The sequence below is a fragment of the Helicobacter sp. 11-8110 genome, from assembly GCF_003288905.1.
Taxonomy (GTDB): domain Bacteria; phylum Campylobacterota; class Campylobacteria; order Campylobacterales; family Helicobacteraceae; genus Helicobacter_D; species Helicobacter_D colisuis.
Window position 1 is genome coordinate 519,045 of the sequence record NZ_NHYL01000001.1, and the last position, 57,671, is coordinate 576,715.

The 57,671-nt window shown below is 35.0% G+C and carries 50 protein-coding genes and 5 tRNA genes (2 of these 55 cut by a window edge); 46 read left to right on the forward strand and 9 right to left on the reverse strand.

Going from position 1 to position 57,671, the window contains the following annotated elements; genetic code table 11:
• Both CCY98_RS02510 and CCY98_RS02515 read right to left on the reverse strand, forming a co-directional pair.
• Positions 1-1,624: the 5' portion of an acetolactate synthase large subunit gene (locus CCY98_RS02510; protein WP_112057007.1), read on the reverse strand. It extends 68 nt beyond the left edge of the window; only the first 1,624 of its 1,692 coding nucleotides appear in the window; the start codon lies at positions 1,622-1,624; its stop codon lies beyond the left edge, outside the window.
• 64 nt (positions 1,625-1,688) lie between these two features.
• Complete coding sequence (locus tag CCY98_RS02515; protein WP_181566536.1) at positions 1,689-2,987, reverse strand: aminotransferase class V-fold PLP-dependent enzyme; 1,299 nt, start codon at positions 2,985-2,987, stop codon at positions 1,689-1,691.
• A 167-nt stretch (positions 2,988-3,154) separates the two neighbouring features.
• Between CCY98_RS02515 and CCY98_RS02520 the strand changes: the two genes are divergently transcribed.
• Positions 3,155-4,327 carry a cation:proton antiporter gene (locus CCY98_RS02520; protein WP_112057087.1) on the forward strand — a complete coding sequence of 391 codons (1,173 nt, stop codon included), beginning with the start codon at positions 3,155-3,157 and terminating at the stop codon, positions 4,325-4,327.
• A 3-nt stretch (positions 4,328-4,330) separates the two neighbouring features.
• On the opposite strand, the gene CCY98_RS02525 is transcribed toward CCY98_RS02520, so the two are convergent.
• Positions 4,331-5,158: a prephenate dehydrogenase gene (locus CCY98_RS02525; protein ID WP_112057009.1), complete on the reverse strand. Its 828-nt coding sequence runs from the start codon at positions 5,156-5,158 to the stop codon at positions 4,331-4,333.
• A 130-nt stretch (positions 5,159-5,288) separates the two neighbouring features.
• Between CCY98_RS02525 and bamA the strand changes: the two genes are divergently transcribed.
• The 4 genes from bamA to recG are packed head-to-tail and all read left to right on the forward strand — an operon-like array spanning position 5,289 to position 11,740.
• Positions 5,289-7,529, forward strand: coding sequence for an outer membrane protein assembly factor BamA (gene bamA / locus CCY98_RS02530; protein ID WP_112057010.1), 2,241 nt, complete (start codon positions 5,289-5,291; stop codon positions 7,527-7,529).
• A gap of 7 nt (positions 7,530-7,536) precedes the next feature.
• On the forward strand, positions 7,537-8,622 hold the full coding sequence (locus tag CCY98_RS02535; protein ID WP_112057088.1) for a dehypoxanthine futalosine cyclase: 1,086 nt from the start codon (positions 7,537-7,539) through the stop codon (positions 8,620-8,622).
• Positions 8,623-8,678: 56 nt separating this feature from the next.
• Positions 8,679-9,920 (forward strand): pitrilysin family protein, encoded by a 1,242-nt coding sequence (locus tag CCY98_RS02540; RefSeq protein WP_258437959.1) that lies wholly within the window; start codon positions 8,679-8,681, stop codon positions 9,918-9,920.
• On the forward strand, positions 9,917-11,740 hold the full coding sequence (gene recG / locus CCY98_RS02545; RefSeq protein ID WP_112057012.1) for an ATP-dependent DNA helicase RecG: 1,824 nt from the start codon (positions 9,917-9,919) through the stop codon (positions 11,738-11,740). The genes CCY98_RS02540 and recG overlap by 4 nt, the downstream gene beginning before the upstream one ends.
• 16 nt (positions 11,741-11,756) lie before the next feature.
• Here the strand turns inward: recG and rpsO are convergent, their stop codons facing one another.
• A complete protein-coding gene (rpsO, locus tag CCY98_RS02550) occupies positions 11,757-12,032 on the reverse strand; it encodes a 30S ribosomal protein S15 (protein ID WP_006655977.1) in 276 nt (91 codons plus the stop codon).
• 149 nt (positions 12,033-12,181) lie between these two features.
• On the opposite strand from rpsO, the gene flhA reads away from it, so the two are divergent.
• Genes flhA through CCY98_RS02590 form a run of 8 tightly spaced genes read left to right on the forward strand, consistent with a single transcriptional unit; the run spans position 12,182 to position 21,859 of the window.
• Complete coding sequence (gene flhA, locus CCY98_RS02555; protein ID WP_112057089.1) at positions 12,182-14,440, forward strand: flagellar biosynthesis protein FlhA; 2,259 nt, start codon at positions 12,182-12,184, stop codon at positions 14,438-14,440.
• A 9-nt stretch (positions 14,441-14,449) separates the two neighbouring features.
• On the forward strand, positions 14,450-15,499 hold the full coding sequence (locus tag CCY98_RS02560; protein WP_112057013.1) for a DHHA1 domain-containing protein: 1,050 nt from the start codon (positions 14,450-14,452) through the stop codon (positions 15,497-15,499).
• Between the two features lie 18 nt (positions 15,500-15,517).
• Positions 15,518-17,050 carry an MBOAT family O-acyltransferase gene (locus tag CCY98_RS02565; RefSeq protein WP_112057014.1) on the forward strand — a complete coding sequence of 511 codons (1,533 nt, stop codon included), beginning with the start codon at positions 15,518-15,520 and terminating at the stop codon, positions 17,048-17,050.
• Between the two features lie 7 nt (positions 17,051-17,057).
• A complete protein-coding gene (locus CCY98_RS02570; RefSeq protein WP_112057015.1) occupies positions 17,058-18,158 on the forward strand; it encodes a hypothetical protein in 1,101 nt (366 codons plus the stop codon).
• Positions 18,159-18,204: 46 nt separating this feature from the next.
• Entirely contained in the window at positions 18,205-18,444 is a 240-nt protein-coding gene (locus CCY98_RS02575; protein WP_112057016.1) for a hypothetical protein, read from the forward strand.
• Positions 18,444-19,163 (forward strand): phosphoribosylglycinamide formyltransferase, encoded by a 720-nt coding sequence (locus CCY98_RS02580; RefSeq protein WP_112057017.1) that lies wholly within the window; start codon positions 18,444-18,446, stop codon positions 19,161-19,163. Before CCY98_RS02575 ends, CCY98_RS02580 begins: the two co-directional genes overlap by 1 nt.
• A complete protein-coding gene (locus CCY98_RS02585) occupies positions 19,147-20,739 on the forward strand; it encodes a glycosyltransferase (protein WP_112057018.1) in 1,593 nt (530 codons plus the stop codon). The genes CCY98_RS02580 and CCY98_RS02585 overlap by 17 nt, the downstream gene beginning before the upstream one ends.
• 34 nt (positions 20,740-20,773) lie before the next feature.
• Positions 20,774-21,859: a glycosyltransferase family 4 protein gene (locus tag CCY98_RS02590; protein ID WP_112057019.1), complete on the forward strand. Its 1,086-nt coding sequence runs from the start codon at positions 20,774-20,776 to the stop codon at positions 21,857-21,859.
• Positions 21,860-21,901: 42 nt separating this feature from the next.
• On the opposite strand, the gene CCY98_RS02595 is transcribed toward CCY98_RS02590, so the two are convergent.
• A complete protein-coding gene (locus tag CCY98_RS02595) occupies positions 21,902-23,197 on the reverse strand; it encodes a glycosyltransferase family 8 protein (protein WP_112057020.1) in 1,296 nt (431 codons plus the stop codon).
• A gap of 122 nt (positions 23,198-23,319) precedes the next feature.
• Here CCY98_RS02595 and rfbA point away from each other — a divergent pair, with 122 nt between their 5' ends.
• The 13 genes from rfbA to CCY98_RS02660 all read left to right on the forward strand — a co-directional run bounded on the left by rfbA (position 23,320) and on the right by CCY98_RS02660 (position 34,075).
• Positions 23,320-24,198 carry a glucose-1-phosphate thymidylyltransferase RfbA gene (rfbA, locus tag CCY98_RS02600; protein ID WP_112057021.1) on the forward strand — a complete coding sequence of 293 codons (879 nt, stop codon included), beginning with the start codon at positions 23,320-23,322 and terminating at the stop codon, positions 24,196-24,198.
• Complete coding sequence (rfbB, locus tag CCY98_RS02605; RefSeq protein WP_112057022.1) at positions 24,195-25,223, forward strand: dTDP-glucose 4,6-dehydratase; 1,029 nt, start codon at positions 24,195-24,197, stop codon at positions 25,221-25,223. Before rfbA ends, rfbB begins: the two co-directional genes overlap by 4 nt.
• Positions 25,213-25,614, forward strand: a complete 402-nt coding sequence (locus tag CCY98_RS02610) for an FdtA/QdtA family cupin domain-containing protein (protein WP_112057023.1) — start codon at positions 25,213-25,215, stop codon at positions 25,612-25,614. The genes rfbB and CCY98_RS02610 overlap by 11 nt, the downstream gene beginning before the upstream one ends.
• A complete protein-coding gene (locus CCY98_RS02615) occupies positions 25,604-26,359 on the forward strand; it encodes a class I SAM-dependent methyltransferase (RefSeq protein WP_258438002.1) in 756 nt (251 codons plus the stop codon). The genes CCY98_RS02610 and CCY98_RS02615 overlap by 11 nt, the downstream gene beginning before the upstream one ends.
• Positions 26,353-27,294 carry a GNAT family N-acetyltransferase gene (locus CCY98_RS02620; protein WP_112057024.1) on the forward strand — a complete coding sequence of 314 codons (942 nt, stop codon included), beginning with the start codon at positions 26,353-26,355 and terminating at the stop codon, positions 27,292-27,294. The genes CCY98_RS02615 and CCY98_RS02620 overlap by 7 nt, the downstream gene beginning before the upstream one ends.
• Positions 27,295-27,316: 22 nt before the next feature.
• Entirely contained in the window at positions 27,317-27,739 is a 423-nt protein-coding gene (locus CCY98_RS02625; protein WP_258438014.1) for an acyltransferase, read from the forward strand.
• Positions 27,740-28,144: 405 nt separating this feature from the next.
• The gene (locus CCY98_RS02630; RefSeq protein WP_181566526.1) at positions 28,145-29,344 is read left to right on the forward strand and encodes a CDP-glycerol glycerophosphotransferase family protein; all 1,200 of its coding nucleotides are present in this window, start codon (positions 28,145-28,147) and stop codon (positions 29,342-29,344) included.
• A complete protein-coding gene (locus tag CCY98_RS08515; RefSeq protein WP_112057027.1) occupies positions 29,341-29,940 on the forward strand; it encodes an HAD-IB family phosphatase in 600 nt (199 codons plus the stop codon). Before CCY98_RS02630 ends, CCY98_RS08515 begins: the two co-directional genes overlap by 4 nt.
• Positions 29,913-30,548: an NTP transferase domain-containing protein gene (locus tag CCY98_RS08520; protein ID WP_112057028.1), complete on the forward strand. Its 636-nt coding sequence runs from the start codon at positions 29,913-29,915 to the stop codon at positions 30,546-30,548. The genes CCY98_RS08515 and CCY98_RS08520 overlap by 28 nt, the downstream gene beginning before the upstream one ends.
• Positions 30,549-30,550: 2 nt before the next feature.
• Positions 30,551-31,273 (forward strand): amino acid racemase, encoded by a 723-nt coding sequence (locus CCY98_RS02645; RefSeq protein ID WP_112057029.1) that lies wholly within the window; start codon positions 30,551-30,553, stop codon positions 31,271-31,273.
• Positions 31,257-31,904, forward strand: coding sequence for a class I SAM-dependent methyltransferase (locus tag CCY98_RS02650; RefSeq protein ID WP_112057030.1), 648 nt, complete (start codon positions 31,257-31,259; stop codon positions 31,902-31,904). Before CCY98_RS02645 ends, CCY98_RS02650 begins: the two co-directional genes overlap by 17 nt.
• A gap of 11 nt (positions 31,905-31,915) precedes the next feature.
• Entirely contained in the window at positions 31,916-32,986 is a 1,071-nt protein-coding gene (locus CCY98_RS02655) for a glycosyltransferase (RefSeq protein ID WP_112057031.1), read from the forward strand.
• Between the two features lie 3 nt (positions 32,987-32,989).
• Positions 32,990-34,075 carry a DegT/DnrJ/EryC1/StrS family aminotransferase gene (locus tag CCY98_RS02660; protein ID WP_112057032.1) on the forward strand — a complete coding sequence of 362 codons (1,086 nt, stop codon included), beginning with the start codon at positions 32,990-32,992 and terminating at the stop codon, positions 34,073-34,075.
• Positions 34,076-34,081: 6 nt separating this feature from the next.
• On the opposite strand, the gene rny is transcribed toward CCY98_RS02660, so the two are convergent.
• From rny to CCY98_RS02680, 4 genes are all read right to left on the reverse strand, one after another.
• The gene (rny, locus tag CCY98_RS02665; RefSeq protein WP_112057033.1) at positions 34,082-35,653 is read right to left on the reverse strand and encodes a ribonuclease Y; all 1,572 of its coding nucleotides are present in this window, start codon (positions 35,651-35,653) and stop codon (positions 34,082-34,084) included.
• Positions 35,568-36,248, reverse strand: a complete 681-nt coding sequence (locus CCY98_RS02670; RefSeq protein WP_250604530.1) for a 5-formyltetrahydrofolate cyclo-ligase — start codon at positions 36,246-36,248, stop codon at positions 35,568-35,570. Before CCY98_RS02670 ends, rny begins: the two co-directional genes overlap by 86 nt.
• A complete protein-coding gene (locus CCY98_RS02675; protein ID WP_258438033.1) occupies positions 36,236-36,742 on the reverse strand; it encodes a hypothetical protein in 507 nt (168 codons plus the stop codon). Before CCY98_RS02675 ends, CCY98_RS02670 begins: the two co-directional genes overlap by 13 nt.
• A gap of 68 nt (positions 36,743-36,810) precedes the next feature.
• Positions 36,811-38,799, reverse strand: coding sequence for a TonB-dependent receptor (locus CCY98_RS02680; protein WP_112057036.1), 1,989 nt, complete (start codon positions 38,797-38,799; stop codon positions 36,811-36,813).
• A gap of 214 nt (positions 38,800-39,013) precedes the next feature.
• Between CCY98_RS02680 and CCY98_RS02685 the strand changes: the two genes are divergently transcribed.
• The 20 genes from CCY98_RS02685 to CCY98_RS02780 all read left to right on the forward strand — a co-directional run.
• Positions 39,014-39,089: transfer RNA gene (locus CCY98_RS02685), tRNA-Thr, on the forward strand.
• Between the two features lie 38 nt (positions 39,090-39,127).
• Positions 39,128-39,212: transfer RNA gene (locus CCY98_RS02690), tRNA-Tyr, on the forward strand.
• Positions 39,213-39,225: 13 nt separating this feature from the next.
• Positions 39,226-39,302 (forward strand) — tRNA-Gly (locus tag CCY98_RS02695).
• Positions 39,303-39,371: 69 nt separating this feature from the next.
• Positions 39,372-39,446: transfer RNA gene (locus tag CCY98_RS02700), tRNA-Thr, on the forward strand.
• Positions 39,447-39,560: 114 nt separating this feature from the next.
• Positions 39,561-40,760 (forward strand): elongation factor Tu, encoded by a 1,200-nt coding sequence (tuf, locus tag CCY98_RS02705; RefSeq protein ID WP_112057037.1) that lies wholly within the window; start codon positions 39,561-39,563, stop codon positions 40,758-40,760.
• A 10-nt stretch (positions 40,761-40,770) separates the two neighbouring features.
• Positions 40,771-40,941: a 50S ribosomal protein L33 gene (gene rpmG, locus CCY98_RS02710; protein WP_005021381.1), complete on the forward strand. Its 171-nt coding sequence runs from the start codon at positions 40,771-40,773 to the stop codon at positions 40,939-40,941.
• Between the two features lie 29 nt (positions 40,942-40,970).
• A tRNA-Trp gene (locus tag CCY98_RS02715) sits at positions 40,971-41,046 on the forward strand.
• A gap of 29 nt (positions 41,047-41,075) precedes the next feature.
• Entirely contained in the window at positions 41,076-41,255 is a 180-nt protein-coding gene (secE, locus tag CCY98_RS02720) for a preprotein translocase subunit SecE (protein WP_112057038.1), read from the forward strand.
• A 22-nt stretch (positions 41,256-41,277) separates the two neighbouring features.
• The gene (gene nusG, locus CCY98_RS02725; protein ID WP_181566537.1) at positions 41,278-41,802 is read left to right on the forward strand and encodes a transcription termination/antitermination protein NusG; all 525 of its coding nucleotides are present in this window, start codon (positions 41,278-41,280) and stop codon (positions 41,800-41,802) included.
• A 22-nt stretch (positions 41,803-41,824) separates the two neighbouring features.
• The gene (gene rplK / locus CCY98_RS02730; protein WP_006655951.1) at positions 41,825-42,250 is read left to right on the forward strand and encodes a 50S ribosomal protein L11; all 426 of its coding nucleotides are present in this window, start codon (positions 41,825-41,827) and stop codon (positions 42,248-42,250) included.
• A gap of 23 nt (positions 42,251-42,273) precedes the next feature.
• On the forward strand, positions 42,274-42,978 hold the full coding sequence (gene rplA / locus CCY98_RS02735) for a 50S ribosomal protein L1 (protein WP_112057040.1): 705 nt from the start codon (positions 42,274-42,276) through the stop codon (positions 42,976-42,978).
• 90 nt (positions 42,979-43,068) lie between these two features.
• A complete protein-coding gene (gene rplJ / locus CCY98_RS02740; protein ID WP_112057041.1) occupies positions 43,069-43,551 on the forward strand; it encodes a 50S ribosomal protein L10 in 483 nt (160 codons plus the stop codon).
• Positions 43,552-43,575: 24 nt separating this feature from the next.
• Positions 43,576-43,950, forward strand: coding sequence for a 50S ribosomal protein L7/L12 (gene rplL / locus CCY98_RS02745; RefSeq protein WP_112057042.1), 375 nt, complete (start codon positions 43,576-43,578; stop codon positions 43,948-43,950).
• Positions 43,951-44,028: 78 nt separating this feature from the next.
• Positions 44,029-52,674, forward strand: a complete 8,646-nt coding sequence (locus CCY98_RS02750; protein WP_112057043.1) for a DNA-directed RNA polymerase subunit beta/beta' — start codon at positions 44,029-44,031, stop codon at positions 52,672-52,674.
• Between the two features lie 99 nt (positions 52,675-52,773).
• Complete coding sequence (rpsL, locus tag CCY98_RS02755) at positions 52,774-53,163, forward strand: 30S ribosomal protein S12 (protein WP_112057044.1); 390 nt, start codon at positions 52,774-52,776, stop codon at positions 53,161-53,163.
• A 12-nt stretch (positions 53,164-53,175) separates the two neighbouring features.
• A complete protein-coding gene (gene rpsG, locus CCY98_RS02760) occupies positions 53,176-53,643 on the forward strand; it encodes a 30S ribosomal protein S7 (RefSeq protein WP_006655945.1) in 468 nt (155 codons plus the stop codon).
• A gap of 80 nt (positions 53,644-53,723) precedes the next feature.
• Entirely contained in the window at positions 53,724-55,805 is a 2,082-nt protein-coding gene (gene fusA, locus CCY98_RS02765) for an elongation factor G (RefSeq protein ID WP_112057045.1), read from the forward strand.
• A 395-nt stretch (positions 55,806-56,200) separates the two neighbouring features.
• The gene (gene yedE / locus CCY98_RS02770) at positions 56,201-57,259 is read left to right on the forward strand and encodes a YedE family putative selenium transporter (RefSeq protein ID WP_112057046.1); all 1,059 of its coding nucleotides are present in this window, start codon (positions 56,201-56,203) and stop codon (positions 57,257-57,259) included.
• 1 nt (position 57,260) lies between these two features.
• Positions 57,261-57,479, forward strand: a complete 219-nt coding sequence (locus tag CCY98_RS02775; RefSeq protein ID WP_112057047.1) for a sulfurtransferase TusA family protein — start codon at positions 57,261-57,263, stop codon at positions 57,477-57,479.
• A protein-coding gene (locus CCY98_RS02780) for an aminotransferase class V-fold PLP-dependent enzyme (protein WP_112057048.1) crosses the window boundary here: on the forward strand, positions 57,454-57,671 show its start. 982 nt of this gene lie beyond the right edge of the window; 218 of the gene's 1,200 nt are visible here — the first part of the coding sequence; the start codon lies at positions 57,454-57,456; its stop codon lies off the right edge, out of view. Before CCY98_RS02775 ends, CCY98_RS02780 begins: the two co-directional genes overlap by 26 nt.

Here is a 57,671-nt window from a genome sequence, read left to right on the forward strand (position 1 = left end):
CAAAGCGATCAATTCGCACATCAAGCAAAGCAGGTTTGTTGGAGTTAATAGCTTTATTAAGACATTGGATAAATTCTTCTTTGGTATGAATGACAAATCCGACTCCGCCAAAAGATTCGACAAGTTTGACAAAATCTGGCTGGAGTTGCAAATCAGTTTCTGAATAGCGATTTTCATAAAAGAAAGTTTGCCACTGCCTTACCATACCTAAATAATTATTGTTTAAAACAACATTGATTACAGGAATCTGACTTGCTAAACAGGTCATTAGCTCTTGAATATTCATCAAAATACTTCCATCTCCACTAATATTAATGGAAGTTTTGTCTGGAAATGCCTTTTTAGCTCCCATTGCAGCAGGCAGACCAAAGCCCATAGTCCCTAAACCGCCACTTGTGATAAATTGGCGAGGAAAGCTAAAGGGATAAAATTGCGCTGCCCACATTTGATGCTGCCCAACATCAGTAGAGATAAATGCTTCTTTGCCTAGAATCTCACCTATTTTTTTAATAACCCACTGGGGTTTTAAAATCTCTTCAGAATCTTCATAGCTCAAAGGATGAAGTTTGTCATAGCGCCCTAGTGTCTCTCTCCAAGCAAGAATATTTTTAACTTCATAATCTTCTTTGACTAATCCTAAAAGCTCTTCTAAAACACTGCTAATATCCCCAACAATAGGATAGGTAACATCAACGATTTTGCTAATGCTACTTGGATCAATATCGACATGCACGATTTGTGCATATTTGGCAAATTCGCTTAGCTTTCCTGTTACCCTATCATCAAACCTCGCTCCAAGCGCGATAATAAGATCAGTCTCGCTCATTGCCATATTAGCAACATAGCTTCCATGCATTCCCACCATTCCTAACAAATCAGGGTGATTATAGGGCATTATCCCTCTTGCCATAAGCGTTTCAACAACTGGAATATGAGTGATTTCACAGAATTCTTTGATGAGATTTGCACTTTTTGAAGCCACACAGCCTCCACCAAGGTATAAAAGTGGCTTTTTGGATTCTTTGATGGCTTGAGCTACTTTCTTGATTTGGCGTGGATTGCCCTTGTAGGTTGGTTTATAGGTTTGGAGCTTGATTTCACTTGGATAGTTGAATTCTCCAATTGTTGCACTAATGTCTTTGGGCAAGTCAATATGCACCGGACCAGGACGCCCACTTCTAGCGATATAAAAAGCTTCTTTTAGGATTCGCGGTAGCTCTTGAATGTCTTTAACAAGAAAATTGTGTTTGGTGCAGGGGCGAGAGATTCCCACAGCATCTATTTCTTGAAAAGCATCTGTCCCAATAAGGCTTGTTGGGACTTGACCGCTAATAATGACAAGAGGGATTGAATCCATATAAGCTGTTGCGATTCCTGTAACAGCGTTTGTAAAGCCAGGTCCGCTTGTTACGATAGCTACACCCACTTCTCCACTTGCCCTAGCATAACCATCAGCAGCATGAACTGCAGCTTGTTCGTGGCGTGTGAGAATATGTTCAAAGAAATTTTGCTTATAAATCTCATCATAAATATTTAAAGCCGCACCACCAGGATAACCAAAGACTACCTTTACGCCCTCATTTTTAAGGGCGTGGATAACCATTTCAGAGCCATTTAATTGCATAGCAAATCCTAAATCTTTTTGTTTTATTGTAATGAAAAAAGCTTGATTAAAGCTTACAAAAGACTTATTTGCACAATTTTTTTAGGCATTCACAAAGGTAATAGAGTTCTTTTTTGCGATGCGTGTAATGCAAACTTACGCGAATCCAACCAGGTTTTTGATTAAAAGTTGTATTGTCTTTTAAATTAAGTAAATCGTGTCCATAAGGTCCTGCACAAGAACAACCTGCGCGCACCAAGATTCCATAGTTATTTGAAAGTATAGTGGCAATTTCATAAGGAGATTTTTCTTGGAGATTAAATGCAAAAGTTCCAACAATGTTGTAGTTTGGATTGCCATAAAGAGTGATTTTAGGGTGGCTTTCTAAAAACTCTTTAAAGATTTGAATGAGCTTTTCTTTGGTTTGCATAATCCATTCTTGTCCAATTTCTTGGCGCAATTGATAAGCCAAACTCGCTCTAATAAATTCTAAAATCCCAGGCGTTCCTGATTCTTCACGAATCTCTTCATTAGCAAAATAAATTTGGCTTATGCGCGAAACATAGCCCACCACTCCGCCACCACAAAAAGTAGGAGGCAGGGTTTTGTTGATTAAATTGCGCTTGATAATGAGGATTCCACTGCTTGAAATTCCTCCTAAGAGCTTGTGTGGAGAGAGAAATGCAACATCATAAAAAGAAGCAGGAATGTCAAAATAAGCAGAGGAGCTTGCCATATCAAAGCAGACAATTCCGCCATATTCTCGGACTAGATTTGAGATTTGCATAAAAGGGCTTAAAATCCCACTAACATTTGAAGCAAGTGAAAAAGAAGCAATGATTTTGCGATGGACATTAGCAATCAAAATTTGCTCCAAAGCCTTTAAATCCACTAAGCCTTCAGTGTTAAGTGGGATTCGTATCACTTCGCATAAACCTTCTCTAAAGCTTAATTCATTGCTGTGGTGTTCATAGGGTCCAACGATTACAAGAGGTAATTTAGAGGAATCAATTTCGTGGAGTTTGAGAGTTTTTTTAGTTTGAGGTGGGAGATAGATTCCTAGGATTTCTTGAAACTTTTTGATAGCAGCGCTTGACCCAAAACCACAAGAAATGAGTGCAAAGCTAGAATCAAGCCCAAAGATTTGCTTAAGATTCTTGCGTGCTTGTTCATAAGTTTTACCGATAATTTTAGAGTGAAGGGAGCTTTCAGAATGTGGGTTGGCATAAAAGGGAAGAATCTTTTTAATGCGTTTTTCTATACATTTTGCAGCTAAACCACTTGCTGTCCAATCAAAATAATGTTTGTTTTTTGCAAGTAAAATTTCTTTTTTAAGCAAAGCCTTTTTTTCTTTGGTGCTTAGATTCTTAAAATTATAAGGCAATAAGGGGGCGAAAAAATCTTTTTCCACTTTTAAAGTCTCCCATTTTTAATTTAGCATATTAGCATAATTATAATAGGTTTTTGGGAAATTTTATTTGTTAAATTTAGAGTCTGTTTTTAAGGAGCTTTTGTTATACTTTGTAAATTTTTTTGGAGCGATTGTATTTTATGGATAGTCTTATTGCTTTTGGTGTGATTTCATTATTGATTGTTGTGGCGCCCTTTTTTAGCGCATTAACAAGGCTTCCTTTAGTGGTGGTAGAGATTTTGCTTGGAGCTTTGGCATTTTATTTTGGTTTTTTTAAACATTTTGATTCTTTGGAATTTGTAGCACATATTGGGTTTTTGTTCTTAATGTTTTTGTGTGGCTTGGAAGTGGATTTAAAAACCTTTAGTAGGCTTGGAGTGAAGTTTATAAAATCAGCTAGTGTGTATTTTTTTATGCTTTATGGTGTGGCGGTTTTATATGTGCTTTATAGTGGATTGTCTGTATTTTATATCGCGACTTTGCCGGTTATGAGTTTGGGAATGATTATGGCGCTTTTGAGAGAATATCCCAAAAACACACAATGGCTTCAAATGGCATTGAATGTTGGGATTTTGGGAGAGCTTATTAGTATTGTGGTTTTGGTGCTTTTAAATGGTGTGTATTCTTATGGAATTACTTGGAAGCTTTATGAAACACTTTTTGTGCTTTTTGCCTTTTTGAGCGTGATTGTTGGGATTTTTAAGGTGGCAAATATTTTATTTTGGTGGTTTCCAACATTAAAGTTTTATGTGATTCCACAACATTCAAGCAAGAATCAAGATATTCGCTTTGGCGTGATGTTGTTTTTAACTATGATTGGAATTGCGCAAATATTAGACTTAGAGCGTGTGCTTGGAGCATTTTTAGCAGGAATGATTCTAGCAACTTATTTCCATCATCAAAAGGGCTTAGCAGAAAAACTTAATGAAATTGGCTTTGGCTTTTTTGTTCCATTGTTTTTTGTGTATGTGGGTTCAACTTTGGATTTGGATTTAATTTTTCAAAACCCCCATTTGTTTTCAGAAGTATTTGTGATTATTGTAGTAATGGTACTTTTGCGAATCATTGGTGCTTTTGTAGCATATAGAAAATACTTTGAAAATCGTAAAGAAGTCTTGCTTTTTGCTTTTAGCCATTCGATGCCACTTACTTTCTTAGTGGCAACAGCACAGCTTGGGAAGCAATTTGGTGTCATTAGCGCAGAGGAATATTATGCGTTTATTATTGCAGCTCTTTTAGAGGGGATTTTATTGACTATTTGCATTAAACTAATTAGCAATTATAAAGCCAAGGATTCTACAAGCTTTGCTTGAAGCTTAAAAGATTTCATAGAGTGAATTGGCTTTTTCCATCCATTTGGCAAGTTCTTCCCATTTTTCTTCTTTGATAAGGGAGGTTGCAAAATCAAGTTCTTTTTGAAAAAAGTCAAGAGATTTGAGTAATTCGTTTTTATTTTGCTTAGCAATATCACTCCACATTATTGGGGAGCTTTTGGCGATTCTTACCATACTTTTAAAACCACCACCTGCAAGTGCTAAAATATCTTTTGGATTTTGTTGGGATAGCACAGTGTTGGCAATGGCATAGCTAATAATGTGGGGCAAATGGCTAATAAATGCAGCGTGATTGTCGTGAGATTTTGAATCCATTTTGATAATATTCATTTTAAGGGAGACAAAAATCTCTTTTGCCATAGCTGCTTGAAATTCTCCGCTTTGCTCTAAGTCGGTTAAAACGATAATGTGATGAGCTAACAATTCCTTAAAGGCTGCTTTGGGACCAAAGTTTTCTGTTCCACTCATGGGGTGCGCGCAAACAAAGTTTTTGCGAATCTCTTGGGGGATATTTTGGGAGATGAGGTGCTTGGTGCTACCTAGATCAATGATGGTTGTGTGTGGAGCGATTCCTGTTAGTTTGGGTAGAGTTTTTAAAATTGCCTCAACGGGAATGGCAAGAAAAATAACATCACAAAGCTTGATTTCATCAAGTTCCACCCCTTCATCAACTAGTCCCAAAGAAAGCGCTTGTTGTAAGTGAATCTCGTTATTATCTAATCCTAAAATTCTCTTAAACATTCCTGTTTCTCTTAAAGCTAACCCTAAAGAACCGCCAATTAATCCTAAACCAATGATTCCAGCTTGCATATTATTACTCACATATTTGAAATTTTATTTTTGTATGAAATTATATATTTATTTACTTTAGTTTTGTTAGCTTTAAACTCAAAAAAGATATAATCCAAAAAAATTCTAATTCTTTAAGGTGCAAAATAAGATGAGCTTTTTCCCAAAAACATTATCCTTTGTAGTGGCAGCTTTTGCTTTGTCAAGTGGCTTAAAAGCAGCAGAATTACCTGTTATCAAAGAGATTCGCTATGAGGGGTTAAACTACATTTCCCCCTTGATTGCAAATGAGATTGCCAAGATTAAGATTAATGAAACAATGAATATTGAAAGTGTCAATAAAAGTATTATTAATTTTTATGAGCAAGGATATTTTAAAGATATTTGGATTACAGAAGAAAATGGAATTTTAACTTATCATTTTGTTGAAAAGCCTGTAATTGCAAGTTTGGTAGTGAGTGGATATGGCGCAGGAAAAGAGCAATCAGTCCTTGATAAAGAAATAGGGCTTAAAAAGGGCGATGTTTATGATGAACTAAAAATTGCTAATACGCGAAAAAAGATTATTGCACTTTTAGAATCTCAAGGGTTTTATAACACTGTTGTGGAAGTAAAAACAGAGGAAATTTCGCAAAATGCACTTAAAGTAACGCTAGAGATTAATAAGGGTGAAGAAATTATTATTAGAAAAGCAAATTATTATGGTAGAGATGAATTAAAAGTTTCGCGCATTGAAGCATCTACGGCTAATAAAGAGCGGGATTTTCTTGGCTGGATGTGGGGGTTTAATAGCGGTAAATTGCAAATCAATGAAATTGAAAATGATGCGCTTAGAATCCGCGATCTCTATATGCAAAAAGGGTTTTTGGATGCAGAAGTAGATACGCCTTTTTTAAGGACAGATTTTACCACTTATAATGCTGAATTAGATTTTTATATCAAAGAAGGGCAACTTTATAAGGTTTCTGGAATTGATATTGTTTTAGAAGAGGATGTGATTCCACTAGAAGATCTTTATGATATTGTGAGTTTAAAAAAGGGTAAGAAATTTAATATTAGCACAATGCGTAAGGACACAGAAGCAATTAAACATAAAATCGGTGATTTGGGTTATGCCTTCACGCGAGTAACCCCGGATTTGGATAAGAATCAAGAGAATGCGGAAGTGCGGGTAATTTATTATGTTCAACCTGGCAAAAAAGTAAAGGTGCGCGATGTTTTGATTTCGGGTAACTCTAAGACGCTTGATAGGGTGGTTCGTAGAAATGTGTTGTTAGCTCCAGGTGATCAATATCAAATGAGCAAGATTGAGCGCTCTAAAAATGCGATTATGAGAACAGGTGGTTTTGATAGCGTGGATATTGAAGAAAAGCGCGTTGATGAAGAAAATATTGATTTGATTGTGAATGTCAAGGAGGGTAAGACAGGAGAATTTACCTTTGGTGTAGGGTATGGAAGTTATGATGGAATAATGGGGAGTGCATCTATTAAAGATAGAAATATCTTTGGGACAGGGCTAACAGCTGGACTTTACTTTGATAAGAGTGAGGTTTCTACTTCTTATCGCTTAAATCTCTATAATCCTGCAGTTTTGGATAGCAATTATAGTCTTTCTACAGATATTTATCAAACAGATTATACAGATTATGATTATCGTGAGATTACACAAGGGGCTAGTCTTGTTGGTGGGCGAAGAATCACAGATACCCTAGAAGCAAGTGTGGGTTACACTTATCAAAAATCTAAACTTTCTGATTTTAATAACCCTTTTTATAGTCGCTACTATAAGGGAGAATATATTAAATCTTCCGTGATTCCTGGGGTGTATTTTGATAATACCGATTCTTATTTCTTTCCAAAAAATGGTTGGAAAGCAGGTGGTTCTTTGGAATATGCAGGAGTTGGGGGAGATGCTAAGTTTTGGAAATATTTTGGGAATTTATATTATTTTAAATCCTTAGAAGATTGGACTGATTTGGATTTGATATTTAGATTCCGCACGAAGTTTGGGTATATTGATGATAATGGTTATGTCCCTATTAATGAGAGATTTTATTTAGGGGGTGTTAGCTCACTTAGAGGTTTCCAAAGTAACTCTATCACGCCACGCGATAAATATGGAGTGAGGATTGGTGGAAATCAAACGCTTTATGGTTCAGTGGAGTTAAGCTATGGATTGTTTGAAACGGTGCAAATGCGATTGAGTGCCTTTTATGATTATGGTATGTTAGGGGAGGATAAATTAACGCAGATTCAGCGCGATTCTGTGGGAGTAGCTTTGGAATGGATTTCACCTATTGGAGCTATTACTTTTATTGTTCCTAAAGCACTTAATCCCAAAAAGGGTGATGATACCTCTTCTTTTGAATTTACAATGGGACAGAGATTTTAAGATGACAATGCAAGAAAAAATAGATAGAGCAATCATTAGAACTAAGATTCCGCGTGTGAGTAGGGAAGAAATTTTGGATTTAATGCAAAACGCCTCTTTGAAAGAATTGGGCGAAAGAGCTTTTGGGATTAAGCAGGTTTTGCATCCAGATAATATTACAACTTTTGTGGTTGATAGGAATATTAATTACACTAATATTTGTTGGGTGGATTGTAAATTTTGCGCCTTTAAGCGCAGAATTAATGAAAGTGAGACTTATATTCTTAGTTTTGAAGAAATTGATCAAAAGATTGAAGAGTTACTTGCTATTGGTGGGACACAAATACTTTTTCAAGGTGGGGTGCATCCAAGTCTTAAGATAGAATGGTATGAAGAGTTAGTTTCACATATTTCACAAAAATATCCTCAAATTACGGTGCATGGCTTTTCTGCTATTGAGATTAATTACATTGCAAAAATCTCTAAAATTTCTATTGCTGAAGTATTAAAAAGACTTCAAAAATGCGGATTAGCTTCAATTCCTGGCGCAGGAGCGGAGATTTTAAGCGATAGGGTGCGTGATGTCATAGCGCCAAAAAAGCTAGATAGCGATGAATGGATAGAAGTGCATAGAGAAGCCCACAAAATTGGCATGAGAAGCACCGCTACAATGATGTTTGGAAGTGTGGAGAATGATACAGATATTATTGAGCATTGGGAGAGAATCCGCAATCTTCAAGATAAAACCAATGGCTTTAGAGCATTTATTTTATGGAGTTTTCAACCTGCTTTTACACCCTTACAAAAGGAATTTCCAACACTTCATAAAGCTTCATCTAATCGCTATTTGAGACTTTTGGCTTGCAGTCGAATCTTTTTGGACAATTTTCAAAATATTCAAAGTAGCTGGGTAACACAAGGTTCTTATATTGGGCAACTTGCATTGCTTTTTGGAGCTAATGATTTGGGTAGCACGATGATGGAAGAAAATGTTGTTGCTGCAGCAGGTGCTAGAAACTCAATGAATCAAGCAGAGATGATTTCTTTAATTAAAGATGTAGGCGAGATTCCAGCTAAGCGCAATACAGCTTATGATATTTTGGAGATTTTTTAGTAATGAAAAAAGTTTTAGTAATTTTTTTAAATTTATTATTTCTCAAAGGATTTTTAATGGCAGTGGAATTAAAAAAAGTGGAAGTTAAAGGGGTGGAGATTCCTGTTTTGTATGAGAAAAATTCGCAACTTCCTTTGTTTTTTGTCCAAATTGTTTTTAAGGGTGCAGGTGGAGTGAGTAATCAAAAAAATTATGGGCTATCTGATGTTGTAAGCTCACTTTTAAATGAAGGGACACAAAAGCTTGGTGTAACTAAGTTTTCACAAAAGCTAGAGGAGAAGGCATTAAGTTTAAGTGTGGGAAGTGGGCTAGAGACGATGAATTTCACATTAAGTGGAATGAGCAAAGAGCAAGAGAGTGGATTAAAATATTTAAAAGATTTAATGCAAGATCCAAATTTCACTCCTAAGGCTTTGCAAAAAGTAAAAGAAAATTCACTCATTGGAATCTTAGAAAGAGAAAATGACTTTGATTATCAGGCTAATCGCGCTTTGAGTGCTATGTTATTTAAAGGCAGTGTGCTAGAAAATCCATTAAGTGGGACTAAAGAGACTTTAGCGCAAATGTCTTTAGAAGAAATAGAGCAGTTTTATCATAAGTATGTAAATTTGAAATCTGCTATTGTGATTGTGGGTGGTGATGTGGATTATGACAAAATAACTCGAAGTTTAGCAGATCTTTTAGCGGTTTTACCGGTGGGGGATTCTGTAGAGATTAAACCATTTAGTGCTAATGATAAGCCTCAAACAAAGCGTCAGATTAAGGAAACCAAGCAAGCATATATTTATTTTGGATCACCGCTTAATGTGGAGAATCTCCAAAAAGAAAGTGCGTTAATTAAGGTGGCTTCTTTTGTGCTTGGAGGGAGTGGCTTTGGAAGTCGTATGATGGAAGAGGTGCGCGTAAAAAGAGGTCTGGCTTATTCTGCGGTAATGCGACTAGAAGCAGGAAAAACATTTTCTTATGCAAGGGGATATTTGCAAACGAGCTTAAAAAATGAAAAAGAAGCCCAAAAACTTGTGCAAGAAGTGGTTGATGAGTTTGTGGCAAAGGGTATTAGTGAGCAAGAATTGCAAGAAGCAAAGCAGTATTTGCTAGGTAGTGAGCCTTTGCACAATGAAACGCTTTCCCAGAGATTAGGAAGTGCGTTTAATAATTACTACAAGGGTTTGCCTTTGGACTTTAATGCACAAGTCTTGCAAGAAATTCAGAATCTTACTTTAAAAGAAGTGAATGATTATATTAAATCCCATAAAGAAATTACAAAACTTACTTTTAGTGTGGTGAGTGCAGATTGAATCTGCCAACCCTGCTTCCGCTAAATATTCAAAAACTAGGCATAAAAAGCTTTTTTGATTTTTGTTTGAAATTTACTCCCAAAGATTATTCTAATACAATTTTATCGTCTCAATTAATCGTCAATACTCAAGCGGTTTTGGAAGTTGAAGTTTTAAGATATTCTAACTTTAAAAATGCAAGAGTGCTGTGCTATGCACCACTATTAGATAGAGAAATTGAGCTAATGATTTTTAATGCCAAAACTTATCATAAGTCTATTTTTAAGGTTGGTGAGAGACTTGTTGTGAGTGGAAAGGTGCAAATTCAAGGTGGCTTTATTAGTGTGATTCAGCCAAAAGTGCTTAAGCAAACAGGAAAGATTTTGCCAAATTTTCAGGCTAAGGGTGCTAGAGTTTTGGTGTTGCAAGAATTTGTGGAGAGTTTGGATTTAGATTTGCTTTATCAAACTTATCCTAATGTCCCCTTAGAGATTTTAGAAGCATTGTTATTGATTTTTCGGCCTAGCTTAGAATTTTTTGTAGAATATAATAAGAATCGTGGATTTTTTGGAAAAAATTTAGAAGCATTGAAGTTTGTAGAAATTTATGAGTATATGCGCCAATTAAAGACCAAAAAAGTTGAATTTCCAAGTGTTTGTGCTTTAAGGGGTGATTTTAGGCAATGGCAAGAGTATTTGCCTTTTAAGCTAACTAAAGGACAGGAAAAGGCGATTTTAGAGATTGCTCATTCATTGGATTCTGCAAAATCTACAAGGCGCGTTATTGTGGGTGATGTGGGTTGTGGCAAAACAATGGTGATTTTTGCTGGTGTGCTTATAGCTTACCCTAAAAGAAGTGTGTTGATGGTCCCAACTTCGATTTTGGCTAAACAAATCTACGATGAAAGCCAAAAATATCTGCCTAAAAATCTTAGGGTAGCATTATGGACACAAGGGAGTAAAAAGGGTGATTTAGAGCAAAGTGATTTTGTGATAGGCACACACGCGTTGCTTTATCAAAAGATGCAAAATTTTGCTTTAGTGATGATTGATGAGCAGCATCGATTTGGGACAGCACAGCGAAATACTTTAGAGAGAATGTTTGAAGAAAATCAAAAAAGACCTCATATTTTACAATTTTCTGCAACTCCAATTCCTAGAACTTTAGCAATGATTGAATCAGAATTTTTGGATTTTAGTTTTATTTTGGATTTACCTTTTAAAAAAGACATTACTTCAAGAGTGATAGCTAAAGCGGATTTTAAAGAACTCATAGTGCATATTCAAAGAGAAATTTCCCTTCAACACCAAGTTTTGATTATTTATCCCTTGGTAGAAGAAAGCAAAGCAATGGATTATGTTTCGCTAAAAGAAGGCGAAGAATTTTGGAAGCGGCATTTTAGTGGAGTTTATATCACTCATGGCAAGGATAAGTTTAAAGAAGAAGTATTAGAGGAATTTAGAGATAAGGGAAGTATTTTATTGGCAACCACGGTGGTAGAAGTTGGAATCTCTTTGCCAAAACTCTCTACAATTGTGATTGTTGGAGCAGAGCGCTTGGGATTGGCAACATTGCATCAATTGCGTGGAAGGGTTAGTAGGAATGGATTAAAGGGGTATTGTTTTTTGTATTCTAATCAAGCTAATAATGAGCGCTTAAGGCGATTTTGTCAGATACAAAGTGGATTTGAAGTGGCGCAAATGGATTTAGAGTATCGCAATAGTGGCGATTTGCTAAGCGGAGAGCAACAAAGCGGAAAACAATTTGAATGGATTAATTTGGGAAGTGATGAAAAAGTGATTAAACTTGCTAAAGTAGCGTTAAAAGAGCTAGATAAATGAGAATAAAAGAGAGGAATTAACCTCTATCTTTTAATCCTAGCTTTTCAATAAGAGTCGCATAGCGCTTGAAATCTTTTCCTTTAAGGTAGCTAAGCAATCTTTTTCTGTGAGAAACAATTTTTCTTAAACCTAAACGACTAGAGTGATCTTTTTTATTCACTTTTAAATGTTCTGTTAGGGTTTTAATTCTATCGCTTAAAAGTGCCACTTGCACTTCAACTGAGCCTGTGTCTTTAGGATTTCTAGCAAAAGCAGAAGTAATTTCTCTTTTTTTCGCCGAATCTTGAGCCATAATAAGACCTCCTGATTGGTAATTTTAAAAGCTGTGATTGTAGCATAATTTTTTTGAAAAAAGATAAAAAATTTTAAATTTATATTGATTTTAATGGGCAAAAACGATTAAAATTACAGACTTATTATTTTTATAGGTTTGGAGTGGGTTTGGCACAAACAGGACAAAAAGCATCTTTTTTTAGCAGAATCTCGCCTTTTTTATCGCAATTAACGGGTTCTAAAGACTTAACGGTTGTTTTCTTTATTGTAGCGATTTTGGCGATTATCATCGTGCCACTCCCTGGTGCATTGCTTGACCTTTTCTTGGTAATCTCTATTGCACTTTCAGTCTTGATTATTCTTATAGCCCTTTATGTTAAAAAACCAACGGATTTTTCGGCTTTTCCAACTTTGCTTTTGATTGTTACGCTTTTTAGACTTTCGCTAAATATTGCTACTACAAGAATGATTTTGAGTAATGGACATTTAGGACCAGAGGCAGTGAGCGATATTATCACGGCTTTTGGGCAGTTTGTCGTGGGCGGAAATTATGTTATTGGAATTATCTTGTTTATCATTTTGATAATTATTAACTTTATGGTTGTTACCAATGGTTCTACAAGAGTTTCAGAAGTGAAGGCTCGTTTTACGCTTGATGCAATGCCCGGGAAGCAAATGGCAATTGATGCAGACTTAAATACAGGATTAATTGGACAAGAGGAAGCTAAAGCAAGGCGTGATGAATTAGCAGCAGAAGCGGATTTTTATGGTTCTATGGATGGTGCTAATAAATTTGTAAAGGGTGATGCTATTGCAGGAATCATCATCACGCTTATTAATATTATTGGCGGTTTTTTAATTGGAGTATTTCAACGCGATATGGGTGTGGCAGATGCGGCTTCTACTTTTACTATTTTAACGATTGGAGATGGATTAGTTTCTCAACTTCCTGCTTTAATTGTCTCTACAGCAACAGGTATTATCGTAACGCGTTTTAGTAAAGAGGGAGAAAATTTTGCTTCTGGAATCATTGATCAGCTCATTAATGAATCAAAAACTCTAATGATTGTGGGTTGTATTTTGCTAATGTTTGCCCTTGTCCCTGGATTGCCTACGCTTTCTTTGGGGTTTGTTGGATTGATATTTTTGTCTTTAGCACTACTTTTAAATAAACAAAAAGATGGAGAAGTATGGAAATATGTTGAATCGCTTTTCCAAAAAGTGCGCAGAAAAGATAGTCTAAATGAGCAAACTACACTTCCGCAAAGACAAGCAAAAAAAGGAGGGCAAACTACTCAAAATGCACAGCAAACAGCACCAAAACCACAACCTCAAGAAAGTGAAGAAGAACGCAAAAAAAGAGAAGAAGCTGAAATTGACAAGGCATTAAAGGTAAAAATTCTGCGTGTAGGGCTTGGTTATCAACTTATTAAATTTGCCGATCCTGCACAAGGTGGAGAATTAGTTAATAAGATTCGGGCGATTCGTAAGACTATGGCAACAGACTATGGAATCTTAGTGCCTATGGTTCATTTAAGAGATGATTTGAATCTTGCTCCTGATGAATATCAAATTTTGCTCAAAGAGATTGAAATTGGTAGGGGCAAGATTATGGTTGATAAATATTTGGCAATTGCTTCAAGCGGATTTGTGGGGGAATTGCCTGATGGTATTCCCACCAAAGAGCCAGTTTTTGGATTAGATGCTTATTGGATTAATGAAGACAAAAAAGAAGATGCAATTATTGAAGGATATACAATCATTGATGGTGCTACGGTGATTTCAACACATATTCAAGAGTTAATCAAACAATACGCCGAAGAATTGCTCACGCGTCAAGAAGTTGCTAACCTTATTGGCAAACTTGGGCAAGATTATCCAATTTTGGCAGAAGAAATTAAAGGCGTGGGCATTGGAAGTATCCAGCATATTTTAAAAGAATTATTACACGAGCAAATTCCTATTAAAGATATGCTAAGTATTGCTGAAGCCATTGCTGATGGTTATCCAGCATACAAGTCGGATTTGCCGACTTTGAGTGAATATGTAAGGGCGTGTCTAAAACGCTTAATTACACATAATTTTCAAAGTGATGACGGAATCTTACGCTATTTTGTGCTTTCACCTACTATGGAGCAGTTTTTGTTGGAAAAATTGCCCGATCAACAAAAAATCGGTCAAAGATTGCGCTTAAGTCCTACTGAATCGCAAAGCCTTTTAGATGCTATTAATGTGGCTTATCAAAAAGGGGTTTCTATGGGGGCGGTGCCAACTATCATTGGTGGTGTGCCTATGGTGCTTAGAAAGCCTTTGGCAATCTTTTTGGAGCAATATGGTTTTGGGCGTAATATCGTGGTTTTAAGCACGGCAGAGATTGATTATCAAAGTAAATTTGAAATTTTGGGAAGTATTGATTTCTCAGTTTAAAGGAAAAAAATGCATTTTTTTCACCTCTCACACATTGATTTAGATGGCTATGGTTGCCAGCTTGTGAGCAATGAATTTTATAAAAGCAAGGCTAGTCAAATCTTTTTTTATAATGCTAATTATGGTAAGGAAGTTTTGGCTAGATTGGAGCAGATTTTTAGGGATATTAGAAAAAATAAAGTCGAATCACATATTTTAATTAGCGATTTAAATTTGACTTTAAAAGAATGCGAAGAACTAAAAAAAGAGATTTTGGAGCTTAATTTAAACGGTTATCAAGTGAGTTATGAATTGCTCGATCATCACAAAAGCGGACAAGAATGTGCAAATAAATTTGAGTGGTATGTGCTAGATACGAAGCGATGTGCCACAAAGATAGTCTATGACACGCTATTAGAGAGATTTGGGCTTGATGAGAGTGTGAGGGTATGGCTAGAACCTATGGTGGAGATGATTAATAGCATTGATTTGTGGAATGAAGAGGGTTTTGCCTTTGAGTTTGGCAAGGTTGCGATGCGATTAATCGTAGAATGCAAGGAAGTTAATCGCTTTATGTTTGATGATGAGGATAGGGCATATAAACTTGCTCTTTTACGAGAATCAAGTTGTTTTTTGGGAGATGAGAAGGGACATATTTTGCTTGATAATGCAATTTTGGAAATGAAAAAACGCTACTTAAAGGGGAGTTTGCTTAGTGATACGCTAGATAATCTTGTCTCGCGTTTTCAAAATGAGCTTTTAGGGCAAAAGGCAGATAGATGTAGTTTGTATTGTGAAAAATACCGAGGTTTTTTGAGCTATGGGATTGGCAATATTTCAGTTTTGGCAAATTTATTTTTAAAAACACACGGAGATTTTGATTTTTTTCTTGATGTGAGTGCAAGAGGAAATGTGAGTTTGAGAGCAAATGGTAATTGCGATGTGAGTGCAATAGCAAAGAAATATTTCAATGGAGGCGGACACCCCAATGCAAGTGGTGGAAAAATTGAGGATTTTAAAGAGAGTTTTATTTATGAGGATATTAAAGATTTTGTTGAACAAATCTTTAAAGATTGTTAAAAATGCTAGGAATATTTGATGGTATTTAGTTCTTATATCTTTATTTTTGCTTTTTTGCCTGTAATGTTTGTAGGATTTTATGGTTTAAAATATTTTAAACAGAATTTTTTGGCAAAACTTTTTTTGGTGCTTGGCAGCTTGTTTTTTTATGCTTTTTGGGAGATAAAATATCTTGGAATCCTTTTGTTTTCGATTTTTGCAAACTATGGAATTGCTTTATTAATCCTAAAGAGCCTTTCTAAAAAGAATAATCAAGCTAAATTTTATCTTTATCTTGGAATCTTTTTCAATCTTGTATTGCTCGGATTTTTTAAATACACAGACTTTTTCTTAGAAAACTTTAATTTATTCTCTAAATTTTTTCAATTGGATTTTAGCATTCCTTTGCCTCATATTCTTTTGCCACTTGCCATTTCATTTTTTACTTTTCAACAGATTGCTTTTTTGGTGGATTGTTACAAAAAAATTGATGTTAAAGATTTAGAAGAAAATACTTTTTTGGGTGATTCTAAGATTGATTTTTTAGATTATTGTTTATTTGTTAGTTTTTTTCCGCAGCTTATAGCAGGTCCTATCGTGCATCACAAAGAAATGATGCCACAATTCCAAATGCTTTTTTACAACACTTGGATACAATGGGATAAGATTGCAAAAGGTGTATTTATCTTTTCTATAGGTTTGTTTAAAAAAGTTTTTATTGCAGATAGCTTTGCAAAATGGGCGAATAATGGATTTAGTATAGTGGAAAATGGCGGATTTTTAAATATAGCAGAATCTTGGGTAACTTCACTTGCTTATACCTTTCAGCTTTATTTTGACTTTAGCGGATATTGCGATATGGCAATAGGTTTAGGATTGTTCTTTGGAATTCTTTTGCCAATCAATTTTAATTCCCCTTATAAGGCACTCAATATTACGGAGTTTTGGAGAAAATGGCATATTACTTTAGGTAAATTTTTAAAGGATTATCTTTATATTCCGCTAGGAGGGAATAAGGGTTCAAAGATTCTTACACTTAGAAATCTTTTTATTGTTGCTTTTTTAAGTGGAATTTGGCATGGGGCTGGTTTTGGGTTTGTGATTTGGGGTGCATTGCATGGGATTGCAATGTGTTTGCATAGAGCTTATGGGTATTTGCTGGAGTCTTTTAATTGGCAAAAAAGTGCATTTTTACAAAGTCGTTTTTATAAGATTCTCTGTTGGTTTCTTACTTTTAATTTTCTTAATCTCACTTGGATATTCTTTAGATCAGAGAATTTACAAGGTGCTTTGAATTTATTGCAAGGAATGTTTGGAATTGTATGGGTAGAATTACCAGAAAAAGCAAGACATATCCCCAAACTTCTAGCACATCTTGAGGGAAGAAATGAAACATTATTTTATTTAATCATTGGGTTTATTGTGATTTTATGTGCAAAAAATAGCATTGAGCTTTTAGGGGATTTTAAGCCCTCATGGAAGAATGTTCTTTTTGCGGGAATTTTATTTTATATTTCTATTGTTACGCTTAGTATAACTCCTTATGTAGAGTTTATCTATTTTAATTTTTAGGGATTTTATGAGTTATTTTAGATTTATTGTTTATTCGTTTGCATTTTTTATTTTATTGTCTTTTTTATCTTTGGGGTTAATTTATTTTTATGATCCTATGCAAATCTTTCATAAGAGTTTTTTAAAGGAGGAAAGATTTTTTGGTGAGATGCGATTAGGAGCTAGGGCTATTATTAGGCATTATAATTTTGATTCTTATATTTTGGGAACTTCAATGCTCCAAAACACCTCTGCAAAAGAAGCTAATAGGAAATTAGGAGATAATTGGGTTAATATTTCTCCTGCTGCTAGCACTACCAAAGAGAGAGGAATTATTTTGAATTATTTATTTAGGTATCAAAACCCTAAGACTCTTATTTATTCTTTAGATGCTTTTAGTGATGAAGTTTCAACTAAGCCAAATTTTCAACTTCTTTATGATGAATCCTTATTAAATGACTTTGAGGCTTATTTGAATGATAGATTTATCATCTGCACTTTAACTTTTAGCAAAAAAGAAAAATGTATTGGAAAAGAAAACCTAGAAACGCTTTTACAATGGATTAGGGAAGAGAAGCACCAAAAAAGATTGGGTGGTTTTGAGAATTGGATCAAATATAATCCAGATATTTTTAAGCAAGAGTCATTAAAAAGCCTTCCGCAAAGTAAGCCTGTAGAATTTGATCTTGATCGTATTGATGTAAGTAAGGAGCAAGAGCTATTAGAAACTTTTCTCCTTTCTTTTATAAAAAAATATCCTAATACCCAATTTCATCTGATTTTACCCCCTTATTCAAGACTTCATTTTAAAATTAACCCTAAAGCGTTTATAGGGCGAAAAAAAATTATTTATTGGTTGCTTGAGCAAACAAAAGATTTAAAAAATGTTACAATTTATGGATTTGATACTTTGAATTATGCAGATGATATAAGAAATTACGCAGGAGACACTATTCATTACAATATTGATATGAATTCTTCGCAACTTGATTCGATACAAAACAAAAAGCATATTTTAACGCCTGATAATATAGAATCTTATTTTGATATTTTTGAACAAAAAATCCAAGATTATGATTTAACGCCACTAATTAATATCATAAAAGATTCAAAAATATTAGAGAAATAAAAAGCGCTAAAGCTATCAAAAATAGTCAAGTTAAAGGGGGAAGACAATGAGTAAAGAGAGAATTAAAGAATTAGAAGAAGAGATTGAGGAGCTTTCTATTCAGCTTAGCGATATGCTTTGTGTGGCACTTAAGCTTTCAGGTGTGGTTGAAGCTAAAATGCAAGAAGCACTAGATGCTTATATTGATGGGCTTGATGAGGAGAGCTTGGAATATGGAGTGAAGGAAATTTTAGAAAACATTGAAAAGCTTAAAAAAAATAACCCAGAATTTTTTGGAAAAAAGTAATGCTAGATTCAAAAATTACAAAAAATGGTGCGGTCTTAGAATCAAGAATCAAAAGAATTGCGATTCTCTTTAGTGGAAATGGAAGCAATTTGGAAGCTTTAATCCGTAATTTACATGGAAAATATTTCAAAAAGCAAGGAAAATTTACCCCTAAAGATTCGCAAGGGTTTTTGATTGGGGGATTAGAGTATGAGTTTATAGAAGCAACAAAAGAAGATCAAGATGCATTTAGGGTTGAAATTGTATTAGCTCTAAGCAATAAGGCAGAGGCTTATGGTTTGGAGCGTGCCAAGAGATTGGGTGTCAAAACACAAGTGCTAGAGAGCAAGAATTTTGCCAAGCGTGAAGATTTTGATAAAGAGCTTGTTGGAATTTTAAGAGAATATGAGTTGGATTTGTGTGTTTTAGCGGGATTTATGCGCATTTTAACTCCAGTTTTTACTTCTGCTATAAGGGCGATTAATATTCATCCATCGCTTTTGCCACTTTTTAAAGGGGCTAATGGAATCAAAGAAAGTTTTGATTCAGAGATGAAGTTAGGTGGGGTTAGTGTGCATTGGGTGAGTGAAGAGCTAGATAGCGGAGAGATAATCGCACAAGGGGTGATAGCTAAGCTTGAGAGCTTAGAAGCGTATGAAGCGGCGATTCATCAATTGGAGCATTGTCTATATCCTTTAGCAGTGTTAGAGGCAATAAGCAGAGATGATCAAAAGAAATGAAAAAATAAAAATTAGTGCGGTTTTGATTGTCAAAAATGCAGAAGCGACACTGCAAGAATGCCTAGATTCTTTGCAAAATTTTGATGAAATTATTTTGCTTGATAATGGTAGTAGTGATAACACACAAAAAATCGCACAAGATTTTAATACATTGCATAAGAATCTTAAGATTTATACAAGTGAGTTTATTGGGTTTGGTGCGTTGAAAAATCTTGCTGTGAGTTATGCGAGTAATGATTGGATTTTTAGCATTGATTCAGATGAGGTTTTAGAATCTGACACCTTTGAGCTACTTGCAAAACTTTTTGGCACTTCAGAGGATTTTCCGCTTTCTTGCACTCTTATTGCAATGCCACGCAAAAATCTTTATAATGGTGAGTGGATTAAGGCTTGTGGGTGGTATCCTGATTTTGTAACGCGTGTATTTTGCAAGAATTACACGCGTTTTAATGATAATATTGTGCATGAGAGTATTATTGTGCCAAAAGACGCGCGACTTATCAAGCTAGATTCTGGGCTTAAGCATTATGCTTTTAATGGTATTTCTCATTTGCTTGAGAAAATGCAGCGTTATTCGACTCTCTGGGCACAGCAAAATGCTAACAAAGCTTCAAGCCCATTAAAAGCAATCATTCATGGAAGTTGGACATTCTTTAGAAATTATGTTTTAAAAAAAGGTTTTTTGTATGGCTATAAGGGTTTTGTGATTTCGGTATGCAATGGACTTGGCGCTTTTTTTAAATACATGAAACTTTATGAAAACACTATTCAAAAACCCAAAAGTGTTTCACTTATTATCACAACTTATAATCAAAAAGAAAGGTTAGCATTAGTTTTAGATTCTGTAAGGGATTTGGCTGTGTTGCCTACAGAAGTGTTGATTGCTGATGATGGTAGCAAGGAAGACACAAGAGAGCTAATAGAAACTTATGCACACGCCTTTCCTTGTCCGCTTAGGCATATTTGGCAAGAAGATAAGGGTTTTATGCTAAGCACAATTCGTAACAAGGCTATAAAAGTAGCAAAAGGAGAATATATCATTATCATTGATGGTGATATGATTCTCCATCCATTATTTGTTGCAGATCATTTAGCTTTTGCCGCACCAAAGTTATTTTTGCAAGGCTCACGCGTGATTTTGGATTCTCCTGCTTCTCAAGCAATGTTAGAAGCAAAACAAAATAATCAGATAAAGGCTTATAAAAACACTTTTAATCTAGGGGGATTCAAAGCAAAGCGATGCAAGATTCTAGCGCGAATTATTTTTAGATTTTCGCGCCTAAATTCGAAATTTTTTGACAAAAAAGATTTTATCAAAGGTATTCGCGGATGCAATATGAGCTTTTATAAGTCCGATTGCGAAGCCATTAAGGGGTTTAATGAAAATTTTGTGGGTTGGGGGCGCGAGGATAGTGAGTTTGTCGCACGATTTTTATTTAATGGTGGAGTGTTTGGGCGATTGAAGTTTGCAGGAATAGCCTATCATATTTATCACCCAGAAAATACGCGTGATATGCTAGAATCTAACCATAAAATTTATTTGCAAACTATCAAAGAAAAAAAGATTCTGTGGTAATGGGTTGGGATAAATTGAAAGTGAGATAGCAAAAATGAAGATTGTTTTGACAATTGGGGATCTTAGTATTCGAGGTGGTGCAGAACGCGTGGTGGTGAATTTCGCTGAGGCACTTTATGAAAATGGGCATAGGGTTGAAATTTTGAGTTTTTATCGTTCTAATGAAGTATTGCCCTATGTGATTTCACCACAGATTAAAGTTAGCTTTATGCATAAAAAATCACAAGATTCTATGCGAAAAAAGTCGCTATATAAGCTTTATTATAAGATTTATGAAAGCTATCTTTTAAACAAAATGTATCCTGATGCTGATGTGATTATTTTTAACAATTCTCCCCATTTTCCTTTTTTTAAAAATCCTAAAACTTGCTATATTAAATTTGTGCATTCTGCATTTAAGCGTTTTTTGAAGCGATTTAATTATTTTGATTCTTTGGTGGTTTTGAGTGGCAGACAAATTGAGATTTGGAAAAAATACCACCAAAATGTCGTGGTGATTCCAAATTTTATTAAAGTCTTTTTAGACCAAACTTCAGATTTAAATCAAAAAAGAGTGTTGTGTGTTGGTAGGATTACCCCAAATGATGAAAAAGGATTTTTGCGACTTATAGATATTTGGGAGATTGTGCAACAAAACTCTAAAAACAAAGAATGGGAGTTGTGTATCATAGCAGGAGTTGAATCGCCAAAAGAAGAGCCTTTTAAAGAAAAGCTAGAGCATAAAATTATTCAAAAAAACTTGCAAAATTCTGTGATTCTTAAGCCCTTTAGTAATGAGATTTACAAAGAATATGTGCAAGCAAGTTTTTATGCTATGACAAGCTATGCAGAGGGGTTTGGTATGGTGCTTGTGGAGGCAAGTAGTTGTGGGCTGCCTTGCATTGCTTTTGATATTAATACAGGACCAAGTGATATTATTGAAAATGGGGTGAATGGATTTTTGGTGCAAGATGGAGATTTACAAGGCTATGCAGGGGCTATGCAGAAGCTTATGGAGAATGAAGAGCTAAGGCGTAAAATGGGAGCTAAGGCTAAAGAAATCGTGGAGGAAAAATTCTCTAAACGCAAAGTTTTAGAGCAATGGGAAGAATTATTTAAAGCTTTAAAAAATAAAAAATAGAATCGCTTAAAAAATAAAAGCCAAAAAACAAAAATCCTTAAGTTAGGATTTTATTGATTGTTTGTGGGTGGCGTATTTTTTGTAGTGTTTTTTGATTTTGTAGATTTTTGGGATAATGTTTAGGAGATTTTTATTGTGTTTTCTAGCATATAAAATCACTTCCCCAAGCACACAGCAAAGCCCAAATTGCGAATCAGGTATCTTGGAGACTTCTTGTAAAAGCTTAGAATCATTATCGCTTTTTAGGAGTTTGGAGAGATTAAAGTAGCCTAAAAAGTTGGTGGTGTATAGTAGCGCATAATAGCCTAAAATAGCAAAGAGTTTATAATCATTTATTTGTGATTTTTGTTTGAGTAGATTTTCTCCAAAAATGGGGGTTTGTTTAGCATATTTCCACCAAATATCATTAATATTGTTTCCTTTATAATCTTGATAGCTTTGGAGGTATCGCCAAGGCTTCTCTCCATAATGCAATATTTTTGGGTTTTTAAAACTTTTATTAAAGGCTTCTCTTGTGTAGTTTAGGCGATTTTTGCATTCATCTTTACAAAGGACATAAAGCAAGGTAATGCATTGAAAATTATAGGCAAAAGGGAGTTTCAAACATTTGTTTATAGGGATTGTGAAGTTAAGTAAATCTTGATCGGCGGCTTTAATATAGGTGCATTTTGGGGCTAGATTCTCACATTTCTCCCAAATTTGTTCTTTAATATATTGCTTGGAGTTTATCAGTAAAAATCCAGAATTAAAGTAATTTTCATCAAAATAAAAAGTTTTTTTATGGTTATTTTCTTGGTATTTGATTTTTCGATTCTTAGAGCCACAATCGCCGATGATTCCAGCGATATTATCTTTCAAATCTAGGGCAAATAATTCCCTTAAATCGCACAAAACAAGCATATCTGAATCTAAATAAAGGCATTTTTGCGGAGCGGGTTTGATATAATCTTGCCATTTTAGGCGGTAATAGGGTAGGTGGCTACTATGGGCGGCACCTGAAATAGGGAAATGGGCAAAATCTGCATCATCAATAGTGTGAATTTGAAGAGTGCAGGGGTAAAAGGTGCTAAGCTCTTGAATGAAGTTTTGAAGTTTAATTTGCAAATCTTTGGGGATTGAATCGCTTAAAATATGAAAGACATAACCTTCGCTTTTATCTAGTTCATCTAAGTTGTCGTATTGTAATCTTGGATAATCTAAGCTTGGTAAAGAATCGCTTAGGGTGGTGCAAAAATCTTTGAAGCTTTTTTGTGGATTGGTGTTTTTAATAATGCTTGTAATTAAAACAGCAGTGTAGGGAATGTAGTTTTTATCAGCACTAAAAAAAATATGAAACATATTCAACCTTTAAATAAGGAATTATAGCGTATAATTAGGTGTAAAATATGTTATAGTAGAATTACAAATTAAAGTTAAATGAAATTTGCATCTATTGAATGTTTTGAATAATGGTGGGTGTTATGAAAGGTATTGTTTTAGCAGGGGGGAGTGGGACTAGGCTGTATCCAGCAACTTTAGGAGTTTCAAAGCAACTTCTTCCTATTTATGATAAGCCAATGATTTATTATCCGTTGTCTGTTTTGATGTTGGCACAGATTCGGGAAGTTTTGATTATTTCTACTCCCAAAGACACTCCGCGTTTTGAAGAAATATTTGGGGATGGAAGTTGGCTTGGGATGAAGATTAGCTATTGTGTGCAAAAATCTCCAGATGGTTTAGCACAGGGGTTAATTTTGGCAGAAGATTTTATTCAAAAAGATGAAATAGCTTTGATTTTGGGTGATAATGTGTTTTATGGGCAAGGGTTTTCACCTATGCTTTTGGAAGCAAAACAAAGAACAAAGGAAGGAATGGCAACTATTTTCCCTTATCGCGTTAAAAATCCTAAGAGTTTTGGAGTTGTAGAGTTTGATTCTAAAGGCAAAGTGTTAGGTATAGAAGAAAAGCCACAGAATCCTAAAAGTAATTTTGCAGTTACAGGACTTTATTTTTATGATAATGAAGCTATTAGTATTGCAAAAAGTCTAAAGCCTTCATCGCGTGGGGAATTAGAAATTACAGATGTTAATAATGTCTATTTGAAGCAGGGTAAATTGTATGCACAAAGTTTGGGTAGAGGATTTGCTTGGCTTGATACTGGAACGCATGATAATCTTATCGAAGCTTCTAGTTTTGTGCAGACTATTGAGCTTAGGCAGGGTTATAAGGTGGCTTGTTTGGAGGAGATTGCTTATCATAATGGCTGGATTGGAGAGGAGCTACTTGTAGAGAGGGCAAGTCTTTTGAAAAAAAGTGGCTATGGGGATTATTTGAATAAGATTTTGGAGCACGATATTTGAGACGAAATATTTTAATAACGGGTGGTGCTGGATTTATAGGAAGCAATTTTGTTATTTATTTTCTTGGTAAATATTCTCATTATAAAATCATTAATTTAGATTTATTGACTTACGCTGGAAAACTAGAGAATCTAAAAGAAATTGGGTGTAATGAGAATTATACCTTTATCCAAGGCGATATTTGCGATAGTGAGCTTGTGGCAAGAATTTTTAGTAAATATGAAATTACAGATGTGATTCATTTTGCAGCTGAATCGCATGTGGATAATTCTATTCTTAATCCTCAAGCATTTATTCAAACAAATGTTAATGGGACTTTTAACCTTTTGCATCATTCATATTTAAATTGGTTTGATTCTCCTAATAAACCAAAAACGGGCAAAGAAGATTGCGTGTTTCATCATATTAGCACCGATGAGGTTTTTGGAAGTTTGGGAGAGAGCGGATATTTTAGCGAAACCACTCCTTATGCACCCAATTCTCCTTATAGTGCTTCTAAGGCTTCTAGTGATATGTTGGTGCGTAGCTATCATCACACCTATGGGCTTAATACTTTTATTACTAATTGTTCCAATAATTATGGTCCTAAACAACACGATGAGAAGCTTATTCCGACAATTATTAGAAATGCTTTGAGGGGGAGTGAGATTCCAATTTATGGAGATGGTAAGAATATTAGAGATTGGCTTTATGTGGAAGATCATTGTAGGGCTATTGATCTTGTTTTTCATTCTAGATTTTTTGGAGAGAGCTTTAATATAGGGGGAAATAATGAAAAGAATAATTTAGAAATTGCGACTTTGATCTGTGATATTCTCGACAAAAAGAAACCACAAAATAAGAGTTATAAAGAACAGATAGGTTTTGTGCAAGATAGAGTGGGGCATGATAGGCGATATGCTATTGATTCAAGTAAGATTTGCAAAGCGCTCAATTGGCAACCTCAAGAAAGTTTTGAGAGTGGGATTTTGAAGACTATCGATTGGTATCTTAGGGAGTATGAAGGTTTAGTTTATGGATTATAAAATATTAAATTTTGATGCAAAAAATGATAATAGAGGAAGTTTGATAGCATTAGAAAATTTAAAAGAAATTCCCTTTGAGATACAAAGGATTTATTATATTTATGATACTAATCCTGATTTTCCAAGAGGAGCACATGCTCATAAAGAGCTAGAACAAGTTTTAATTATGATGGATGGAAGTTGCGAGATTGTCTTAAATGATGGGAAAAATAACAAAAGCATAATTTTGAATCGCCCAGATATAGGGCTTTTTATAGGTAAGAATATGTGGCGTGAGATGAGAAATTTTTCTTATGGGGCTAAACTTTTGGTTTTGGCAAGTGATTTTTACAATGAGAATGAATATATTAGAGATTATAATGAGTTTTTGAGGATGGTAAATGAATGCTAGGGATATAGAAAAATATACTAAAGATTATTTATCTGATGAGTGTGATTTTGAAAGATATATGGTAGTTTTTAGGCGAAATAAGATATTAGAAATTTTGCAGAAATATCAACCGGATAATGTTTTGGAGATTGGTTGCGGCATGAATTCTATTTTTAGTTATTATAATAATTTTAAAAAAGCTTTTATTGTTGAACCATCTACGACTTTTATTCATAAAGCAAAAGAGGAATTGCAAGGTAAAAATATTGTTTTTTTAAACGATTTTATAGAAAATAGGGTAGAGATTTTTGAGAACAATCAAATTGATTTTATTATATTGAGCTCTTTATTGCACGAAGTTAAAGAACCGAAAGTTTTTTTAAGAAATATTTTGAATGCAGTCAGACAAGATACTATTATTCACATTAATGTTCCAAATTCAGAATCATTTCATTTATTATGGGCATATGAAAGCGGATTGATTGAAAAGATTGGAAAGCTTAGCGATAGAGCAAAAAAGTTGCAACAACATAACACATTTTCTCTTAGAAGTTTAGAAGAATTGGTTTCGTGTTTGGATGATACTCTTAATATACAATTGCTAGAAAGAGGTAGTTATTTTGTTAAGCCTTTTAATCATTTTAAAATGTCTCTATGTTTGCAAGAAAATATTCTCAATGACCAATTATTAGAAGGACTTGAAAAAATGATTAAATATATACCTGAGTTTGGTGCAGAAATTTTTGTAAATATAAAAAAATGTTAAGAATAGAAAAATTTCAACAAGAAAAAGTTCAATTGTGGAATAACTTTAATAAAAATGCTAAAAATGGACTTTTTATGTTTGATAGAAGTTATATGGATTATCATAGTGATAGATTTAAAGACAATTCTTTGATATTCTATGAAAATGAAAAGCCCATAGCATTGCTTCCTTGCAATGTGTCGCAAAATGCTTTATACTCTCACCAAGGGCTAACTTTTGGTGGGTTTATAGTGGATGAGAATATGAAGCAAGGTAAAATGCTTGAGTGTTTTGAAGTTTTGAAAGAGTATATGCAAGAAAATTGTTTTGAAAAATTAATTTACAAAAGCACTCCTTATATTTATCATAAAATTCCAGCACAAGAAGATCTCTATGCTCTTTTTAGAAATAATGCAGAACTTTTTAGGGTTGATTGTTCTACCACGATTGATTTGCGCAATATTTGCAAAATGCCAAAGGGTAGAAAAGCACAAATTTCAAGAGCCAAAAGAGAAGGGGTTAAGATTTTTTCAAGTGAAGATTTTGAAGCTTTTGTGATGCTTTTGAATTCTGTATTGCAAAAACAGCATGGAGTAAATGCAGTGCATAGTGCAGAAGAGTTAAAGCTTTTATGCTCACGGTTTCCGCAAAATATTAAACTTTTTGTTGCAAAAATTGATAAAGAAATTATCGCAGCTGCTTTATTGTTTATCTATGATGATTTGGTGCATACCCAATATTTAGCTGCTAATGAAAAGGCTAGAGAGATAGGAGCTTTAGATTTGCTAATTAAAACTTTAATGGATGAATTTACAAAGAGTAAGAAATATTTTGATTTTGGAATTTCTACCGAAAATGGTGGTCAAGTTTTAAATCAAGGTTTGATTTCACAAAAAGAAGGATTTGGGGGCAGAAGTGTGGCGCATCAATTTTTTGTTTTAGCTGCGGAGGGATAATTTATTAATAATCGTCTTTGGCTTGTGTATAGTAGAAAGTGGCACAAGAATTTGGCAATTTTGCGTAGTTTTGCCTAGTGCGATTATAGGTGAAAATTACAATATTTGTTCGCATTGTTTTATAGAGAATGATGTAAAGATTGGAAATAATGTTGCAATTAAATGTGGAGTTCAAATTTGGGATGGGATAGAAATAGAGGATGATGTTTTTATGAGTCCTAATGTAACCTTTTGTAATGATAAATATCCAAGATCTAAGCAGTATCCCAAAGAATTCTCTAAAACGATCATTAAAAAAGGTACGAGTATAGGAGCAAATGCAACTATATTGCCGGGTGTCACCATAGGAGAAAATGCTATGATAGGGGCTGGGGCGGTTGTGGCAAGAAATATATTAGCAAACTCAAAATATTATTGCAAAATTAATCAAGTGGTAAGTGAGTGATTAAAATACATGTGAATAGTAATATATATATAGTTAATTAAAGATATTGTTTTGTGTTTTGATAAGTTGTCAAAGAAGAAGTGTCTATTAAAATAAGAAATTGTTTTGAAAATTGTTGAATGTGTTATTTTTCGAAAGTTTTGTTTTTTTTTATATTATTGGTTAAGCTTAGTAATGATATACTACTAAGATGTTTATTTTGTTTTTTTTGAGTAATATAGGGATGTGTTATATGGAAGCTTTTTTATGAGATGAAGAGCTTGATATGTTACCCTTAATGAATTTAATATTTTTCGGAAAAAAATTATGACATATAAAAGAAACAAAGTGTTAGCAAGAATATTGTCTTTTTGGATTCCTATTAAAAATTATAGAAAAAAAGTGCGAGAAAGAATTTTGCATTATTTGAATTTGTTAGAAGCCCAAAAAAGCCAAAAAAGAAATTCACTTCTTTTGAATAAAGTTAGAAACAAAATTAAAAATAACCAAAAAATAAATGCAACTTTTTTGGTCATGTATGATTCTGTTTTTCCCGCGCAGAAAATTTTTGAAGATTTATTGAATGATGCAATGTTCAGTGTCTCTTTGCTTGTTGTGCCAGATGTTTCTAGGGGACATGATAATATGTTATTGCAGATGAAAAAAACATTTAAATTCTATTCTGAAAAATTTCCTAATGTGTATTTGTCTTATGATATGAATAACAGTTGTTTTATTGAAAATATTTTAGCAGAAAATGATATTGTTTTTGCTTGTAGTCCTTATGATGATATGACACATCTTTTTTATCAAATCAATACTTTAAAAAATACAAATTTAGTGATTTATTTTGATTATGGTCCAATAGTATCAAATTGGTATATTATGCAGACTAGTAATCATTTGATTTTACATCATATATATAAATATTACACTTATTATGCATCTAGCTTTAGTAGGCAATTTAAAAACTCAATAGTGTGTGGTTGCTTAAAAATGGATTCTCTGGCAAATATAAAAAAATATCATTATGAGAAAAAACGCATCATTATAGCGCCGCATCATACTATTGATATATGTTCGGACATTACATTTTCAAATTTTTTGGCTTACCATGATTTTTTTCTAAGTCTCCCTGAAAAATATCCCCAGATTGAATGGATTTTTAGACCACATCCCCTGCTCTTTATTAATTTGAAAAAATATAATATATGGAGTGAGGAAAAAATCCAGCAGTATTTAGATAAATTTAAAAGTTACAAAAATGTTATTTATCAAAATGGTGGAGATTTTTTTGAAGTTTTTGTTAATTCTGATGGATTAATACATGATTGTGGTTCTTTTATGGTGGAATATTTATACACAAATCATCCGGTATGTTACTTGCTAAAAGACAAAGAAAGAAATCGAGATAATTTTAATGAGTTTGCTTCTCAATGCATTGATGTGCATTATAAAGCTTATAATAAAAATGATATTATAAATTTCATTGAAAAAGTTATATTGGAAGAGGAGGATACGCTTGAAGAAAAAAGAAAAAAATTTTTTAATCAAAATATAAAACATGATTATCCGAATACCTCCCAAAAGATTATATTTGAATTAAAAAGGGAAATGACAGAATGATAAAAATCATATTTGATTTGGATGGTACCATAACAAAAAAGGAAACTCTTCCTATTATTTCAAAATATTTCAATATAGAGGAAGAAATAGAACATCTAACTGCTCAAACCATCCAAGGCAATGTTCCTTTTATGGAATCTTTTATAAAGAGAGTGCATATACTAGGCAAGTTTCCTGTTGATGAAATCGCAAGGCATTTGGAAAAAGTCCCTTTGTATAAAAAAATAATTGATTTTATTGAGAAAAATAATCAACATTGTGTTGTGGCTACTGGGAACTTAGATTGCTGGATTGAAAAATTAATGAGACAAATACCTTGTGAATATTATTGTTCTAATGCAATAATTAAAAATAATCAAGTTGCCAAGCTAACACATATATTGCAAAAAGAAACATTGGTAAAACAATTTCAACAACAAGGCTATAAAGTTATATTTATTGGTGATGGGAATAATGATGTTGAAGCGATGAGACTCGCAGAAGTTTCCATTGCATCAGGGCTTACGCATGATCCTGCTAGTGGTGTCTTATCGGTGGCGGATTATTTAGTTTTTTCAGAGGAGAGCTTATGTCGGCAACTAGATCAGTTATTATAACATGCGCTGGGATAGGTTCCAGGCTTGGATTGGGAAGCACAAAAGCTTTAATAAATATCAATGGGAAGTCATTAATTGCTTGGCAGCTTGAATTATTGAAAGATGTGGATGACGTCAGGGTTGTAATTGGGTTTCAAGCGAGCGATATTGTTAGGGAAGTTAGAAAATATCGAAATGATGTTGTTTTTGTCTATAATCATAATTATTTTACTACAAAAACGGGATATAGTTTTTTTCTTGGGGCTAGAGATGGAAATGAATATGCTATTGAGCTTGATGGTGATTTATTGATTCATCCAGATGATATGAGTTTTTTGCTTAAACAGGATGGGGAGTGGGCGGCTTATGCCGACAAGAGATCTAATGATGCAATTTATTGTGATGTAGATACGAGAAATGGAGATATAATTTCTTTTTCTGGGCGAAATGGTAAATTTGAATGGACAGGTCCTTGTTGTGTTCGTAAGGACAGACTTTGCCCAAATAAAGAAAATGTATTCAATCAGCTTGAGCCCTATCTTCCTATGAAGGGTTATAAGATAAGAGCCTGTGATATTGATACTTATGAAGATTATCAAAAAGCTTTAATGTTTATAAATGGGTGGTAAAAATGATTGGAATTATTGGTGGGGCTGGTGTTGCAGCAACAAATAAGCTAAATGAGCTTATTGAGATTGATTTAACAAGCAAAGGAGCATTTAGGGATTGTCATCATCCAGAAATTATTACTTGGCAAGCCACAAAAGCTCCTAGTAGGTCTATGTATCTTGAAGGGAGAGGAGAAAGTTTTATTGATGAATATATTAAAATAGCCATATCTTTGAAATCTTTTGGTTGCACAAAGATTTGTATGTGCTGTAATACTGCCCATTATGCAATCGATGAAATTTCTCGCAAATCGCAAGCTAATTTGATTAATTTAATCAAAGAGGTTGTTTTGGAAGCAAAAAATACTGGAGCAAAAAAAATTGGACTAATAGCTTCTGATGGGTGTTTGCAGGGCGGGGTGTATGAACAATATTTTCAAAAATATTATCCGGAAGCAGAAATTATATATCCGGACAATGCAGAACAGAGAATGGTAACGCTAGGAATTTGTAATATTAAAAACAAGTATAGATTTGTAGATGATGATACTCGAGTAAATAATATCTATCAAAGACCAAAAAAAATTTTCTCCAATATTGTGGAAAACTTAAAAAAATGTGGCGCCGAAAAAGTTATTATAGGTTGCACTGATATTAGGGTTGATTATCATGAAGTTGAAAATATTGATTCTTTGGAAATATTAAAAAAAGCTATAATAAAGGAGATTAATGAAAAAAAGTATTAGTAATAGGGATGCATTATTGTTTTATGCCAATATAGCTAAAACAACAGATAATATTCAAAGCGTAAAATTGGCAAATAATACAGATTATACTGAAATTGATGCTGAGTTCATATTAAGATACTCTTCTAAAAATTCAAAAATTTTAGATCTTGGAAGTGGAACAGGATTGATTGTAAATAAAATATATAATCAAGTTTCTCATGTAGATTGTGTAGAATTTTATAAAGAATTTAGCAAATTTATTATTCAGTCCCCTAATGTTAGCATTCATAATCAATTATTGCAAGATTTTCACACGGGTGAAAAATACGATTTGATAACAATTTTTGGAGTTATGCACCATTTTAATGATTTAGAAGCACTTGAATTGTATAAAAAATATTTCTCTTATTTGAAAAAAGATGGGAAAATGATTGTTAAAAATCAATTTGGGATTAATGAAGATGTTGTGGTGAATGGTTATTCTGAGGAACAAAAAACAAATTATTATTCTCATTATAGATATATTCATAAAGAACTCAACATTTTTAGAAGCATCGGTTTTAAAAATGTTGAGTTTTATGATATATATCCACCAGAATGTAATCGATGGGATAATACTCATTTTTATGCTATTGTGGCTTCTGTCTAGGGTGGTTTGTTTTGTCTAAAATTTCTATTCTAACACCTTCTTTTAATCACGAGAAGTATATTAGATTCTTCTTGCAGAGTGTTTTGGAGCAAACTTTTCAAAACTTTGAACTTATTATTGTGGATGATTGCTCTTGGGATAGGAATTTAGAAGAAATTAAAAAGTTTAAAGATGAAAGAATAAAGCTTATTAGGCATGATTATAATAAAGGAATTAATGCTGCCTTAAATACTGCTTTTGAAAATTCTAGTGGCGAAATTTTAGTTTTCTGTGCTAGTGATGATATGCTAGAGAGAGATGCTTTAGGAAAGATTTATCGGGCTTTTGAAGAGACACATATTGATGTAGTTTATCCTGGCGTTAAAGTGATAGATGAAAATAATATGATTTCACAATCAAAAAAGATAGAAATGCAATATAAAGAGCCTCTTGAAATTCTTAATTATATGTTTTTTGAGGGTAATTGCTTAATGTCTGTTGGAATGTCTATAAAAAGGCAAGCATTTAGAGATATTTATCCCTTGCCATTTGGGCTTTGTAACCATCAAGATACTTTTATGCACATTAATTTATTGCTTAATGGGGCAAAGATTTTATTTTTACAAGATGAGGTGATTTTGTATAGAATGGCAAGTGATCAAACAAGCATTAGTGCGAGAAAAGATGTTACTCTCACTAGAGAAAACCTTGAAATAGAATCTTTGATGGATAGTTTTTTGCGCCTTAAAGATATTGAACTTTTGAAAAAAGTTTTTAAAAATGAGATTCAAAATACAGGGATTATGCCTTATGAAGACACAATTGAATTTTTCTTAGGGAGAATGGCTATGTATTCTTCTCAAAGAGTGAGAAAATATTGGGGTTATCATAAAATTTTAGAGTTTTATAATAAGAGCAATAACTCCAATATTTTAAAGACAAGATACAATTTTAATTTCAAAGACTTGTTAGGATTAGCGGAGCTATGCGATAGTGATAGGCTGATTAAAAAATACAGGAAATATAGGAAGCTATTTAAAGGTAGTCTTGTATTTTGCAGTATTTTAATAATGGTAATTGTTGGAATTATTTTGTGGAGGTAGATCTTGATTAAATTTTTGGATTTACATAAAATTAATCAGCGTTTTAAGAGTGAAATTGACTTAGCCATTAGGGAAGTTTTGGAGAGCGGTTGGTATCTTTTGGGAGAGAAAAATAAAGCCTTTGAAGAAAACTTTGCCAAATATTGTGAGACAAAATTTAGCATAGGATGCGCAAATGGTCTTGATGCATTGCACTTAGCTATCCGAGCTTATGACTTCCCCAAAGATTCGGAGATAATAGTGCCAGCTAATACCTATATTGCCTCAATTTTAGCAATTAGCAATTGTGGGTTGAAGCCTATTTTGGTAGAGCCAAATTTAGAGACTTATAATATTGACGCGGATTTGATTGAAGCCAAAATTACAGAGAAAACAAAAGCCATTGTGGTTGTTCATTTGTATGGTCAAGCAGTTGAAATGGAGAAAATTTGGGAGCTTGCTAAAAAATATAATCTAAAAATTATTGAGGATTGCGCACAAGCTCATGGAGCAATATACCAAGGTAAAAAAGTTGGAAATCTAGGGGATATAGGGTGTTTTTCTTTTTATCCTGGTAAAAACTTAGGAGCATTAGGTGATGGTGGAAGTATTACCACTAATGATGAAGAAGTCGCGATAAAGATTAGAGCAATAGCAAATTATGGGTCTTTAATAAAATATGAAAACATTTACAAAGGCTTAAATTCTAGGCTTGATGAGATTCAAGCTGCTATATTGGATTTAAAATTGCAATTTTTAGATGCAGACAATCAGCAAAGAAGAGAAATCGCTAAAATTTATAGAGAAAATATTAAAAATGAGAAAATTGTTTTACCAAAATCATATAAAGAAGAATCACATGTTTGGCATTTGTTTGTTATACGCACAAAAGATAGGGATAAATTGCAGGAATACTTAAAGATTAAAGGTATCCAAACACTAATTCACTATCCTATTCCACCACATAAGCAGAATGCTTATAAGGAGTGGAATAATCTTAGTTTTCCTATTACAGAGAAGATTCACAAAGAAGTGCTGTCTCTACCTATTTCGCCAGCAATGAATAAAGAAGAAGCTTTTTATATTGTGCAGATTTTGAATGAATTTTAAACTTATTCATTCCGCTATTGCACAGGCTCTTGTTTCGCGTATTACACTTACTTTGATTTCACCGGGGTATTGGACATTAGATTGTATTTCTTGAGCAATTTCTTTAGCAAGTAAATAGGATTCATCATCGTCAATTTCTTCTGCTTTGACAATCACTCGCACTTCCCTTCCTGCATTAATAGCATAGGCGTGTAAAACGCCCATTTTTGAGAGTGCAATTTTCTCTATTTCACTCACGCGTCTTAGGTAGTTTTCTAGCACTTCTCGTCTTGCCCCAGGGCGTGCAGCAGAGAGTGCATCAGCTGCACACACAGCTGCTGCTTCTATGCTTTTAACTTCTTCATCGCCATGATGAGAGAGAATCGCATTTAAAACTATAGGGTGCTCATTATACCGCCGTATGATTTCTGCTCCAAGCTCTACATGAGTGCCTTTGAACTCGTGTGTCCTTGCCTTTCCTATATCATGCAAGAGTCCGGCTTTTGTTGCTAGCAGGCAATCTCCGCCTAATTCTGCGGCGATGATTCCAGCAAGATTGGCTACTTCTAGGCTATGTGCTAGTGCATTTTGCCCATAGCTTGCGCGGTAGCGTAATTTTCCGATGAGTTTTTTGATTTCAGGGTGGATGTTTCCAAGTCCCAAATCAAGAGTAACTTTATCTCCCTCATCAAAAATATTTTGTTCAAACTCTTCAGCACATTTTTGATAAATCTCTTCGATTCTAGCAGGTTGGATTCTGCCATCTTCGATTAATCTTTGGATAGTCTGCACAGCAATAGATCGGCGGTAGAGATTGTGTGAGCTAACGACAATCACACCAGGTGTGTCATCAATAATAATATCTACTCCACAAATCATTTCAAGTGTTTTAATATTGCGCCCATCTTTTCCGATGATTCGAGCTTTCATCTCATCATTAGGGAGAATGATTGTGTGGATAAGTCTCTCAGCGGCAAATTCCCCTGCAAAGCGTGAAGTGGCTTGAGCTAGAATATAAGCTGCTTTGGCTTTGGCTTCTTCTCTAAGCTCTTTTTCTTGTTTTCTTAGAATCTGTGCGATTTCTTGACGCGATTCTTCTTGTATCTTTTTAAAAAGGATTTTTTTGGCTTCGCTCTTTGTGATAGTGCTAATAGTGGCTAGTTTGTTAGTTAGATCTTCAAGCCTTTCTTGATAGTTTGTTTTGAGTTTTTTAAGTGATTCTTGCTCTTGGAGTAAAACATTTTTATCACGATTGATGAGTTGTCTTTCGCGATCAAGTGAGCATTGTTTGTGTTCTAGCTTTTGATTCTCTCTTAGCTTTTCTTTTTCAAATTCTAAGCGATTATTTTCATATTCTTTTACAATTTTGGCTGTTTCTCTTTCGTATTTTTGCTTTGATTCTAGCTCTATTTCTTTGGCTTTAATTTTTGATTCTTGAAGTGTTTTTTCTGCTTCGTATTCAATAGCCTTTGCCTTAGCCTTTGATTGTTCAAGCAGAATCTCTACATTAGCGCTAGAAAGTCTGCGTGAAATAAGGTAGCTTCCTCCGCCGGCGACTAAGGCTGATAAAGCGGAGCTGACAATAATCCAAGTTATCATATTTTTGATCCTCTAGTTTGAGACTAGCAAAGGGCGTGATGAAGAAATTTGACTGCACATCGTGTTTTTCTGTGATAGTTTGATGAGTATAATGAATGCCACGACAAATAAAAATATTGGTAGGTTTGTGTTTTAAAGTATCAAAAAATCTATCATACATACCCTTGCCAAATCCTATGCGTTTGAAATTTTTATCCATTCCAAGTGTGGGAATGATTGCAATATTAATTTTTTTAAAATAAAATGTTGAATTTTTGGCTTCATAAATACCAAATGCCTTTTTTTGCAATGGTAAGCGGTATTTTACAATTTTAAAGCTGATACCACACATAAAAGGGATAAAAATTTGTATATTTCTTGATTTGCGGTAAGAATTAAGTAGCTTCCTGCAATCAAATTCGCTTTTTAAAGGATAATAAAATAAAATAGAAATAGGTGCCTTAGAAGTTTTTTTGTGAGCACAGATTAGTTTTTTTAGAAGTTTATCAAGCTGTTTTTCTAAACGATAATCCAAGTATCTAAGCTGCTTAGAATCTTGAATTTTTTTGAGATTAGCTTTGTAGTGTTGGCGATAGGATTCTTTTAGGTTTTGCAAGGGTTTCCTTTGAATGAAAAGATAAGAGTAATAAACACTAAGCATTGCAATAAAAGCAAAAGAAAATGAATGTAATAGACTTGCGATTCTTTAAGCAAGATTCCAAACTGCTCTAATCCAAAATAAAAAATAAAACTCAATACTAAACCACCTAAATACCCAATTTGTCTTGTTTTATCAATCTTAGAAAGAAAACTTTTGGAATGAAAGATTAGGGTTTCATTGCGCACAAGATAATCTCCAAAAATAAAGCCTATCTGATAAAGCCCATAGACTAAAAGCGCACCATAGAAAGTCTGCGGAAAAAGCAAATAAGAAAGCAAATAAGCAAAGGGCAGAATCTCCATAAAGGTAAGAATGATCTTATAGGGTTTGGTTTGGAGTAGCTGTGTATAAAAAAAGCTTAGAATCCACGCTCCAAGGGCAAGAATGATTCCGCCAATGGAGAAAGTTTTGGGGGGTAAAAGTGCATAAATGGTAAAGATTGTTCCCAAAGCAACTCCCCCAAAAAGGGAGTTTAAAAATTTGTAAATAAGATAATTGTGAAGCGAAAAATTTTGCATTAGAATTTGTATTTCACTCCTCCACCAAAGGTTGTTTCAAACTCATAGGGATAATAAGCTCCACTAACCACTAGAGCATTTTTATGATTTGTGAGATTATTAGCAAAGGCATAAATTTCAAAATCTTTAAGTGTGTAGCTTAATGTGGCATTGAGACTTTGATAGTTTGGCATTTTTGTAAGCACATTATCATAATCATTATAATCATAAGCCCTAGAGCCATATTTATAAGAGATTCCAAGATTAAGATTAGGAATAGGGAGATAATTAAGGCTTGTTACAAAAGTGTGCTTAGAGACACCGGGAATTGTATTGCCTTTATATCCTTCATTACCTTGCATGGTAGCATCAACATAAGCATAACTCAAGGTTGAATAAAGGTTTTGCGAGAAATAAGTGATAAATTTAACTTCACCACCGATTCTTCTTGTTTTTCCTAGAGTTTGGTTATCATAAATGCCTGTGATTTTGTTTAGACCATAATAGTTTTCATCGTGCCCTTGGATATAAAACACACTTCCGCTAAGCTTGTGAATCCCCACAATCATATCTGTTCCAATTTGAAAAGTATCAAAAGTGGCTGGTTCAATGAGTGTGTTAGGCAAAGGGGCAAATGTGATAGGATCATAGCGGAGTAGCCAATCAACATTTGGAGTAACAAAGGTGCGAGAATAGGAAGTAAAAACGCTAATTTGCGGGTGGATTTGGTAATGATAGCCAAGTTCTCCACCAATAAGATTTTCATCCCTGCTATAAGAATTAGTTTGTTTGTTGATGACTCTTTGTGTGTTGATTCCAAGATTGAGTGTGGAGTTTCCTAGATATTTTTCTCCGCTAAGATAAAGCAACATTTCACTCACTTCGGCTTTGACATTGTTATTTGTGCGTTGGCTTTGTTTGATCTCTCCCCCTATTTCTGCAAGATAGGAATCATTTTTGTAAGTGCTGTTAAAGTTTCCATATAAGCCTTTTCCAGTATAGAGTGCATTAGGAGAATTGACATAATCGCTTTCATTGCGATTCCCACCAAAGTTAATATCGGTAGTAACGCCATTTTGCGCATAATAGGTTAAGCCAAAATTATGATGCAAATCCCATCGCTTTTGATGACTAAAGGAATCTCCCCAAAGTGATGGCGCAGGAGCTTGGCTTGGATCTTTGTCAAACTGCTCTTTGGTGAGTAGTGGACCAGCGTATTTGATTCCATATTTGGAATAATTAGCACTAGCTTTTAAGATTAAAGAATCATCAGGGTAATAAAAAAGCGTAATACCGCCATTTTTATTGTAACTGCCATCTTTTTCATCAGATCCTTGTGTGATTTTTCTAGCACCTTGAGAATGTTGATATTGACCATAAAATCCAATATTCAAAGTGTCTCCCACATAACGCGCAGTCATTTGTGAATTGAGCGTGTCATAGCTTGAATAGCCTAGATTAATAGTTCCACCTTCTTTGCGTGTGGTGGTGATTTTCAAGATTCCACTCACTGCACCATTACCATATTTTGTCATACCCTTGCCGCGGATAATTTCAATTTTTTGAATCGAATCAAGTGGAATAGAGCTTAGTGAAACAGGCGGTGAATCAATATTATTTATTCTAATTCCATCAACAATGATTGCAAGATTCTTGTGTGCGTTTTGCCCAAAGCCACGCAAATCAATGTTTTGAGTGTAAGGATTGCCATAACTGGAAGTGGTTTTAAGCAGAGAATGAAGATTTAAGAATTCATAGACATTTTGAGCATTGGATTGTTTAATTTCCTCTGCACTAAATTCTTCTTTGAAGTCTGCATTCTCTACAAATTCATCTGCATGGATAATAGAAAGCTTTAAAGATTGAGAATCTTGAGATTGTGAAGATTTTTCATTTAAAGCGATATTTTGACTTTGTGCAAGAAGGGTGCTGTTTAAAGCTAAAATTGCAGCCAAAGAAAAATATTTTTTTCTAAATCCCCTAGGTTGTAAATGTTTGTGTTTTCGCATTTAAATTTCCTAAATTAATGAAATTTTGGCGATTTAAAAATTAGCAATCATTGCCTAAATATTCTTATTGTATATTTCTTATTGTATATTTAAGGATATAAAGAAGTGATTGCTAGAATATTTAAAAAGCCAAAAAGAATTCTACAATAAATTTTTATAAAGTATTGACATTTTTAAAAAAAGAGGATAGAATTTCACTTCATTTTTAAATTTTGCTGGTGTAGCTCAGTTGGTAGAGCAGCTGCCTTGTAAGCAGCAGGCCGGGGGTTCGAGTCCCTTTACCAGCTCCATTTATTTTTATTTCAGTGTTTGACCAGTTTATAATTGGGGTGAGATACTCAAGTGGCCAACGAGGGCAGACTGTAAATCTGCTGGTTCTACCTTCCGTGGTTCGAATCCACGTCTCACCACCATTAATAGCTATTTGCGGGAGTAGCTCAGTTGGCTAGAGCATCAGCCTTCCAAGCTGAGGGTCGCGGGTTCGAGCCCCGTTTCCCGCTCCATATACTGGGAGCTGATTCTACTTGTAGTTTTTTTAAATCAGCCCAACACTTATGTATTGTTATTTTTTTGCCCATATAGCTCAGTGGCAGAGCACTTCCTTGGTAAGGAAGAGGTCGGCGGTTCAATCCCGCTTATGGGCTCCAGTTTTTCAGAGTTTATGATGGAATTGTAGAAAATGTTACGATTCTTAATTTTAAAATTGGTAAAAATAGTGTAGAATAACGGCTATTTTAAACTTTAAATTTTAGGAGAAGCTTATGGCTAAGGAAAAATATGTCAAATCAAAACCACATGTAAATATTGGAACTATCGGGCATGTTGACCATGGTAAGACAACTTTAAGTGCTGCGATTTCTGCTGTTCTATCTACTAAAGGTCTAGCAGAGATGAAGGACTATGATAATATCGATAATGCTCCAGAAGAAAAAGAGCGTGGTATTACTATTGCGACTTCACACATTGAATATGAAACAGAAAAAAGACACTACGCACACGTAGATTGTCCTGGACACGCTGACTATGTTAAAAACATGATCACAGGTGCTGCGCAAATGGATGGAGCGATTTTGGTTGTTTCTGCTGCAGATGGTCCTATGCCACAAACAAGAGAGCACATTTTGCTATCTCGCCAAGTAGGTGTTCCTTACATTGTCGTATTTATGAATAAACAAGATATGGTTGATGATCCAGAATTATTAGAATTAGTTGAAATGGAAATTAGAGAGCTTTTATCAAGCTATGAATTCCCAGGAGATGATACTCCAATTATCGCTGGTTCTGCATTAAAAGCACTTGATGAAGCAAAATCTGGAACTTTAGGTGAGTGGAGTGAGAAAATCATGAAGCTTATGGATGCAGTAGATGAATACATTCCAACTCCTGTTCGTGAAACTGATAAAACTTTCCTTATGCCAATTGAAGATGTTTTCTCGATTGCTGGTCGTGGAACAGTTGTAACAGGAAGAATTGAAAGAGGTATTGTAAAAGTTGGTGATGAGATTGAAATCGTAGGTATTAGACCAACTCAAAAAACAACTGTTACTGGCGTTGAAATGTTTAGAAAAGAGCTAGATCAAGGTGAGGCTGGTGATAATGTTGGGGTTCTTTTAAGAGGAACCAAAAAAGAAGAAGTAGAAAGAGGTATGGTTCTCTGTAAGCCAGGCTCAATCACTCCTCACAAAAAATTTGAAGGTGAAATTTATGTTCTTTCAAAAGAGGAAGGCGGAAGACATACTCCATTCTTTAATGGATATAGACCACAATTCTATGTAAGAACAACAGATATCACAGGTTCTATTACGTTACCAGAAGGTGTAGAAATGGTAATGCCAGGTGATAACATTAAAATCACTGTTGAATTAATCAACCCTATCGCACTTGAAGAGGGAACAAGATTTGCTATCCGTGAAGGTGGTAGAACTGTAGGTGCGGGTGTTGTTACAAAGATTATCGAATAGGCTTTAAAAAATGGCTAAAGGTAATCGCGTAAAAATTGGACTCAAATGTTCTGAATGTGGTGACATTAATTACAGCACTGTAAAAAATGCAAAAACCCAAACAGAAAAACTGGAGCTAAAAAAGTTCTGCCCAAGATTAAATAAACACACAATTCATAAAGAAGTAAAACTAAAAAGCTAAGATTCCTCCTCTTAGCTTTTAGCTTTTGTAGGTCAGTAGCTCCAATGGTAGAGCGTCGGTCTCCAAAACCGAGTGTTGGGGGTTCGAGTCCCTCCTGGCCTGCCATTTTGTAATAAAGAGAGACAATCAAAGAAATGAAAAAACTAATTAGTTATTATAAATTATCAAGAGAAGAGTTATCAAAAGTTATTTTCCCCACAAAAGAACAAGTGAGAAATGCATTTATTTCTGTGGTCATCGTTGTAACAATAGTTGCTTTATTCTTGGCATTAGTTGATTTCATTCTTGGTAGTTTTGTTTCAAGTATTTTATAATTTTTAGGATTTGTCTATGGCGTTGTATTGGTATGCGATTCAAACATATTTTGGTAGTGAGCAAGCAGTAAAGCGTGGGATTGAAAATCTTGTAAGAGAACATCACTTAGAAGAGAGAATCACTGATATTGTTGTTCCAACTGAAGATATTATTGAAGTAAAAAATAACAAAAAAAAGATAAGCGAAAGAAGTCTTTATCCCGGATATGTTTTTGTAAAAGTTGATCTTGATACAGCATTATGGCATAAAATTCAATCTTTACCGAAAGTTAGTCGTTTTATTGGTGAGGCTAAAAAGCCAACTCCATTGAGTGAAGCAGATATTAATCATATTATTGAAAAAGTTCAAAATCGTGCTGCTCCTAAACCAAAAGTTATTTTTGAAGCGGGAGAAGTTGTTAGAATCATTGAAGGTCCTTTTGCAAACTTCACTGGAACAGTTGAAGAATATGATATGGAGCATAGAAAACTCAAATTAAATGTTTCTATTTTTGGTAGAAGCACCCCTATTGAAATACTTTATTCACAAGTGGAAAAAATAGTTTAATTACTAAAGACAAGGATAAGTTATGGCAAAGAAAATCATTGGCGAACTTAAGCTTCAAATCCCTGCGGGCAAAGCAAATCCATCTCCTCCTGTTGGTCCAGCTCTAGGACAGCGCGGTGTTAATATTATGGAATTTTGTAAAGCATTCAATGAAAAAACGAAAGATATGGGAGATTTTAATATTCCTGTGTTAATCACTGTTTATCAAGATAAAAGCTTTACATTTGTAACCAAAAAACCACCTGTTACAGATTTAATTAAAAAAGCAGCAGGAATCCAGAAAGGTTCTGATAATCCTTTAAAAAATAAAGTTGGAAAATTAACTAAAGCACAAGTTTTAGAGATTGTTAAAACAAAGATGGATGATTTGAATGCAAATTCAGAAGAAGCAGCAATTAAAATTGTTGAAGGAAGTGCTCGAAGTATGGGCATTGAAGTTGTAGATTAATAAGACGCGTTGGAGTATAAAATATGGCAAAAAAAATTACTAAAAGAATGCAAAAACTACTAGAAAAGGTAGATTGTAAAAAGATATACGATATTACAACCGCTTCTGCAACAGTGAAGTCTTTAGCATCTGCTAAATTTGATGAAACCGTTGAGATTGCGTTGAGTTTGGGAGTTGATCCTAGACATGCCGATCAAATGATTCGTGGTGCTGTTGTATTGCCTAATGGAACAGGAAAAAATGTTCGAGTAGCAGTTTTTGCAAAAGGCGTAAAAGCTGATGAAGCAAAAGCAGCAGGAGCTGATGTTGTAGGTGATGAGGATTTAGCAGAGCAAATCAAAGGTGGTGAAATCAATTTTGATATGGTGATTGCTACTCCAGATATGATGGCTTTAGTGGGAAAAGTTGGTCGAATCTTAGGTCCAAAGGGATTAATGCCAAACCCCAAAACTGGAACAGTAACTATGGAAGTTTCAAAAGCAGTGAGCAATGCTAAGAGCGGTCAAGTTAATTATCGTGTAGATAAAAAAGGTATTATCCACGCACCTGTTGGAAAGGTTAGCTTTGATGCAAAAAAACTAGAAGAGAATATCATTGCGCTTGTTAGAAATATCAATAAGCAAAAACCAGCAACAGCTAAGGGTAAATATATTAAAAATGCAACTTTATCGCTAACAATGAGTCCATCACTTAAACTTGATGTGCAAGAACTCATTGATATGAAATAATTTATTCTTGTTTTTATCTTAGACTAATGACTATAGGGGCTTTGCTTAAAAATTACCCTATATAAGTCTTTCGTCGGAAAGGAGGTTAAAATGACAAAAGTAGAAAAAAACGCTTTAATTGAAAGTTTAAGTGCCGAATTTCAAGCTTCAAATGCAATCATCGTTTGTGATTATAAAGGACTTACGGTTAAGGAATTAGAAGTTCTAAGAGCAGAAATGAGAGCTCAAAATGCAAAAGTGCAAGTCGTTAAAAATACTCTAGCTTCTATTGCATTAAAGAATTCTAATGTTGAAGGTTTGGAGCTAAAAGAAAATAATATTTTTCTTTGGAGTGAAGATCAGATTTCTTTGTCAAAAGTAGTTTGCAAATTTTCAAACTCTGTGGGCGGAAAATTAGTGATCAAATCTGGTTACTTTGAAGGAGAGTTGGTTGATTCAAAACATATCGAAGCAGTTTCAAAACTACCTTCAAAAGAAGAGCTTATTGGTATGTTGCTGTCTGTTTGGACTGCGCCTGCAAGATACTTTGTTACAGGGTTGGATAACTTACGCAAACAAAAAGAAGGTGAATAATTAATAAATTTAAGGAGATAAATTATGGCAATTTCAAAAGAGGATGTATTAGAGTATATTGGTAATCTTTCTGTTATGGAACTTTCAGAGCTTGTAAAAGCTTTTGAAGAGAAATTTGGTGTTTCTGCTGCGCCAACTGTTGTTGCAGGTGCAGTTGCTGGTGGTGCTGGTGCTGCTGCAGAGGAAAAAACAGAATTTGATGTTATTCTTGCAGATAGCGGTGATAAGAAAATCAATGTTATCAAAGTTGTAAGAGAAATAACAGGTCTTGGCTTAAAAGAAGCAAAAGATGCAGTTGAGAAAACTCCATTCACCGTTAAAGAAGGTGTTAAAAAAGAAGATGCTGAAGCTATGAAAGCAAAATTTGAAGAGGCTGGTGCTAAAGTCGAAATTAAATAATTCAAGAGAGGGGGGATTTTTCCCCTCTAAATTTTTCATTTTTCTTCCAAAATTCTACATTAATAAAAGGTAACGATTATGCCAGTAAATTTAAAATCCGGAAATAGATTAAGAGTTGATTTTACTAAGATTCCGCAAAATATAGCAGTTCCAAATTTGTTGCAACTACAAAGAAGTAGCTATGAAGCTTTTTTGCAATCAAAAGAAAATAATGAATCTGGTATTGAAAAAGTTTTTAAGTCTATTTTTCCTATTCATGATACTCAAAATAGAATTAGTTTAGAGTATGCGGGTTGTGAATATGGGAAGCCACGATATACCGTAAGAGAGGCTATGGAGAGAGGTTTAACTTATTCAATTCCTTTGAAAATAAAAATACGCTTGGTGCTTTGGGAGAGAGATGAAAAGACGGGCGAAAAGCTAGGTATTAAAGATATTAAAGAGCAAAATATTTTTGTTCGCGAGATCCCATTAATGACAGATAGAACAAGTTTTATTATTAATGGTGTGGAAAGGGTAGTAGTTAATCAACTTCACAGAAGCCCTGGTGTGATTTTTAAAGAAGAAGAATCTTCAACAACTTCTAATAAGCTTGTTTATACAGGACAAATCATTCCTGATAGAGGTTCTTGGTTGTATTTTGAATATGATGCAAAAGACACACTTTTTGTGCGTGTTAATAAAAGGAGAAAGATTCCTGTAACGATTCTTTTTAGAGCCTTGGGATATTCTAAGCAAGATATTTTAAAAATGTTCTACCCTTCTTTGAGCATTAAAGCTAAGGGTGGAAAATATTTTATCGCTTTTGACCCCGAAGAATTTATTGGACGCGTGGATTTTGATATTAAAGATTCTAAAGGAAAATTGATTCTTGCTGCTGGGAAGCGATTAACTGCTAAAAAAGCTAAAGCGTTAAAAGAAGAAAAAGTCAATATGATTGAATATCCAGTTGAAACTTTGATTGAACGTTATTTGGCTGAGCCTATCATTGACAAAGAAAGTGGCGAAGTTATTTTTGATACTTTAACTTTGATGGATGATTCTAAGCTTAAAAAACTTGCAGAAATGGGAATTAATGAGTTTGTGGTAGCTAATGATTTAGCCAATGGAGTGGATTCTTCTATTATTAATGCTTTTATTGCCGATGCAGAATCATTAAAGCTTCTTAAGCAAACTGAAAAAATTGATAATGAAAATGATTTGGCGACCATTCGTATTTATAAAGTAATGCGTCCTGGAGAGCCTGTTACTAAAGAAGCTGCTAAACAATTTGTGCAACAATTATTCTTTGATCCTGAGCGCTATGATTTGACAAGAGTTGGGCGTATGAAAATGAATCATAAGCTTGATATTTCTGTGCCTGATTATGTTACGGTTCTCACTCACGAAGATATTATCAAGACTGTCCGCTATCTCATTCATGTGAAAAATGGTCAAGGCAGAATTGATGATAGAGATCATTTAGGAAATCGTAGAATCCGTGCTATTGGGGAGCTTTTGGCAAATGAATTGCATACAGGATTGGTTAAAATGCAAAAAGCCATTCGCGATAAACTCTCAACTATCAGTAGCGGTTTAGAAGAGCTTATGCCACATGATTTGGTAAATTCTAAAATGATTACAAGCACGATTTTGGAATTTTTTACAGGTGGGCAACTTTCTCAATTTATGGATCAAACTAATCCACTCTCTGAAGTAACTCATAAAAGGCGTTTATCTGCACTTGGAGAGGGTGGTTTGGTTAAAGAGCGTGCAGGATTTGAAGTGCGTGATGTTCATCCAACGCATTATGGCAGAATCTGCCCGATTGAAACTCCAGAGGGTCAAAACATTGGTTTGATTAACACGCTTTCTACTTATGCAAAGGTTAATGAGCTTGGCTTTATTGAAGCACCTTATCGCAAGGTTGTAGATAAAAAAGTTACAGATGAAATTGTGTATTTAACTGCTACTCAAGAAGAAGGGGCGGTGATTGCACCTGCAAGCACGATTTTAACTAATGACAATATGATTAAAGAAGATATTATTGAGGTGCGAAAAGATGGAGAGATTATCCTTATGGAATCTTCCAAAGTTGAGCTAATTGACCTTAGTCCAAGAATGGTAGTAGGGGTTGCGGCAAGTTTGATTCCATTTTTGGAGCACGATGATGCTAACCGCGCCTTGATGGGTTCAAACATGCAACGCCAAGCAGTGCCTTTGCTTTGTCCTGATGCTCCAGTAGTTGGAACAGGAATTGAAAAGATTGTATCACGGGATTCTTGGGAATCTCTTAAAGCTACACGCGGTGGTGTTGTGGAAAAAGTGGATGCAAAAAATATTTATATCCTAGGTGAAGATGATAATGGTGCTTTTATTGATCATTATTCACTTCAAAAAAATCTAAGAACTAACCAAAATACTTCTTTCTCTCAAAAGCCTATTGTAAAAGCAGGGGATGTGATTGAGAGTGGAGATGTGATTGCAGATGGTCCTAATATGGATCAAGGTGAGCTTGCATTGGGTAAAAATATCCGCGTTGCTTTTATGCCTTGGAATGGTTATAACTTTGAAGATGCGATTGTTGTTAGCGAGAAGCTTATTCGCAACGATGCCTTTACTTCAATTCATATCTATGAAAAAGAGATTGAAGCAAGAGAGTTAAAACATGGTGTTGAAGAGATTACTCGAGATATTCCAAATATTCGCGAAGAAGAATTAGCTCATCTTGATGAGAGTGGAATTGTTAAAATTGGGACTTATGTAACAGGCGGTATGATTTTAGTGGGGAAAGCTTCTCCAAAAGGTGAGGTGAAGCCAACTCCAGAAGAAAGGCTATTAAGAGCTATCTTTGGGGAAAAAGCAGGGCATGTGGTTAATAAATCCCTTTATTGTCCTCCAAGCTTAGAGGGAACGGTGATTGATGTTAAAATCTTTACTAAAAAGGGTTATGATAAAGACAAGCGTGCTGTTATAGCTTATGAGGAAGAAAAAGCGCGATTGGATTTAGAGCACCACGATAAATTATTAATGCTTGACCGCGAAGAAAGCTTGAGAATTGGATCTATCCTAGCTAAAGAAAAGCTTGTCGCTGATGTAAAAGTGGGTGATAAAGAATATAAAAAAGGGAGTGTGATTCCTAAAGAAGAGCTAGAGAATGTGAATCGTTTTGCGATGGGAACAATTATCAAAGGTTATGCTAAAGAGATTCAAAGTCAATATGATATGCTCAAAGCCAATTTCTTAGAGCAAAAGAAAAATCTTAGCGAAGAGCATGAAGAAAAGCTTTCTATTATTGAAAAAGATGATATTCTGCCAAGTGGAGTTGTAAAGCTTGTTAAGATTTATGTAGCCACTAAACGCAAACTGAAAGTGGGCGATAAAATGGCGGGAAGACACGGAAACAAAGGGATTGTTTCAAATATTGTCCCAGAAGTTGATATGCCTTATACTAAAGATGGGCGTCCAGTAGAAATCGTTCTTAATCCACTTGGTGTTCCCAGTCGTATGAACATAGGACAGATTCTAGAAGTGCATTTGGGCTTAGTGGGTAAAAAATTAGGTGAGCAAATTGCGGGTGTTTTTGAGCAAGAAAAAAGTCAATGGATAAGCCAACTAAGAGGAAAAATGCAAGAAATCGCTGAAGTTTCAGGAATGAAAGAAACCAAAGAATTCTTAACAACATTAAGCGATGAAGCGTTGCTTACTTATGCGAGAGATTGGAGCAAGGGAGTGAAGTTTGCTACTCCTGTTTTTGAAGGTGTTAATGCTCAAGAATTTGAAAAATTATTCAATTTAGCCAAGATTGATACAGATGGAAAAACTGAGCTTTATGATGGTAGAACTGGTGAAAAAATGATGGAGAGAGTGAATGTAGGGTATATGTATATGCTCAAACTCCACCATCTTGTTGATGAAAAGGTGCATGCAAGAAGCACAGGACCTTATAGTCTTGTAACACAACAACCAGTTGGTGGTAAAGCGCTCTTTGGTGGGCAAAGATTTGGGGAAATGGAAGTGTGGGCATTGGAAGCCTATGGTGCAGCACACACACTCAAAGAAATGTTAACTATCAAATCAGATGATGTAGAAGGGCGTGTGAAAGCTTATAAGGCTATTACAAGAGGTGAGGCGGTTAAAGAATCTGAGATTCCAGAGACTTTCTATGTTTTAACCAAAGAATTACAAAGCTTGGCTTTGGATGTAAATGTGTTTGCAGATAACCAAGAGGGCATAAGTGAGCCTATTGTGATTAAAGAAGACAATCGCCCAAGTGATTTCAATGCTTTTCAGCTTCTTTTGGCTAGTCCAGAGAAGATTCGCAGTTGGAGTTATGGAGAGGTTAAAAAACCTGAAACAATTAACTACCGCACATTAAAGCCAGAGCGCGACGGCTTATTCTGCGCTAAGATTTTTGGTCCGGTGAGGGATTATGAATGTCTTTGTGGTAAATACAAGAAGATGCGTTACAAAGGAATTGTTTGTGAAAAATGTGGTGTAGAGGTAACAAGCTCTAAGGTGCGTCGGTCTAGAATGGGACATATTGAGTTAGTAACACCAGTGGCACACATTTGGTATGTTAATTCCTTGCCAAGCAGAATCGGAACACTTTTGGGTGTGAAGATGAAAGATTTAGAGCGTGTATTGTATTATGAAGCTTATATCGTTAAGCAACCAGGAGAGGCTTATTATGACAATGAAGGCACAAAGCCTGTTGCTAAATATGATGTCTTAAATGAAGAGCAATACCAAAATCTTTCACAAAGATTTGACCACACAGGATTTGTAGCGCAAATGGGTGGAGAAGCTGTGAAAGATCTTTTAGAGGGTATTGACTTGGTGGATTTGATTGCAGAACTAAAAGAAGCGATTAAAACAACTAATTCTGAAGCCAAAAAGAAAACAATCATTAAGCGTTTAAAAGTGGTAGAAAGCTTTGTGGTTTCTGGTGGGCAGAATCGTCCAGAGTGGATGATGCTAACCGTTCTTCCGGTGTTGCCACCTGATTTGCGTCCTTTAGTAGCGCTTGATGGCGGTAAATTTGCCGTGAGCGATGTAAATGACTTGTATCGTAGAGTGATTAATCGTAATCAACGCTTGAAACGCTTAATTGAGCTCGATGCGCCAGAAATTATTGTGCGCAACGAAAAAAGAATGTTACAAGAAGCAGTTGATGCACTCTTTGATAATGGTCGCAATGCAAATGCGGTTAAAGGAGCAAATAAGCGCCCACTTAAATCACTTTCTGAAATTATTAAAGGAAAACAAGGTCGATTCCGTCAGAATCTACTTGGAAAGCGTGTAGATTTCTCAGGGCGTTCTGTTATTGTTGTGGGTCCAAATTTGCGAATGGATCAATGTGGGTTACCTAAAAATATGGCTTTGGAATTATTTAAACCACATATCTTGGCAAAACTTGAAGAAAAGGGTTATGCAACAACACTTAAACAAGCTAAGAAGATGATTGAGCGCAAAAGTAATGAGGTGTGGGAGTGTTTGCAAGAGATAGTTGCAGATTATCCAATTATGCTCAATCGTGCGCCAACTTTGCATAAGCAATCCATTCAGGCTTTCCATCCTAAATTGATTGATGGTAAAGCAATTCAGTTGCATCCATTAGTTTGTGCAGCCTTTAACGCGGACTTTGATGGCGACCAGATGGCAGTGCATGTGCCACTTTCTCAAGAAGCTATTACGGAGTGTAAGCTTTTAATGCTTAGTTCAATGAATATTTTGCTTCCTGCAAGTGGTAAGGCGGTAACTGTCCCTAGCCAAGATATGGTTTTGGGGCTTTATTATCTTTCATTGGAAAAAGATGGTTCTAAAGGAGAGCATAAGCTATTCTCTAATATTGATCAAATTCATATTGCATTAGAATCAGGAGTGGTAGAAATTAGCTCTAAAGTAAGAGTGTTTGTAGAAGATAGAATCATTAATACAACTATTGGTAGAATGATTCTTAAGTCTATTTTACCGGATTTTGTTCCAATGCACTTATGGAATAAAATCTTAAAGAAAAAAGATATTGCAACTTTGATTGATTATGTTTATAAAGAGGGTGGGGTTGGAGTAACGGCTGGATTTTTGGATAATCTTAAGAATCTAGGATTTAAATATGCAACAAGAGCAGGTATTTCTATCTCTGCAGATGATATTATTGTGCCAAATAACAAAAACAAAGTTATTGAAGGCGCTAAGAAAAAGGTTAAAGATATTCAAGCACAATTTGGTGCAGGTTTATTGACCGAACAAGAGCGCTATAACAAGATTATTGACGTTTGGACAGACACTAATAATGCGCTAGGAAATGAGATGATGAAGCTCATTGAAAGCGATAAATCTGGATTTAACTCGATTTATATGATGGCTGATTCTGGAGCTAGAGGTAGTGCAGGGCAGATTAGACAGCTTTCTGCAATGCGTGGTTTGATGGCAAAACCAGATGGAACTATTATTGAAACTCCAATTACTTCAAACTTCAAAGAAGGTTTGAATGTGTTAGAATACTTTATTTCAACACACGGAGCAAGAAAAGGTCTTGCAGATACCGCGCTTAAGACGGCAAATGCTGGTTATCTTACAAGAAAACTTATTGATGTAAGCCAAAATGTTAAGATTGTAATGGATGATTGTGGAACTAATGAGGGCGTTGAGATCACGGATATCACTGTGGGTAGTGAGCTTATTGAATCCCTTGATGAAAGAATTTTTGGGCGTGTGATAGCTGAAAATATCATTGATCCAATTACTAATGAAGTTTTAATCAGTGAGGGCACATTAATTGATGAAGAGAGGGCTAGAAAAGTTAAAGAAGCGGGTGTTAAATCTGTTATTATCCGTACCCCTGTAACTTGTAAAGCCGAAAAAGGTGTATGTGCTAAATGTTATGGACTTAATCTTGGTGAAGCAAGAATCTCTAAAGTGGGAGAGGCAGTGGGTGTTGTGGCTGCACAATCTATTGGTGAGCCTGGAACGCAGCTTACGCTAAGAACATTCCACATTGGTGGAACAGCAAGCAGAAGCCAAGAAGAGCGCCAAGTTGTTGCAGATAAAGAGGGATTTATTCGTTATTATAATGTTAAAACTTATAAAAACAGAGAAGGAAAGCGAATTATCTCTAACCGAAGAAATGCAGCAATCTTGCTAGTAGAGCCAAAAATCAAAGCTCCATTTGAGGGTGAGTTGAGAGTTGATATTGTGCATGATGAAGTGATTATTTCTGTTGTGGGCAAAGATGAGACTGCTAAATTTACACTCCGAAAAAGCGATGTGGCAAAACCAAATGAGCTAGCAGGGGTAACAGGAAAAATTGAAGGTAAATTCTATATTCCTTATCCAAGTGGGCATTATGTGAGAGATGAGGGAAGTATTGTGGATATTATCAAAGATAGCTGGAATATTCCTAATCGTATTTCTTATGCTAGTGAATTAAAAGTTGAGGATAATGCGCCAATTACTCAAAAAATCTATGCTAAAGAAGAGGGAATTGTGAAGTATTATTACTTGCAAGGCGATCACTTAGAGCGCTATAGAGCTTTGAAAAAAGGCGAAAAGATTACCGAGAAGGGCGTGTTTGCAGTGATTGCTGATGAATACGATCAAGAAGCAGCGCGACACTATATTGCAAGAGATTCGATTATTGAGATAGAAGACAATCAAAAGGTCGGAAAAAATACACTCATTGCAAGTCCAGAAAGCGATGAGCAAGTTGTGATTGCAGATTGGGATCCGTATTCTAATCCAATTATTTCAGAAGAAGCAGGAACGATTAAGTTTGAGGATATTATTCCTGGGCTTACTGTTTCAGAGCAAACTGATGAATTAACAGGTCAGACAAGATTAGTGGTTAATGAATATGTTTCTAGCGCGTATAAGCCAACTTTGGTTTTATCAACAGCAAAAGGTGGCTTGATTCGTTATTCGCTAGATCCTAAAACTGCTATTTTTGTTGCTGATGGAGCAAAAGTGGAAATGGCAGATATTTTGGCTAAAACACCAAAAGCCTTAGTTAAGTCAAAAGACATTACTGGGGGTCTTCCAAGGGTTTCTGAGCTCTTTGAAGCAAGAAAGCCAAAAGATCCAGCTGTGTTAGCAGAGATTGATGGTATTGTAAGCTTTGGTAAGCCAGTAAGGGGCAAAGAAAGAATTATTGTAACTGCTAATGATGGAAGAATGGTGGAATACTTGATTGATAAGTCTAAGCAGATTTTGGTGCATGAGGGAGAATTTGTGCATGCGGGAGAGGCAATTACAGATGGTGTAGTTGCAAGTCAAGATATTTTGCGAATTGGTGGAGAGAAAGAACTTTATAAATATATTGTAAGCGAAGTTCAACAAGTGTATCGACGCCAAGGGGTAAGTATTGCAGATAAGCACATTGAGATTATTGTTTCACAAATGTTGAGACAAGTTCGAATCTACGATAGTGGAAATACGAAATTCATTGAGGGCGATTTGGTTAGTAAGCGTCATTTTAGAGAAGAAAACGCAAGAATCATTAAAATGGGTGGTATCCCTGCAATTGCCGAGCCAGTCTTGTTAGGAATCACAAGAGCAGCAATTGGTAGTGATTCAGTGATTTCAGCAGCTTCATTCCAAGAGACCACTAAAGTCTTGACTGAAGCAAGTATTGCAGCTAAAATTGACCACTTAGAAGATCTTAAAGAAAATATCGTATTGGGTCGTATGATACCTGTAGGAACGGGAATCTATAAAGGCAAAAAGGTGAAGATTAAGGAGAATTAAGGTTATTGCAACCTTAATTTAAGCAAAAGTAAAGTGTGATTTGAATATAATCCGCTTCATTTTCTCTATTGAAATTATTTATGAAAGAAGGAATACAAAGTGCCAACTATTAACCAGTTGATTAGAAAAGAACGAAAGAAAGTTATTAAGAAATCAAAGTCTCCAGCTTTGGTAGTTTGTCCTCAAAGAAGAGGAGTTTGCACCCGTGTTTATACCACGACACCTAAAAAGCCTAACTCAGCTTTGAGAAAAGTAGCTAAAGTTAGATTAACAAGTGGTTTTGAAGTAATTAGTTATATCCCTGGAGAAGGGCATAATCTTCAAGAGCACTCTATTGTGTTAATCCGTGGTGGTAGGGTAAGGGACTTACCGGGCGTAAAGTATCACATTATCCGTGGTGCATTAGATACTGCAGGTGTAGCAAAGCGAACAGTTTCACGCAGTAAGTATGGTGCTAAAAAAGCTAAATCTGGCGATTCTAAGAAATAAGTGAGGTAAAAGATGAGAAGAAGAAAAGCTCCTCAAAGAGAAGTTTTGGGCGATCCAATTTATAATAATATTGTTGTAACAAAATTCATCAACAAAATGATGTATGATGGCAAGAAGAGTGTTGCAGAAAAAATCATTTATGCAACTTTTGACAAAATTGAAGAAAAAACAAAAGAAAAGGGCATTGAAACTTTTGAAAAAGCGTTAGAAAAAGTTAAGCCTTTAGTAGAAGTAAGAAGTCGTCGTGTAGGTGGTGCTACTTACCAAGTGCCTGTAGAAGTAAGACCTGCAAGACAACAATCTTTGTCGATTCGTTGGTTGCTTGATTCAGCACGCAAGAGAAATGAAAGAACAATGATTGAGCGCTTAGCCAATGAGCTTATTGATGCTGCTAACGAAAGAGGAGCGGCTTTTAAGAAAAAAGAAGATGTGCATAAAATGGCAGAGGCTAATAAGGCATTTGCACATTATCGTTGGTAGTTTAATATCTAGAAGGGATCTTCCTTCTAAGATTTCTGCAATTTCTTTATAAAAAATATGTTATCCCAAAGGATTATAAAATGGCAAGAAAAACCCCATTAAATAGAATTAGAAATATTGGTATTGCAGCTCACATTGATGCAGGTAAAACGACAACTTCAGAGAGAATCTTGTTTTATACAGGTGTTAGTCACAAGATCGGTGAGGTGCATGATGGTGCTGCTACAATGGATTGGATGGAGCAAGAGAAAGAAAGAGGTATTACAATTACTTCTGCTGCGACAACTTGTTTTTGGAAAGATTATCAAATTAACTTGATTGACACTCCCGGACACGTGGATTTTACTATTGAAGTAGAAAGGTCAATGCGTGTCTTAGATGGTGCTGTAGCGGTATTTTGTTCAGTAGGTGGTGTGCAACCACAAAGTGAAACTGTGTGGAGGCAAGCTAATAAATATGGTGTTCCAAGAATCGTTTTTGTTAATAAAATGGACAGAATTGGTGCGAACTTCTATAATGTAGAATCACAAATTGCTACAAGACTTAAAGCGCGTCCAGTTCCACTTGTGATTCCAATTGGTGCGGAAGATACCTTTAAGGGAGTTGTTGATCTTATTCAAATGAAGGCAATAGTATGGAATGATGAATCAATGGGTGCTAAGTATGACATTGAAGAAATTCCCGCAGAGTTAGTAGAAAAAGCCAATGAATATCGCGAAAAAATGGTGGAATTTGCTGCTGAACAAGATGAAGCTTTGATGGAAAAATATCTTGGTGGTGAAGAGCTAAGCGTTGAAGAGATTAAAGCTGCGATTAAAAAAGGTTGTTTAGCAATGGAAATTATTCCTATGCTTTGTGGTTCTAGCTTTAAAAACAAAGGAGTTCAAACCTTACTAGATGCTGTTATCGACTATCTTCCAGCCCCAACTGAAGTTGCAGATATTCGCGGTGTTGATGCAAAAGATGAAGAAAAAGAAGTAAGCGTAAAATCAACTGATGATGGTGAGTTTGCAGGATTGGCATTCAAAATTATGACAGATCCATTTGTGGGGCAATTGACTTTCGTTCGCGTTTATCGTGGAAGTTTGGAATCAGGAAGCTATGTGCTTAACTCTACAAAAGGCAAAAAAGAGCGTGTTGGAAGATTGTTGAAAATGCATTCCAATAAGCGCGAGGATATTAAAGAAGTGTATGCAGGGGAAATTTGTGCCTTTGTTGGTTTAAAAGAGACTTTGACAGGGGATACACTTTGCTCTGAAAAAGAGCCTGTTATTTTAGAGAGAATGGAATTCCCAGATCCAGTTATTTCTATTGCAGTAGAGCCAAAAACAAAAGCAGATCAAGAAAAAATGGCTTTAGCCTTGGCAAAGCTTGCAGAAGAGGATCCGAGCTTTAGAGTTCATACAGATGAAGAATCGGGGCAAACTATTATTTCTGGTATGGGAGAATTGCACCTAGAGATTATCGTCGATAGATTAAAGCGTGAGTTTAAAGTAGAAGCAGAGGTAGGACAACCTCAAGTTGCATTCCGCGAAACAATTCGCCAAAGTGTTGAGCAAGAATGTAAATATGCCAAGCAATCTGGTGGTAGGGGACAATATGGACATGTATTTATCCGCTTAGAACCACAAGAGCCAGGCAAAGGTTATGAATTTGTAAATAATATTTCAGGTGGTGTAATTCCTAAAGAATATATTCCAGCTGTTGATAAAGGTATTCAAGAAGCTATGCAAAATGGTGTTTTGGCAGGTTACCCAGTTGTGGATTTTAAAGTTACTCTTTTTGATGGTAGCTATCACGATGTGGATTCTTCAGAAATGGCGTTTAAAATTGCAGGTTCTATGGCGTTTAAAGATGCTTGTCGCAAGGCAGGGGCGGTTTTATTAGAGCCAATGATGAAAGTGGAAGTTGAAGTGCCTGAAGAGTATATGGGTGATGTTATTGGTGATTTAAACCGCAGAAGAGGTCAAATCAACTCAATGGATGACAGAATGGGATTAAAAATTGTCAATGCTTTTGTTCCATTAGCCGAGATGTTTGGTTATTCTACTGATTTGCGTTCAGCTACTCAAGGGCGTGGAACTTACACTATGGAATTTGATCACTATGGTGAAGTGCCAAGCAATATTTCTAAAGAAATTATGGAAAAAAGAAATGGTTAAGCTCTAGGGGCTTAACCAAAATAAGTGTTTTTTAAAATTAAAATCTTCAAATATAAAGCTTCTAGTCTATAGTAATAATAAGAAATTTTATTCTTATATTAATTGATTTGGCTTTTTATCTAAAATCAAATAAAATTGCTGTGAAACTTTTTTCTACTAAATCTTTACTATTACTACCATTCCATAAATTTAAGTTAAAAAATGCAATCTTTTAAAATCCATCATAAAAAACAAATGCCTAAAGTAGAAATTTTTTAAAATTTGTTTTATATTTTTTTAAGTCATTTTACATTACGATTATGCTTTATTTTTGCTTAAGGATTAAGCACACAGTTCTTCTTTTATTATTTACAAGGCTGTCTAAATTTATTGTTGTATTATTTCTAGGAGTTTGTATGCGATTAGCAGTTTGGCCTATTTTGGCGGGCATAGCATTGGGTGTAATTGCACCTCTTTTGGTTTCTTTAGGGAATCCGGGTAATATGGGTGTATGTGCTGCGTGTTTTACGCGAGATATTGCTGGGGGATTAAATCTTCATCAAGCCGCTGTAGTGCAGTATATTCGCCCTGAAATTATTGGGCTTGTGATTGGTGCTCTTGTGGCATCTTTTGCATTTGGGGAGTTTCGCCCACGCACTGGAAGTGCACCTGTGGTGCGTTTTATGCTTGGTGTTTTTGCTATGATTGGAGCATTAGTATTCTTGGGCTGTCCTTGGAGAATGTGGCTTAGATTTAGCGCAGGGGATTTTACTTCCATAGCGGGTATTTTTGGACTTGTGTGTGGGATATTAATTGGTATCTTTTTTCTCAAGCGTGGCTTTTCACTTGGGCGATCCTACGCCACTAGCAAAATTGTGGGCTTTATTTTCCCGCTTTTTATGGTAGGGCTTTTTGGATTATTAATTTGGGGTTTGTTAGATGTAGAAGCTCCCATTAAATTTTCGCAAAAAGGTCCTGGTTCACAACACGCACCACTTATTATTTCACTTGTAGCAGGATTATTTTTGGGTGCAATATTTCAAAAAAGCCGATTTTGTATGATTGCTGCAGTGCGTGATAGTGTGTTATTGAAAGATACGCATATTTTACAAGGTGTGATTGCACTTGTAATTACAGCGTTTTTAACTAATCTAGCGTTGGGGTATTTTAATCCGGGATTTAGTGGGCAGCCTATCGCTCATAATGAATGGGTGTGGAATTTCCTTGGAATGTTACTTTCTGGATTTGCCTTTAGTTTAGCAGGTGGTTGTCCAGGTAGGCAGCTTGTGTTAAGTGGTGAGGGTGATAGCGATGCAGGTGTATTTGTGTTTGGATTGCTTATGGGGGCGGCATTTGCACATAATTTTGGACTTGCAAGCTCACCTGCTGGAATTGGAGTAAATGCACCAATTGCAGTTTTTGTAGGGATTGTATTTTGTTTGCTTGTTGCGATTTTTGCAAGAGAGAGGAGATAAAATGAAGGAGCTTGATGTTAGGGGGCTTAGTTGCCCAGAGCCTGTGCTAAACTTAAAACCTTTGTGTGAACAAGGTGAAGAATCTATTAGGGTGCTTTGTAGCTGCGGTGCTGCGAGTGATAATATTCAGCGAATGGCAAGTCATTATGGTTATGAGGTGAAAAAAATCTCTGAAGTTCAAGGCGAGATTGTCTATGAGTTATACAAAAAGCTTGGGTGAGGGTGTGAATCATAGAATCTATTTAGATAATGCAGCAACAAGCTTCCCTAAAGCACCTAGAGTAAAGGAGGCTGTGTGTGCTTTTATGGAGGATATAGGGGCTAGTCCTGGGCGTAGCGCCCATATGCTTTCTATACAATCAGGGAGGATTTTATATCAATCGCGACGACTTTTGGCAGATTTATTGGGCTT

Coding starts and splice junctions, on each gene's coding strand:
- CCY98_RS02520 (WP_112057087.1), top strand. CDS start 3,155: ATGGATAGTCTTATTGCTTTTGGTGTGATTTCATTATTGATTGTTGTG.
- CCY98_RS02525 (WP_112057009.1), bottom strand. CDS start 5,158: ATGCAAGCTGGAATCATTGGTTTAGGATTAATTGGCGGTTCTTTAGGG.
- bamA (WP_112057010.1), top strand. CDS start 5,289: ATGAGCTTTTTCCCAAAAACATTATCCTTTGTAGTGGCAGCTTTTGCT.
- CCY98_RS02535 (WP_112057088.1), top strand. CDS start 7,537: ATGCAAGAAAAAATAGATAGAGCAATCATTAGAACTAAGATTCCGCGT.
- CCY98_RS02540 (WP_258437959.1), top strand. CDS start 8,679: ATGGCAGTGGAATTAAAAAAAGTGGAAGTTAAAGGGGTGGAGATTCCT.
- rpsO (WP_006655977.1), bottom strand. CDS start 12,032: ATGGCTCAAGATTCGGCGAAAAAAAGAGAAATTACTTCTGCTTTTGCT.
- CCY98_RS02560 (WP_112057013.1), top strand. CDS start 14,450: ATGCATTTTTTTCACCTCTCACACATTGATTTAGATGGCTATGGTTGC.
- CCY98_RS02565 (WP_112057014.1), top strand. CDS start 15,518: ATGGTATTTAGTTCTTATATCTTTATTTTTGCTTTTTTGCCTGTAATG.
- CCY98_RS02570 (WP_112057015.1), top strand. CDS start 17,058: ATGAGTTATTTTAGATTTATTGTTTATTCGTTTGCATTTTTTATTTTA.
- CCY98_RS02575 (WP_112057016.1), top strand. CDS start 18,205: ATGAGTAAAGAGAGAATTAAAGAATTAGAAGAAGAGATTGAGGAGCTT.
- CCY98_RS02580 (WP_112057017.1), top strand. CDS start 18,444: ATGCTAGATTCAAAAATTACAAAAAATGGTGCGGTCTTAGAATCAAGA.
- CCY98_RS02585 (WP_112057018.1), top strand. CDS start 19,147: ATGATCAAAAGAAATGAAAAAATAAAAATTAGTGCGGTTTTGATTGTC.
- CCY98_RS02590 (WP_112057019.1), top strand. CDS start 20,774: ATGAAGATTGTTTTGACAATTGGGGATCTTAGTATTCGAGGTGGTGCA.
- CCY98_RS02595 (WP_112057020.1), bottom strand. CDS start 23,197: ATGTTTCATATTTTTTTTAGTGCTGATAAAAACTACATTCCCTACACT.
- rfbA (WP_112057021.1), top strand. CDS start 23,320: ATGAAAGGTATTGTTTTAGCAGGGGGGAGTGGGACTAGGCTGTATCCA.
- CCY98_RS02610 (WP_112057023.1), top strand. CDS start 25,213: ATGGATTATAAAATATTAAATTTTGATGCAAAAAATGATAATAGAGGA.
- CCY98_RS02615 (WP_258438002.1), top strand. CDS start 25,604: ATGAATGCTAGGGATATAGAAAAATATACTAAAGATTATTTATCTGAT.
- CCY98_RS02620 (WP_112057024.1), top strand. CDS start 26,353: ATGTTAAGAATAGAAAAATTTCAACAAGAAAAAGTTCAATTGTGGAAT.
- CCY98_RS08515 (WP_112057027.1), top strand. CDS start 29,341: ATGATAAAAATCATATTTGATTTGGATGGTACCATAACAAAAAAGGAA.
- CCY98_RS08520 (WP_112057028.1), top strand. CDS start 29,913: ATGTCGGCAACTAGATCAGTTATTATAACATGCGCTGGGATAGGTTCC.
- CCY98_RS02645 (WP_112057029.1), top strand. CDS start 30,551: ATGATTGGAATTATTGGTGGGGCTGGTGTTGCAGCAACAAATAAGCTA.
- CCY98_RS02650 (WP_112057030.1), top strand. CDS start 31,257: ATGAAAAAAAGTATTAGTAATAGGGATGCATTATTGTTTTATGCCAAT.
- rny (WP_112057033.1), bottom strand. CDS start 35,653: ATGATAACTTGGATTATTGTCAGCTCCGCTTTATCAGCCTTAGTCGCC.
- CCY98_RS02680 (WP_112057036.1), bottom strand. CDS start 38,799: ATGCGAAAACACAAACATTTACAACCTAGGGGATTTAGAAAAAAATAT.
- tuf (WP_112057037.1), top strand. CDS start 39,561: ATGGCTAAGGAAAAATATGTCAAATCAAAACCACATGTAAATATTGGA.
- rpmG (WP_005021381.1), top strand. CDS start 40,771: ATGGCTAAAGGTAATCGCGTAAAAATTGGACTCAAATGTTCTGAATGT.
- secE (WP_112057038.1), top strand. CDS start 41,076: ATGAAAAAACTAATTAGTTATTATAAATTATCAAGAGAAGAGTTATCA.
- rplK (WP_006655951.1), top strand. CDS start 41,825: ATGGCAAAGAAAATCATTGGCGAACTTAAGCTTCAAATCCCTGCGGGC.
- rplA (WP_112057040.1), top strand. CDS start 42,274: ATGGCAAAAAAAATTACTAAAAGAATGCAAAAACTACTAGAAAAGGTA.
- rplJ (WP_112057041.1), top strand. CDS start 43,069: ATGACAAAAGTAGAAAAAAACGCTTTAATTGAAAGTTTAAGTGCCGAA.
- rplL (WP_112057042.1), top strand. CDS start 43,576: ATGGCAATTTCAAAAGAGGATGTATTAGAGTATATTGGTAATCTTTCT.
- CCY98_RS02750 (WP_112057043.1), top strand. CDS start 44,029: ATGCCAGTAAATTTAAAATCCGGAAATAGATTAAGAGTTGATTTTACT.
- rpsG (WP_006655945.1), top strand. CDS start 53,176: ATGAGAAGAAGAAAAGCTCCTCAAAGAGAAGTTTTGGGCGATCCAATT.
- fusA (WP_112057045.1), top strand. CDS start 53,724: ATGGCAAGAAAAACCCCATTAAATAGAATTAGAAATATTGGTATTGCA.
- yedE (WP_112057046.1), top strand. CDS start 56,201: ATGCGATTAGCAGTTTGGCCTATTTTGGCGGGCATAGCATTGGGTGTA.
- CCY98_RS02775 (WP_112057047.1), top strand. CDS start 57,261: ATGAAGGAGCTTGATGTTAGGGGGCTTAGTTGCCCAGAGCCTGTGCTA.